Origin of the sequence: Actinomycetospora flava, from assembly GCF_037400335.1 — a bacterium.
Classification (GTDB): Bacteria; Actinomycetota; Actinomycetes; order Mycobacteriales; family Pseudonocardiaceae; genus Actinomycetospora; species Actinomycetospora flava.
The window spans coordinates 1-57264 of sequence record NZ_JBBEGM010000007.1; the positions used below are offsets into that span (position 1 = coordinate 1).

The following is a 57264-nucleotide window of genomic DNA, read 5'->3' on the forward strand; positions in this document are numbered from 1 at the left end:
GGGGGGGGGGGGGGGGGGGGGGGGGGGGGCGCCCCCCCCCCCCCCCCCGACTGTCACTTGGCCTTCTCGAGAACTTCGACGAGACGCCAGCGCTTGGTGGCCGACAGCGGCCGGGTCTCCATGAGGAGCACGCGGTCGCCGGGGCCGGCGGTGTTGTTCTCGTCGTGCGCCTTGACCTTCTTCGTGCGCCGGATGACCTTCGAGTAGCGCGGGTGCTTCACCCGGTCCTCGAGGCTGACGACGATGGTCTTGGCCATCTTGTCCGAGACGACCAGGCCCTCACGCACCTTGCGCAGGCCCCGGTCGTCGTTGCGGGCCGCGGCCGGGCTCTGCTGGGCGTTCTCGCCCTGCTTCACCTCGGCGCGGACCTGCTCCTGCTCGTCACGCTCCGGGGCCGTCGCCCCCGAGCTGGTCTGCGGCTCGCTCATGCCGCTCCCTCCTCATCGGGGGCGACCGACAGGCCGAGCTCGCGCTCGCGCATCACCGTGTAGATGCGCGCGATGTCGTGACGCACGGTCCGCAGTCGACGGTTGTTGTCCAGCTGCCCGGTCGCCATCTGGAAGCGCAGGTTGAACAGCTCGGCCTTGGCCTCGCGGGCGCGGGCGACGAGGTCCTCGGCGGGGAGCTCGCGCAGCTCGCTGGCGGGGGTTCCGGCAGCCATCAGAAGGTCTCCTCACGGCTCACGATGCGGCAGCGCATCGGCAGCTTGTGCTGCGCGCGGCGCAGGGCCTCGCGGGCCGTCGCCTCGTTCGGGTAGCTCATCTCGAACATGACCCGGCCCGGCTTCACGTTCGCCACCCACTTCTCGGGCGAGCCCTTGCCGGAACCCATGCGGGTCTCGGCCGGCTTCTTGGTCAGCGGCCGGTCCGGGAAGATGTTGATCCACACCTTGCCGCCACGACGGATGTGCCGCGTGATGGCGATACGGGCGGACTCGATCTGCCGGTTGGTGACGTAGGCGTGCTCCAGGGCCTGGATGCCGTAGTCACCGAAGGACATCTGGGTGCCGCCCTTGGCGGCGCCCGTCCGGTCCGGACGGTGCTGCTTGCGGTACTTGACCTTGCGGGGGATCAGCATGGGTCAGGACTCCGTCTGCGTGGTCGCCTCGGGGGCGGCACCGGCCGGCGCGCCGCCCGTGCTGGCACCCGCGGCGGCCTGCTCGGCTGCGGCGCGCCCGGCCTCGGTGCTCGTCCCGGTCGTGCCCGACGAGCCCGACCGGCGCCCGCGCGGACGGTCGCCGCCGCCACCGCGGCCGCCACGGCCGCCGCGGGGGTCACGGGTCGCGGCGTCGAGCGCGGCCTGGCGCTCCGACTCGCGCTTCCCGCCGACGACGTCGCCCTTGTAGATCCAGACCTTCACGCCGATGCGGCCGAAGTTGGTCCGTGCCTCGAACAGGCCGTAGTCGATCTCGGCGCGGAGCGTGTGCAGGGGCACGCGGCCCTCGCGGTAGAACTCCGAGCGCGACATCTCGGCGCCACCGAGCCGGCCGGAGCACTGCACCCGGATGCCCTTCACGCCCGGCGAGCGCATGGCCGACTGCATGGCCTTGCGCATCGCGCGGCGGAACGACACGCGGTTGGACAGCTGCTCGGCCACGCCCTGCGCGACGAGCTGCGCGTCCGCCTCGGCGCCCTTGACCTCGAGGATGTTCAGCTGGACCTGCTTGCCGGTCAGCTTCTCGAGGTTGCCGCGCAGGCGGTCGGCCTCGGCGCCGCGGCGGCCGATGACGATGCCGGGGCGCGCGGTGTGGATGTCGACGCGGACGCGGTCGCGGGTGCGCTCGATCTCGACCTTGGAGATCCCGGCGCGCTCCATGCCCTTGGAGAGCATGCGACGGATCTTGACGTCCTCGGCGACGTAGTCCGCGTACTGCTTGTCGGCGTACCAGCGCGACTTCCAGTCGGTGGTGATACCGAGGCGGAAGCCGTGCGGGTTGATCTTCTGGCCCATCAGCGGCCACTCCTCTTCGCGCGCGAACGGCCGCCCTGCGCCGGGGCCACCTCGGTCACCTCGACGTAGATGTGGCTGGTCCGCTTCCGGATGCGGTAGGCCCGGCCCTGCGCGCGGGGCTGGAACCGCTTCATGGTCGGACCCTCGTCGACGGTGATCGTCGAGATCACCAGGTTGTTCGGGTCCAGGTCGACGTTGTTCTCGGCGTTGGCCACCGCGCTCGCGACGACCTTGGCCACCGGGCCGGCCGCCTTCTGCTGGGCGAACTGGAGCACCGACGCGGCCTGGCCGACCGGCATGCCGCGGACGAGGTCCACCACGCGGCGGACCTTCATCGGCGACATGCGCACGTAGCGCGCCCGCGCCACGGCACCGCGGGGGGCCGTGTCGGTGTCGGCTGGTGCAGCCATCTGGGACGTACCTTCCTTGTCTCGTGGCCCATTAGTTCTGGCCATTGGGAGATCCCGCGCTCCGCGTCGTCGACTAGCGACGACGGGAGCGGCGGTCCTCCTTGACGTGCCCGCGGAACGTGCGGGTCGGGGCGAACTCGCCGAGCTTGTGCCCGACCATGGACTCCGAGACGAACACCGGGACGTGCTTGCGCCCGTCGTGGACGGCCAGCGTGTGACCGATCATGTCCGGGATGATCGTCGACCGCCGGGACCAGGTCCGGATGACGGTCTTGCGGTTGGCCTCGTTGAGCGCGTCCACCTTCTTGAGCAGGTGGTCGTCGACGAACGGGCCCTTCTTGAGACTGCGTGGCATCGCTTCGCTCCCTCCTGCTCCGTCAGCGCTTCTTCTTGCCCTTGCCGGTACGGCGGCGACGCACGATCATGCGGTCGCTCTCCTTCCGGCCTCGGGTGCGGCCCTCGGGCGTACCGGCGGGGTTGACCGGGTGGCGTCCACCCGAGGTCTTGCCCTCGCCACCGCCGTGCGGGTGGTCGACCGGGTTCATGACGACACCGCGGACGGTGGGGCGCTTGCCCCGCCAGCGGTTGCGGCCCGCCTTGCCCCAGTTGATGTTCGAGTGCTCGGCGTTGCCGACCTCGCCGATGCTGGCGCGGCAGCGGACGTCGACGTTGCGGATCTCGCCCGAGGGCATCCGCAGCTGGGCGTACGGCCCGTCCTTGGCGACCAGCTGGACGCGGGCGCCGGCCGAGCGGGCGATCTTCGCGCCGCCGCCGGGGCGGAGCTCGATCGCGTGGATCACCGTGCCGGTGGGGATGTTGCGCATCGGCAGGTTGTTGCCCGGCTTGATGTCGGCCTTGGGGCCGGCCTCGACCGTGTCGCCCTGGTTCAGGCGCTCCGGCGCGATGATGTAGCGCTTCTCGCCGTCGGCGTAGTGCAGCAGGGCGATGCGGGCACTGCGGTTGGGGTCGTACTCGATGTGAGCGACCTTGGCCGGCACGCCGTCCTTGTCGTTCCGGCGGAAGTCGATCAGCCGGTAGGCCCGCTTGTGGCCGCCGCCCTGGTGCCGGGTGGTGATGCGCCCGGTGACGTTGCGGCCGCCCTTGTTGTGCAGCGGGCGGATCAGCGACTTCTCCGGGTGGTCGCGCGTGATCTCGGCGAAGTCCGAGACGCTCGCGCCGCGCCGCCCGGAGGTCGTCGGCTTGTACCTACGGATTCCCATTGGTCAGCTCCCTGCCCCGGGCGCGCCGAACACGTCGATGGTCCGGCTCTCGGGCGTCACCGTCACGACCGCGCGCTTGGTGTCCTTGCGCTTGCCGAAGCCGCGGCGGGAGCGCTTGCGCTTGCCCTCGCGGTTCAGCGTGTTCACGCTGGCGACCTGCACGTCGAAGATCTGCTGGACGGCGATCTTGATCTGCGTCTTGTTCGCGTCCGGGCGCACCAGGAACGTGTACTGGCGCTCCTCGAGGAGCCCGTAGCTCTTCTCGGAGATGACCGGCGCGATGATCACGTCTCGCGGGTCGGCGATCACTTCTCGGCCTCCTGTCCACCCGCCGTGCGGGCGGCCACGAACGCCTCGAGCGCCGCGGTCGTGAAGACCACGTCGTCGGCGCGCAGGACGTCGTAGGTGTTCAGCTGGTCCGGCGTGATCTGGTGGACCGCCGGCAGGTTGGCCACGCTGCGGCGGCCGGCCTCGTCGTCGCGGGCGATGACCGCGAGGACCAGGCGGTGCTCACGGCTCGGCGTCACGACGCCCTCGAGCGCGGTGCGCGCGCCCTTGGTGGACGGGGCGTCGCCGTCGACCAGCGCGGAGAAGACGTGGATGCGCTCGTGGCGGGCGCGGTCCGACAGCGCGCCGCGCAGGGCCGCCGCCTTCATCTTCTTCGGGGTCCGCTGGTCGTAGTCGCGGGGCGTCGGACCGTGGACGGTGCCGCCGCCGGCGAACTGCGGCGCGCGCACCGAGCCCTGGCGGGCGCGGCCGGTGCCCTTCTGGCGGTACGGCTTCTTGCCGCCGCCGCGGACCTCGCCGCGCGTCTTGGTGTCGTGCGTGCCCTGACGGGCCGCCGCGAGCTGCGCGGTGACGACCTGGTGCATGAGCGCGGTGCTCGCCGGGGCGTCGAACAGCTCGCCGGGGAGCTCCGCGGTGCCGTCGGTGCCGCCGGTCGGCGTGTGCACCGACACCGTGCGGGTCTCGCCGGCGGCCTGCGCGTGCGCGTCACGGCGCGCGAGACGGCGGGCCTCGCCGGCCGTGTAGCCGCTGCGGCGAGCGGTGGTGGTCTCAGGGGTGGTCACTGGGCACCGCCCTTCGCGGGATCGACCTTGGCGGCCGTCGTCACGAGGACCAGGCCGCCGCGCGGGCCGGGGACGGCGCCGCGGATGAGCAGCAGGCCCGCGTCGGCGTCGACGCCGTGCACGGTCAGGTTCTGGGTGGTGGTCTTGACGTTGCCCATGCGGCCGGCCATGCGCGTGCCCTTGAAGACGCGCGCCGGGGTGGCGCAGCCACCGATGGAGCCGGGCGAGCGGTGCTTGCGCTGCGTGCCGTGGCTGGCCCCGAGGCCGCCGAAGCCGTGGCGCTTCATGACACCGGCGGTGCCCTTGCCCTTGCTGGTGCCCGAGACGTCCACGACGTTGCCGGCGGAGAACGTCTCCGCGGTGACCTCCTGGCCGACCTCGTACTCGCTCGCGTCGCTCGTGCGGAGCTCGGCGAGGTGGCGCCGCGGGGTGACACCGGCCTTGGAGAAGTGGCCCGTCTCGGGCTTGTTCACCTTGCGCGGGTCGATCGCGCCGTAGGCGATCTGGACGGCGTTGTAGCCGTCGACCGACGGCGTCCGCACCTGCGTCACGACGCAGGGGCCGGCCTTGACGACGGTCACGGGGACGATGCGGTTCGCCTCGTCGAAGACCTGGGTCATGCCGACCTTGGTGCCGAGGACGCCGCTCATCTTCCGCTCCGGCTTGGCCGGGGAGTGTGCTGCAGTCATCTCCGACCTCACTGGATGTTCACGTCGACGCTCGCCGGCAGGTCGATGCGCATGAGCGCGTCCACCGTCTTCGGCGTGGGGTCGACGATGTCGATCAGTCGCTTGTGCGTGCGCATCTCGAAGTGCTCGCGCGAGTCCTTGTACTTGTGCGGCGAGCGGATGACGCAGTACACGTTCTTCTCGGTGGGCAGCGGCACGGGCCCGACCACGGAGGCGCCGGTGCGCGTCACGGTCTCGACGATCTTCCGAGCCGACGCGTCGATCGCTTCGTGGTCGTAGGCCTTGAGCCGGATGCGGATCTTCTGTCCCGCCATGGTGGCTTTGCCGTTCCTCTTCTCGTCCCGCCGAGGGTGTGCACCCCCGGTGGCTGGCCAGGTTCTCGAGACGCCCCGGTGCTCGTGCCGGACGGACCCCCGCCCCCGCAGGACCGTCTCCGGTCCACGCGGTCGGGCGTGTCGAATCCGTCGGCAGGCTCCGCCCCGTGCTCTCGCACGCCAGCGGCCCCGCGGACCCCGCGCTGTTCAACGTGTGTCCGTCCCGCACCCCTCACAGGGGCGGCACGGTGGACCTCCGGCGCGTGGCCGTCGGCCCGGGCCCACGATGTGGTTCTCGGACCCCCGCTCACGACAGGGCGGCCGACTCGATACCGCATGAGCCGACCGCCCTGTGCGAGCTAGGGAACCAGTCTCTCACGGGCGCTCGCGCGCCCGTGCACCGGGGCCCCTGACCTGCTACTTGCTGATCTTCGTGACCTGACCGGCGCCGACCGTCCGGCCACCCTCACGGATGGCGAACTGGAGGCCCTCCTCCATGGCGATCGGCTGGATCAGCTGGACGGACATCTCGGTGTTGTCACCGGGCATGACCATCTCGGTGCCCTCCGGCAGCGTCACGACGCCGGTGACGTCGGTCGTCCGGAAGTAGAACTGCGGGCGGTAGTTGTTGAAGAACGGCGTGTGCCGCCCGCCCTCGTCCTTGCCCAGGATGTAGACCTGGCCCTCGAACTCGGTGTGCGGGGTGATCGAACCCGGCTTGCCGATGACCATGCCGCGCTCGACGTCCTCGCGCTTGATGCCGCGCAGGAGCAGGCCGACGTTGTCGCCGGCGCGACCCTCGTCGAGCAGCTTGCGGAACATCTCGATGCCCGTGGTGGTGGTCTTCGTCGACTTCGCACGGATGCCGATGATCTCCACCTCCTCGTTCACCTTGACGATGCCGCGCTCGACGCGGCCGGTGACGACCGTGCCGCGACCGGTGATGGTGAAGACGTCCTCGACGGGCATGAGGAACGGCTTGTCGGTGTCGCGCTCCGGCGACGGGATGCTGTCGTCGACGGCGTCCATCAGCGACACGATCGCGTCGGCCCACTCGGCGTCGCCCTCGAGCGCCTTGAGCGCCGAGACGCGGACCACGGGGAGGTCGTCGCCGGGGAAGTCCTGCGAGCTCAGCAGCTCGCGGACCTCCATCTCGACGAGCTCCATGATCTCCTCGTCGTCGACCATGTCCGCCTTGTTCAGCGCCACCACGATGTAGGGCACGCCGACCTGGCGGGCGAGCAGCACGTGCTCACGGGTCTGCGGCATGGGGCCGTCGGTGGCGGCCACCACGAGGATGGCGCCGTCCATCTGGGCGGCACCGGTGATCATGTTCTTGACGTAGTCGGCGTGCCCGGGGCAGTCGACGTGCGCGTAGTGGCGCTTCTCCGTCTGGTACTCGACGTGCGCGATCGAGATCGTGATGCCGCGCTGCCGCTCCTCGGGGGCCTTGTCGATCATGTCGAACGCCGAGGCCTGGTTGAGGTCCGGGTACTTGTCGTGCAGCACCTTGGTGATCGCCGCGGTCAGCGTCGTCTTCCCGTGGTCGATGTGACCGATGGTGCCGATGTTGACGTGCGGCTTGGTCCGCTCGAACTTGGCCTTCGCCACTGCTCTCGTCCTCCTGGACTGTGTTCTTCCGACCCGGCCCTGGTGGTGGGACGGGACGAATGGTGCTCGTCGGTGTGGGTCCTGCCGTGTCTCGGAGGACCGAGAGGGCCGACACGAGGCTAGCGAAAGCCCCGAGCCGGCCCGTGACCTGGTCCGTCGTCGGCCTTCGGCGCGGCAGTTCCGCTGCGCTTCATGCCGCCTCGACCCGGGCTCTCACCTGGGTCGCGGACCGGTGTCACTCGCCGGTCGCCTTCGCGATGATCTCCTTGGCCACGTTGGCCGGGACCTCCGCGTAGGACTCGAACTGCATGGAGTAGTTCGCCCGGCCCTGGGTCCGCGACCGCAGGTCGCCGACGTAGCCGAACATCTCCGAGAGCGGGACGATCGCGCGCACGACGCGGCCGCCGGCCCGCTCCTCCATGGCCTGGATCTGGCCACGGCGGGAGTTGAGGTCGCCGATGACGTCGCCCATGTACTCCTCGGGCGTGTTCACCTCGACCGCCATCACCGGCTCGAGCAGCGCGGGGTCGGCCTTGCGGGCCGCCTCCTTGAGCGCCATCGACCCGGCCACCTTGAAGGCCATCTCGGACGAGTCGACCTCGTGGTACTGGCCGTCGAGCAGCGTCAGCTTGAGCCCGACGATCGGGTAGCCGGCCAGGATGCCGTACTGCATCGCGTCCTGGGCGCCCTCGTCCACGGACGGGATGTACTCCCGCGGGACGCGACCACCGGTCACCTTGTTGTCGAACTCGTAGAGCGGACCGTCGGCCGTCTTCTCGAGCGGCTCGAGCTTGATGATGACGCGGGCGAACTGCCCCGAGCCACCGGTCTGCTTCTTGTGCGTGTACTCGTACTTGTCGACCGTCTTGCGGATGGTCTCGCGGTAGGCCACCTGCGGCTTGCCGATGTTGGCCTCGACCTTGAAGTCCGACTTCATCCGGTTGACCAGCACCTCGAGGTGGAGCTCGCCCATCCCCGAGATGATCGTCTGGCCGGTCTCCTCGTCGAGGTTGACCCGGAAGGTCGGGTCCTCGTCGGCGAGACGCTGGATCGCGGTCGACAGCTTCTCCTGGTCGGCCTTCGACTTCGGCTCGACCGCCACGGAGATGACCGGCTCCGGGAAGGTCATCGACTCGAGGATCACCGGGTTCTGCGGGTCGCAGAGGGTGTCGCCCGTGGTCGTGTCCTTCAGGCCCACCACCGCGTAGATGTGGCCGGCGCGGGCCTCGTCGACCGGGTTCTCCTTGTTGGAGTGCATCTGCAGCAGCTTGCCGATGCGCTCCTTCCGGTCCTTGGTCGAGTTGATGATCTGCGTGCCCTGGGCGAGCTTGCCCGAGTACACGCGGACGTAGGTCAGCTTCCCGTAGAACGGGTGCGCGGCGATCTTGAACGCGAGCGCGGAGAACGGCTCGTCGGTGCTCGCCTGGCGCTGGACCGGGGTCTCGCCGTCGAGCAGCGTGCCGTTGACCGCGGGGACGTCGGTCGGCGCCGGGAGGTAGGCGATGACGGCGTCGAGCATGGGCTGGACGCCCTTGTTCTTGAACGCCGAGCCGCACAGCACCGGGTAGTAGTCGCCGGTGACCGTCACGGCGCGGATGCCGTGCTCGATCTCCTCGACCGTGAGGTCCTCGCCGGCGAAGTAGCGCTCCATGAGCGCCTCGTCGTTCTCGGCGATCGACTCGATCAGCGCGGTGCGGTACTCCTCGACCTCGTCCGCGCGATCGGCCGGGATCTCCTCGATCGCGTAGTCCTCGCCCTTGGACACCTCGCCGCGCCAGGTCAGCGCGCGCATGCGCACCAGGTCGATGACGCCGTAGAAGTCCGACTCCGACCCCATCGGCAGCTGCAGGACCAGCGGCTTGGCGCCGAGGCGCTCCTTGATGGTCCGCACGGTGAAGTAGAAGTCCGCACCGAGCTTGTCCATCTTGTTGACGAAGCAGATGCGCGGGACGTTGTAGGTGTCGGCCTGACGCCACACCGTCTCGGACTGCGGCTCGACGCCCTCCTTGCCGTCGAAGACGGCGACCGCGCCGTCCAGGACGCGCAGGGAGCGCTCCACCTCGACCGTGAAGTCGACGTGACCCGGCGTGTCGATGATGTTGATCTGGTGGTCTTTCCAGAAGCAGGTCGTCGCGGCGGACGTGATCGTGATGCCGCGCTTCTGCTCCTCCTCCATCCAGTCCATCGTGGCCGCGCCGTCGTGGACCTCACCGAGCTTGTAGTTGATGCCGGTGTAGAACAGGACGCGCTCGGTCGTGGTGGTCTTGCCCGCGTCGATGTGGGCCATGATCCCGATGTTGCGGACCTTGCCCAGGTCGGTCAGCACGTCGCGTGCCACGAGATTCCTCTTCCCGTCGGTTCGTCGCCGCGGGTCCCGCGGCGGGTGTCGTCGGATCGGTGGGGCCTCGGGTGGTTCGCACCCGGGCGCCCCGTCCGATCACCAGCGGTAGTGCGCGAACGCCTTGTTCGACTCCGCCATCTTGTGCGTGTCCTCGCGGCGCTTGACGCTGGCGCCCAGGCCGTTCGAGGCGTCGAGCAGCTCGTTGGTGAGCCGCTCGATCATGGTCTTCTCCCGGCGCGCCCGGGAGTACGTGATGAGCCAGCGCAGGCCGAGGGTGGTCGAGCGACCGGCCCGGACCTCGATCGGCACCTGGTAGGTCGCGCCACCGACACGGCGGCTGCGGACCTCGAGGGCCGGCTTCACGTTGTCGAGCGCACGCTTGAGCGTGACGACCGGGTCGGCGCCGTTGCGCTCCCGGCAGCCCTCCATCGCCCCGTAGACGATGCGCTCGGCGAGGGAGCGCTTGCCGTCCACGAGCACCTTGTTCACCAGCTGCGTCACGAGCGGCGACCCGTAGACCGGGTCGGCGACGAGCGGACGCTTCGGAGCGGGTCCCTTGCGCGGCATGTCAGCTCTTGTCCTTCTTCGTCCCGTAGCGGCTGCGGGCCTGCTTGCGGTTCTTGACCGCCTGCGTGTCCAGCGCACCGCGAATGATCTTGTAGCGAACGCCCGGCAGGTCCTTCACACGACCGCCGCGCACGAGCACGATCGAGTGCTCCTGCAGGTTGTGGCCCTCACCGGGGATGTAGGCCGTGACCTCGATGCCGTTCGAGAGCCGGACGCGCGCGACCTTGCGCAGCGCGGAGTTCGGCTTCTTCGGCGTGGTGGTGTAGACGCGCGTGCAGACGCCGCGGCGCTGCGGGCTCCCCTTGAGCGCCGCGGTCTTGGTCTTCTCGACCTTGTCCTCGCGGCCCCGTCGGACCAACTGCTGGATGGTGGGCATCGACCGGCTGTTTCCGTTCCTCTGCTGCTGTCTTGATCGGGCTCGTGTGTCCGCGCCCGGAGGAACCGGCGTCTCGGCCGGGCCGGGCGAGGGGCGCCGCGGGCTCCCGGGGAGGGAGCCGGCGCACCGCACACCCACCGGCACGCGGAACGACCCGACCACGTCGGGCACTGTCTCCCAGCGTACGCGCCGGCACGAGAGCAGCTCGCAGCGGGTCGGATCAGGGTCCGGATGCCGCCTCGAGCGGCCCGGCGACGCCGTCGGTGTCCTGCGCCGCGGCCCCTCGGACGTCCTCGACCGGCCCCTCGCGGGCGGCCATGCCGACGCGGGTGACAGCACCGCACCGACCGGACTGGTGGCGAGGATACCGACAGCGCCGCGACCCGCAAGCCGCACCCGCCGACGTCACCTCACACGTGGCACAACGCCTGCTGCACACCGGTCATTCCGGCGAGGGGCGCCCCTCGCCCCTCTATCCGACCGAAGGTGCCCTTCGCTCGCAACGGGGTGGACGGACGCCCTCCCCCACACACACGACGGAGGGCGCCCCCGCGGTGCGGGGACGCCCTCCGGTGTCGTGCTGGGGTCGACCAGCGACTACGAGGTCAGCGGAACTGCCCGAAGTCGTAGTCGTCGAGCGGCACGGCCGCGCCGGTGCCCGAGCCGAAGACGTCCGGGGCGTAGTACCCGTCGTCGTAGCTGGGCAGGGCGTAGGCCGCCGCGCGGGCCTCCTCGGTCGGCTGGACCTGGATGTTCCGGTACCGGTTGATGCCGGTGCCGGCCGGGATCAGCTTGCCGATGATCACGTTCTCCTTCAGCCCCACGAGGCTGTCGGACTTCCCCTCGATCGCCGCGTTGGTCAGGATGCGCGTCGTCTCCTGGAAGGAGGCGGCGGACAGCCACGACTCGGTGGCCAGGGAGGCCTTCGTGATGCCCATGAGCACGGGGCGGGCCGCCGCCGGGTCGCCGCCCTCGGAGACCACCTTGCGGTTGGCTGCCTCGAACTCGGCGCGGTCGACGACACCACCGGGCAGGAACTCGGTGGCGCCCGAGTCGATGATCGTCACCCGGCGGAGCATCTGCCGGACGATGACCTCGATGTGCTTGTCGTGGATGGACACGCCCTGCGACCGGTACACCTTCTGCACCTGGTCGACGAGGTGCAGCTGCACCTCGCGCGGGCCCATCACGCGCAGGACCTCGTGCGGGTCGGCCGTGCCCTCGAGCAGCTGCTGCCCGACGCCGACGTGGTCGCCGTCCTGCAGCGGGCGCTCGGACCCGTCGACCGTGAGGGTCGCGAGCCGCTGGCGCTTGGACAGCTTGTCGTAGACGACCTCCTCGCTCCCGTCGTCCGGGATGAGGGTGATCTTCCAGAACTTGTCGCCGTCCTCGAGCTGGATGCGGCCGTCCACGTCGGCGATGGGCGCCTTGCCCTTCGGGACGCGGGCCTCGAAGAGCTCCTGGACACGCGGCAGACCCGTGGTGATGTCCTCACCCGCGACGCCACCGGTGTGGAAGGTGCGCATCGTCAGCTGCGTGCCGGGCTCACCGATCGACTGCGCGGCGACGATGCCGACCGCCTCGCCGACGTCGACGAGCTTGCCGGTCGCCAGCGAGCGGCCGTAGCACATCGCGCAGACGCCCTGGGCCGAGTCGCAGGTCAGGACGCTGCGGACGCGCACCTTGCCGACGCCGGCGGCCAGGAGGGCGTCGATCGCCTGCTGGCCGATGTCGGCGCCGCGGCCGAGCAGCTCGTTGCCGGCGTCGTCGGTGACGGCCGAGGCCGCCGTCCGCGTGTAGACGCTGGTGTCGACGTGCACGTCGCGGACGAGGCCACCGTTGGTGGACAGGTCCTCCGAGGCGATCGGCATCGGGATGCCGCGCTCGGTGCCGCAGTCGATCTCGCGGACGATGACGTCCTGCGAGACGTCGACCAGGCGCCGGGTGAGGTAGCCCGAATCGGCGGTGCGCAGCGCGGTGTCGGCGAGGCCCTTGCGCGTGCCGTGGGTCGAGATGAAGTACTCGACCACCGAGAAGCCCTCGCGGAAGTTGGACTTGATCGGCCGCGGGATGAACTCACCCTTGGGGTTCGCGACCAGGCCCTTCATGCCCGCGAGCTGGCGCACCTGGGTCATGTTGCCGGCCGCGCCGGACGCCACGATCTTGGAGATGGAGTTGTCGGCGGGGAAGTTGTCCTCCATCGCCTTGGCCACCTCCTCGGTGGCCTGGCCCCAGATGCGCACCATCTCGTCGTTGCGCTCCTGGTAGGAGAGCGCGCCGCGCTGGTAGCGCTTGTTGACCTGCTCCGCGCGGCCCTCGTACTCGTCGAGGATCTCCTGCTTGCGCGGGGGCACGACGACGTCGTCGATCGCGATGGTGACGCCCGAGCGCGTGGCCCAGTGGAAGCCGGCGTCCTTGAGCCGGTCCAGGGTCATCGCGACCTCGGTCATCGAGTACCGCTCGGCCAAGTCGTTGATGATCGCGGCCTGGCGCTTCTTCGGGAGCTGGTCGTTGACGAAGGGGTAGTCCTCCGGCAGCAGCTCGTTGAAGAGCACCCGGCCCAGCGTGGTGTCGGCGAGCCACGGCTTGCCGGGCTCGTACTCCCCGTTGGTCATCCCCGGGCCGGGCACGACGGTGCCGTCGACGCGGATCTTGACCGGCGCCTGGAGGTCGAGCGTCCCCAGGTCGTAGGCCATGATCGCCTCGGCGGGCGACGAGAAGGCCTGGCCCTCGCCGTCGGCGCCCTCGCGCCGCTGGGTCAGGTAGTACAGGCCGGTCACCATGTCGAGGCGGGGCATCGCCAGCGGCTTGCCCGACGCCGGCGACAGGATGTTGTTCGCCGACAGCATGAGGATGCGGGCCTCGGCCTGCGCCTCGGCGGACAGCGGCAGGTGGACTGCCATCTGGTCGCCGTCGAAGTCGGCGTTGAACGCCTCGCAGACGAGCGGGTGCAGCTGGATCGCCTTGCCCTCGACCAGCTGCGGCTCGAAGGCCTGGATGCCGAGGCGGTGCAGCGTGGGCGCCCGGTTCAGCATGACCGGGTGCTCGTTGATGACCTCCTCGAGCACGTCCCACACCTGGCCGCGCTGACGCTCGACCATCCGCTTCGCGGACTTGATGTTCTGGGCGTGGTTGAGGTCGACCAGCCGCTTCATGACGAACGGCTTGAACAGCTCGAGCGCCATCTGCTTGGGCAGGCCGCACTGGTGCAGCTTGAGCTGCGGGCCGACCACGATGACCGAACGGCCCGAGTAGTCGACGCGCTTGCCGAGCAGGTTCTGGCGGAACCGGCCCTGCTTGCCCTTGAGCAGGTCGGACAGCGACTTGAGCGGGCGGTTGCCCGGCCCGGTCACCGGCCGGCCGCGGCGGCCGTTGTCGAACAGCGCGTCGACGGCCTCCTGCAGCATCCGCTTCTCGTTGTTGACGATGATCTCGGGCGCGCCCAGGTCGATCAGTCGCTTGAGGCGGTTGTTGCGGTTGATGACCCGGCGGTACAGGTCGTTGAGGTCCGACGTCGCGAAGCGGCCACCGTCGAGCTGCACCATCGGGCGCAGGTCCGGCGGGATGACCGGGACGCAGTCGAGCACCATGCCGGTGGGCCGGTTGCCGGTGGCCTGGAAGGCCGCGACGACCTTGAGCCGCTTGAGAGCGCGCAGCTTGCGCTGGCCCTTGCCGCTGCGGATGGTCTCGCGGAGGTTGTCGGCCTCGGCGTCGATGTCGAAGGTCTCCAGGAGCTTCTGGATCGCCTCGGCACCCATGGCACCGGTGAAGTAGTCCGCGTAGCGGTCGTAGAGCTCGCGGTAGAGCGTCTCGTCGGAGATCAGCTGGCCACGGTCGAGCTTGGTGAACGTGGTCCAGACCTCGTCGAGGCGGTCGATCTCCCGCTGCGCACGGTCGCGCAGCTGGCGCATCTCGCGCTCGCCGCCCTCCTTGACCTTGCGGCGCACGTCGGACTTCGCGCCCTCGGCCTCGAGCTCGGCGATGTCGCTCTCGAGCTTCTGCGCGCGGGCCTCGAGGTCGTTGTCGCGCTGGGTCTCGAGGCGCTTGCGCTCCCCCGAGATCTCGTTCTCCAGCGTCGACTGGTCGTTGTGCCGCTGCTCGGTGTTCACCTCGGTGATCACGTAGGCAGCGAAGTAGATGATCTTCTCGAGGTCCTTGGGCGCCAGGTCCAGCAGGTAGCCGAGACGCGACGGGACGCCCTTGAAGTACCAGATGTGCGTGACGGGCGCGGCCAGCTCGATGTGGCCCATGCGCTCGCGGCGCACCTTGGCCCGGGTCACCTCGACGCCGCAGCGCTCGCAGATGATGCCCTTGAAGCGGACGCGCTTGTACTTACCGCAGTAGCACTCCCAGTCCCGAGTGGGGCCGAAGATCTTCTCGCAGAAGAGGCCGTCCTTCTCGGGCTTGAGCGTGCGGTAGTTGATGGTCTCGGGCTTCTTGACCTCGCCGAAGGACCACTGGCGGATGTCGTCGGCGGTGGCCAGACCGATCCGCAGCTCGTCGAAGAAGTTGACGTCGAGCAAAGGTTCTCCCCTGGATGGGTGAGCGGTGTATCGAAGGTCCTCACAGTTGGGGGGCTCTGCCCCCCAACGACCCCCCGGCCCGGGTTGCCCTGGGCCGAGGGGCCGGCGAGGTGTTAGTTCACGACGTCGTCGACGGACGGCGACTCGTTGCGGGAGAGGTTGATGCCGAGGTTCGCGGCCGCGCGCTCGAGGTCCTCGTCGTCGCCGTCGCGCATCTCGATGGCGGCGCCGTCGCTCGACAGCACCTCCACGTTGAGGCACAGCGACTGGAGCTCCTTGAGCAGCACCTTGAACGACTCGGGGATGCCCGGCTCGGGGATGTTCTCGCCCTTGACGATGGCCTCGTAGACCTTCACGCGGCCGAGCACGTCGTCGGACTTGATGGTCAGCAGCTCCTGCAGCGTGTAGGCCGCGCCGTAGGCCTGCATGGCCCAGCACTCCATCTCGCCGAAGCGCTGACCGCCGAACTGCGCCTTCCCGCCCAGCGGCTGCTGGGTGATCATCGAGTACGGGCCCGTGGAGCGGGCGTGGATCTTGTCGTCCACCAGGTGCAGCAGCTTGAGGATGTACATGTAGCCCACCGCGATCTGGTGCGGGTAGGGCTCGCCGGTACGTCCGTCGAAGATCTGCGCCTTGCCGTCCTCGCCGACCAGTCGCACGCCGTCGCGGTTGGGCAGCGTCGACCCGAGCAGACCCGAGATCTCCGCCTGGCGGGCACCGTCGAACACCGGCGTCGCGGTGTTCGTGTCGGGCTCCACCCGGCGCATGTCGTCGGGCATGGTGGTGGCCCACTCGGCCGTGTTGTCCGGGTCGACCTCCCAGCCGCTCTTCGCGATCCACCCGAGGTGGGTCTCGAGCACCTGGCCGATGTTCATCCGTCGCGGCACACCGTGGGTGTTGAGGACGATGTCGACCGGCGTCCCGTCGGCGAGGAACGGCATGTCCTCGACCGGCAGGATCTTGCCGATGACGCCCTTGTTGCCGTGGCGGCCGGCGAGCTTGTCGCCCTCGGAGATCTTGCGCTTCTGGGCCACGTAGACGCGGACCAGCTCGTTGACCCCGGGCGGCAGCTCGTCGTCGTCGTCGCGGGAGAACACCCGGATGCCGATGACCTTGCCGGTCTCGCCGTGCGGGACCTTCAGCGAGGTGTCGCGCACCTCGCGCGCCTTCTCACCGAAGATGGCGCGCAGCAGGCGCTCCTCCGGCGTCAGCTCGGTCTCGCCCTTCGGCGTCACCTTGCCGACGAGGATGTCGCCGTCCGCGACCTCGGCGCCGATGCGGATGATGCCGCGCTCGTCGAGGTCGGCCAGGACCTCCTCGGAGACGTTCGGGATGTCCCGGGTGATCTCCTCGGCGCCCAGCTTGGTGTCGCGGGCGTCGATCTCGTGCTCCTCGATGTGGATCGAGGTCAGGACGTCGTCCTGCACGAGGCGCTGCGACAGGATGATCGCGTCCTCGTAGTTGTGGCCCTCCCACGGCATGATCGCCACGAGCAGGTTCTTCCCGAGGGCCATCTCGCCGTCCTCGGTGCACGGCCCGTCGGCGAGGACCTGGCGGGCCTCGACGCGGTCGCCCTCGGAGACGATCGGCTTCTGGTTGATGCAGGTGCCCTGGTTGGACCGCGTGAACTTGTGGAGACGGTGGGTCGTGCGCTGACCCTCGTCGTCCATGATCGTGATGTAGTCCGCGCAGAGCTCCTCGACCACGCCGCCGCGGTCGGTGGCGATGACGTCACCGGCGTCGACGGCGGCCCGCAGCTCCATGCCCGTGCCGACCAGCGGCGACTCGGAGCGCAGCAGCGGCACCGACTGGCGCTGCATGTTGGCGCCCATGAGCGCGCGATTGGCGTCGTCGTGCTCGAGGAACGGGATCATGGCCGTCGCGACCGACACCATCTGGCGCGGCGAGACGTCCATGTAGTCGACCCGCGCCGGCGCGATGAGGTCGACGTCGCCGCCCTTGCGGCGGACCAGGACGCGGTCCTCGGTGAAGTGGCCGTCGTCGTCGAGCGGGGCGTTGGCCTGCGCGACGACGAAGCGGTCCTCCTCGTCGGCGGTCAGGTAGTCGATCTGGTCGGTGACGACACCCTCGACGACCTTGCGGTACGGCGTCTCGATGAAGCCGAACGGGTTGACCCGCGCGAAGCTCGACAGCGAGCCGATGAGGCCGATGTTCGGGCCTTCCGGCGTCTCGATCGGGCACATGCGGCCGTAGTGCGACGGGTGGACGTCGCGGACCTCCATGCCCGCGCGCTCACGCGACAGACCGCCCGGACCGAGCGCCGAGAGCCGGCGCTTGTGGGTCAGGCCCGCGAGCGGGTTGGTCTGGTCCATGAACTGCGAGAGCTGCGAGGTGCCGAAGAACTCCTTGATCGCGGCCACGACGGGCCGGATGTTGATCAGGGTCTGCGGCGTGATCGCCTCGACGTCCTGCGTCGTCATGCGCTCGCGCACGACGCGCTCCATGCGGGAGAGACCCACCCGGATCTGGTTCTGGATGAGCTCGCCGACGGTGCGCAGGCGGCGGTTGCCGAAGTGGTCGATGTCGTCGGTCTCGACCGGGATCTCGCCGGAGCCGTCGGGAGCCTCGACCTCGGTCTCCCCCGCGTGCAGGCGCACGAGGTAGGAGATCGTGTTGATGATGTCGTCCTCGGTCAGCGTGCCGGTGGACGGCTCGACGTCCGACCCCAGCTTCTTGTTGACCTTGTAGCGCCCGACCTTCGCCAGGTCGTAGCGCTTGTCCTTGAAGAAGAGGTTCTCCAGGAGCGTCTGGGCGCTCTCGCGCGTCGGCGGCTCGCCCGGACGCAGCTTGCGGTAGATGTCGAGCAGGGCCTCGTCCTGCCCGGCGGTGGAGTCCTTCTCCAGGGTGGCCAGCAGCGTCTCGGAGAAGTGGAACTTCTCCTGGATCTGCTCGGTGGTCCAGCCGAGGGCCTTCAGCAGCACGGTGACCGGCTGGCGGCGCTTGCGGTCGATGCGCACGCCGACGGTGTCGCGCTTGTCGACGTCGAACTCCAGCCACGCACCGCGGCTGGGGATGATCTTGACGCTGAAGACGTCCTTGTCGGTCGTCTTGTCGACCGTGCGGTCGAAGTACACACCCGGCGAACGGACGAGCTGCGACACGACGACGCGCTCGGTGCCGTTGATGATGAAGGTGCCCTTGTCGGTCATCACGGGGAAGTCGCCCATGAAGACCGTCTGGCTCTTGATCTCACCGGTGGTGTTGTTGGTGAACTCGGCCGTGACGAACAGCGGCGCCGAGTACGTCATGTCCTTGTCCTTGCACTCCTCGACGGAGGCCTTGACCTCGTCGAAGCGCGGGTCGGAGAAGGACAGGCTCATCGAGCCGGAGAAGTCCTCGATAGGGGAGATCTCGGAGAGGACCTCCTCCAGGCCACCGACGGGGAGATCCTCACCCGCCTCCACGCGACGCTCGAACCACTCCTCGCTACCGACCAGCCACTCGAAGGACTGGGTCTGGAGCGAGAGCAGGTCGGGAACCTCGAGGGGCTGGTCCAGCTTGGCGAAGGAAACCCGGGTGGGCGCCCCGGGGAACGACGCGTGGTGGTTCGAGACCTTGGTGGCGCGGGTAACTGCCAAGATGCGTCCTTCCGGAACAACGCTGTCTGAACGCTGTCAGTAGCTTCACCGTCCGGAGGGCAGCGCAGCGCCCCGGTCGGCGTGGACGCGGCCCGAGCGTCGGCACACGGGTGAGCGAAACAGACGTAGGGCAGCGCGATCCGACAGTCTAGCCATGCATGATGGCACCTGTCGAACGGGCCCCCCTCGTGACACGCCGGAGGAGGAGCGTCCGCACGAAGCGGGATCGACCTCCGGGGTCTGACGCAGGGGCGCCGCGCTGCGAACAGAGTGACCGCCCGTGCCCTCGGAGTCAAGTGGGGCGCGCTGGGTGTCGCCCGGCCAGCACAACGGGTGCGGTGCAGGTCAGCGCACATACGAACGCCGGGAGACGAAGCGGAGCGGAGCTCGACCGACGAAACCGGGTGGGCCACGATCAGGTCGTGGCCCACCCGGCGCGTCGTCGAACGGATCTAGCGGTTGGCCGTCAGGGGCGTGAGCTCGGCGAGCTTCCAGCGCCCGTCGACGCGCTCCATGTCGAGGCGCAGCAGCCCCGGAGCATTCGTCGACTGGCCGGTCGTGGTGCGCTGAGCGGAGAACTGGGTGAGCGCCATGAGCGTCGCCCGGTCGCCGTCCAGCGTCGTCACGCCGATGTTGACGACCGTCGCCGTCTGCCGCAGCTGCTGCTGCTGAGCCGGCTGCCGGATGGTCTGGTCGAACACCGACATGTAGCGGTCGGCGAACTGTCCGGTCGACATCGTGCGCGCGGCGTCGGCCGAGTCGTCGAGGCGGGAGAAGTCGTACGAGAAGATCTTCTCGATCGCCTCGCGGCTCTGCCCGACGAGCTCGGCGGTGCCGCCGACGTCGATGACGGCCTGGTTGCTCACCGGCCCCGTCGTCCACGCCTCGCGGCCCTTCCAGAAGGCGAGACCGCCGAGGACGAGGCAGACCACGATCGCCACGACGAGCGTGATCGGCAGGGCGCGCGAGCCGGCGAAACGACCCAGGGCCTCGCGCTGGCGCACGAACCGCTGCGGCCGGGCCTGCGCCGGCGCGGTGCGGACCCGCGTGGCCTTCGCGGTCTGCGCCTCCTCCGCCGGCACGGCGCGCGGGGTCATCCGCGTGCCGCGGCGGGCGCGGTTGGTGCGCGGCGCCGTGACGGCCGTGGCGACGGTGGGCCGAGCGTCGTCGGCGACCTCGTCGTCCGTGGCCGTCCCCGCGTCCTCGGCGGTCTCCGCGGGCGTCCCGTCGGCCTCGGTCTCCGTGACCGCGCCGGCCTCTGCCGCGGCCTCGGCCGTGGAGTCGGCCTCCGTCCCGGCCGGCGTCGGCAGCGCCGTCGTCTCGGCCCGGGCGACGGCCGCGTCGGGCTCGGCGTCGTCGTCCGTCGTCCGGTGCGTCGACGTCCCGGGGGTCGTCTCGGCCGGGGCCGCCTCCGCCGGAGCCTCGAGCGGGGCGTCGGCCGGGGCGTCGAGACGGTCGGAGACCTCGGGCGTGTCGACATCGTTGACGTCGTCGACCGGCGGGGCGCCGGCGCCCGCGTGGGCGTGCTGGCGGAGGCCGGCGACCTTCGGGCGGCGGTTCGTGGAGCCGGGCTTGGTGCGGGAGCGGGGTGGCATGGTCACTCCCCCCTTTCTGGTCGGCCGCGGCTACTGCTGTCCGGTCGAGGGCGTCGCCTTGGCGGCCTTCCAGCCGTCCGGCGTGCGGATCATCTCGACGAGGAACAGCTGCTGCTTGGACTGGGGCTGCGCGGTGGCGCTGCGGGCGTTGACGTCGATCGCGACGATCGCCGAGGCCGTGGGCGGCTCGTGGGCGGGGTCGAACGCGGTCAGGGCCGACGAGACCGGGGTCGCGATGACCTCGGCCTGCGACTGGCGCAGGTTCTCGGCGAACTGCTGCCGCACCCGCTGGTACTCGCCGAGCATCGGTTCCGTCAGCGACGACTGGGCGGCCTCGAGGTCCGCGTCCAGGGTCGACGGCCGCACCGTGTTGATGTTGACGACGATCTGCTCGGCGGCGTCGGTCGCCTCGTCGCGCAGGGCGGCGGAGGTCGCGTTGTCGCTCTGCGTCCCGGTCCACCAGTAGACGCCGCCGGCGACCGCGGCGGCGAGCGCCAGGACCGTCAGGACGGCGAGCACGGTCACCAGCCGCCGGCGGCGCTGTTCGGGGGTCGCCGCCTTCTTCGTGGGTGCGTCGCTCTCGGGGGCCTTCTGGGCCGTCGTCGGGGACGTGGCGCTCAGCTCCTCAGGTCGTCCGCCGGGCTGTCGGGGGAGCGCCCGGCGGGGTCGTGCTCTCGGGGTCAGTCGGTGCCGAGCCCCGGGATGATCACCGGGGGCGCGCCGCGCGTGCTGCCCTCGAGGACACCGCTCGCCGGCAGAGAGGCCAGCGCGGCCGTGTCCTGCTGGTCATTCTGCGAGAGACCGGTTCCACCGGCTTCGGCGGGTCCCCGGGAGTTCTCCGAGTCGTACGGCGCAGGCAGGTTCTGGGCCCCGCGGACGTTGACCGGCGGCGCCTCGTTGCAGCGGACGCTGGTGTCCATGGGGATGAAGTCCTTGGCCGTCGCCGGCCGCCACCCGGCGTCGGGCTGGAGGTAGCCCTCCCGGCAGTACGGGGGGTCGGCGACGTTGAGCACGAGACCGAAGTGCACTCGGCCGTCGGGGCCCGGGTCCTCCGCGTCCTTGAGCACCGACGGGGCCGCCGCGGAGAGCGCCGGGTAGGTGACGAGGACCTGCTCGATCGCGGACTGCCGGGGCTCGAGGATGCGGGTGATCGTCAAGAGGTTGGCGATCACCCGGCTCAGGTCCGGCCCGACGTCGCGGATCAGGCCCTCGATCTGCTGGGCGGCCGGCGGCGCGGACTGCACGAGTCGCCGCAGGTTCGGGTCGTCGGCCTTGAGCTGCGCGGTGAACAGCTGCAGATCGCGGCTGAACGAGATGATCTGCGGGCCGAGCGAGGCCTGGGTGTTGAGCACGATCCGGCCGTCGCGCAGCAGCTGGCGGAACGTCGGCAGGTTCGCGATGGCGGCGGGCACCAGGGCGTTCGTGCCGTCCAGCAGCCGCTGGAGGTCCGGGCCGGCGCGGTCGAACGCGTTGTAGAGCTCGTCGACGGTCGTCCGGAGCTCGGGTAGCGGCACCGAGGTCGCGAGCGCGTTGACGTCGGCGAGCAGCTGGTCGACCGGCACCGGCGTCCGGGTGTTCTCGATCGGGATGACCGATCCCTCGTCGAGGTAGGGCCCGTTGTTGTTCGGCGGCCTCAGGTCGACGTACTGCTCGCCGACGGCCGACCGGTTCGCGATGACGGCGATCGCCGACGCCGGGATGTCGGGCGCGTCGTTCTCGATCTCGAGGTCGACCTCGAGGCCCTGCGGGGTGACCCGCATGTCGCCGACCTTGCCGATCTCGACGCCGCGGTAGCTCACGGAGGCGTCCGGGAAGATCCCGCCGGAGTCGGCGAGCTCGACCTTCGCCGTGTAGGGCCCCAGGCCGATGAGGGCGTCGGCGCCGACGTATCGCAGGCCGACGTAGGCGATGCCCACGATCGAGATGACCGCGAACAGCGCGACGAGCCGCAGCGTCTTCGTCCCGATCATCGTCAGTTCCCTCCGCCGAGGCCAGGCAACTGGGGAACCAGCCCGGGCGTGTTCTGGGAGCCGCGCTGACCGGCGCCGGCGGCCGCGTCGCCCGCCTGCGGTGTCGTGCCGGGCTGCTGCAGCAGCTTGAAGATGGCGTCGACACCCGGCACCTGGTTGGTGTTCAGCAGCGTCGTCAGGAGGCTCTGCAGGTTGATCTGGAGGCTGACGTCGATGTTCGCGAAGTCGCCCTTGATGACGTTGAGCGAGTTGTCCGCGAACGGGATCGTCAGCAGGATCTGCAGCGACCCCGGCAGCGCGTCGCCGGCCTCGACGAGATTCCCGAGGATCGGCTGCAGTGCCCGGAGGTCGGCCACCGTGTTGGCCTGGCTGCGCCGGATGACGTCGGTGCCGACGTCCGAGAGCCGCTTCAGCGACTGCAGGGTCTCCACCAGGAGCCCGCGCTGCTGGTTGAGCACGTCGAGCCCGGGGCCGAGGTTGTCGATGACGTTGGCGATCCGGGCGCGCTGGTCGACGAGCGTCCGGGTGAGCCGGTCGAGCGAGTCGATGGCCCGCACGATGTCGGCCTTCTGCCGGTCGAGGGTGCCGACGAGCGTGTCGAGGTTGGAGAGCAGCGAGCGCAGCTGCGCCTCGTTGCCCGACGTCGCCGCGTTGACCTCACGCGCGATGGTCTGGATCTTCTCGACACCGCCGCCGTTGAGCAGCAGCGACAGCGCGCCGAGGACCTCCTCGACCTGCGCGCCGACGTCGGTCTGGTCCACGGGGATCGTCGCGCCGTTCAGGAGACGGCCCTGCGGCGCCGCGATCGGGGAGGGCAGCAGCTCGACGAACTTCTCGCCGAGGAGGCTGGTCTGACGCAGGCGTGCGGTCGCGTTCGCCGGGAGGGCGACCGCGCCGTTGACCTCGACGACGACCTGCGCCGTCCAGCCGTCGGGAGCCAGCGACACCTCGCGCACGACCCCCACCGGCACGTCGTTGACGCGCACGCTGTTGTTGGGCACGAGGTCGACGACGTTGGTGAACTGCGCCGTCACGGTGTACGGGTTCGGCCCGAGGGCCGCGCCACCGGGCAGCGGGACGTCCTGGATCGCCTGGAGGCCGCAGCCCGACAGGGCGAACACCGCCACGGCGAGCAGCGTCGCCAGCCGCGTGCGGCGACCCGCCGACGGCGAGCCGTTCCGGGCGGTCATCGGTCACCTCCGACCGTCTCGAATCCGAGGATGCCGCTGCCCGGCTGGGTCGGAGCCGCGTCACCGGCCCCGTCACCGCCGCCCTCGCCGGTGGTCGCGCCGCCGGCTCCCCCGCCCGCGCCCGGGGCCGCGCCGCCGGCGAGCGCCGTGATCGGCACCAGGGCGTCGAGGGAGGGCTGCTGGTTGAGAATCTTCAAGAGGTCCTGGATCGGGGCGAGGGACAGGCCCAGGGGCGACTGGTTGACGACCTGACCCTGCGCGTTGGTCCCGCCGAGGAGCGCGCCGCAGACGACCGACGCGCGGGCGACGTCCGTGAGGAGCGGGTCGATGGGCCCGGCCAGGGCGTTGGGCAGGCCCGGCTGGTTCACGAGCAGGCTGCAGATCAGAGCCCGCGGGTCGAGACCCGCACCCAGCAGCTCCGGCGCGAGCACCGGCCGCACGTCGAGCGTCCCGGAACGGGCGTTGTACGAGTTCGTCAGGTTCCCGAGCGCCAGCGGCGCGACGTTCGTGAACTCGGTGATCGCCCGGCGCTGGCGCACGAGGATGTCGGTGATGTTCGCGAGCCGGCCGACGTCGGTGCGCAGGATGTCGCGGTTGTCCCGGATGAACCGGGCGACGTCGTCGAGCGCCGGCGGGAGCGTCCGGAGCACCGTCGACAGGTTGCCGCGCTCCGAGGCCAGGAAGCCGGAGATGTCGGCGAGCTGGTTGTTGAGGTCGCGGACCGCGCCGTCGTTGCGGGCGAGCATGTTCGTGAACTGGCCGAGGTTGTCGACCGTCGCGAACAGGTTGTCGCGGTTGTCGGCGAGCGTGCCGACCGCGCCGCCGAGCTCGGCGATGGTGCTCTTGAGCAGCTCGCCGTTGCCGCCGAGGGCACCGGCCGAGGAGCGCAGGAGCTCGTTGAGCGCGCCGGCCTGGTTCGCACCGTTCGGTCCGAGCGACCGGGCGATCTGGTCGAGGCTCTGGTAGACGCGGTCGAGCTCGACCGGCGTGCCGGTGCGCTCGACCGGGATCACGGCGCCGTCCGCGAGCTGCGGCCCGTTCTGGTAGGTCGGGCCGAGCTGGACGTACCGGTCGCTGACGAGGGTCGGGGCGACGATGACGGCCTGGGCGTCGGCCCGGACCGGGGCGTCGTTGTCGACCTTGAGCACCACGCGGACGATGTCGCCCTGCGGGATGATGTCGTCGACCTTCCCCACGGGGATGCCCTGGATCGTCACCTCGTTGTCGACGTAGAGACCGACGGTGTTGTCGAAGTACGCGGTGACGGTGCGCTGGCTGCCGCGCTGCAGCGCGTACCAGAGGCCCGCGGTCGCGAGGAGCGCCAGGACCAGCGCGACCGACAGCGTCCGGGCCGCGCTCTCGAAGAACGTGACGAGACGGGTCGACATCAGTTGCCACCGCCTTCGCCGCCGCCGGCGGGTGCTGCGCCACCGGCGGGTGCCGCGCCACCGGCGGGTGCCGCACCGGCGCCGGGCAGGAGCCCGCCGCCCGCTCCCTGCGTCAGCGCCTCGGTCAGCGCAGCCACGTTCGGCACTCCGTTCGGGAAGAGGATCTGCAGCTGCTGGGGGGTCAGGGCACCCGGGGTGTCCGGACTGCCGAGCAGCTGCTGGAGCTGGGTCATCTGGGCCGGGTTCAGGCCGGCGATGACCTGGGGCAGGTCCTCCAGCGTCGGGATGGCGGGCAGCCCGAGCACGGCCAGCGCGTTCTGCAGGATCTGGGCGAGCAGCTGCGGGTTGATCAGCCCGGCCAGGCTCCCCGGATCGATCGTCGAGCCCGGGTCGCAGTTCTGGTCCAGCGGCGGGTCGAGGTTGCAGATGTAGGCGTCGAACCAGCGACCGTTGCCGACGACGTTGGCGAACACCCGCACGAACGGCGCCAGCAGGCGCAGCCCGTTCTCCAGGTTCGCGGAGTTCTCCTCCAGCGTCCGCAGCACGCCGTCGAGCGACTCGAGGGTCGGCCGCAGCGTCGCCTCGTTGTCGGCGACCAGGCCGCGGAGCTGCTCCGCCAGCGCGATCGTCCCGTTGAGCAGGTTGTCGATCGCGGCCTTGCGGGCGCGCAGCTCGGAGAGCAGCAGGTTGCCGTCGTTGATCAGCCGCTCGATCTCGCCGTCGCGGTCGGCGAGCACCTGGGTGGTGGTCCGGGTGTTCGCCAACAGCCGGCTGAGCTCCTGGTCGCGCGAGGAGATCGTGCGCGACAGGCGGCTGAGGCCGTCGAGCGCACCGCGCACGGGGCCGGCCGCGCCGTCGAGTGTCTCGGACAGGACACCGAGGCTCTGGGCGAGCTGATTCGTGTCGAGGTCCTCGACCGTGGTCGAGAGCTGGGAGAACGCCTGGATGACGTCGAACGGCGCCCGGGTGCGGTTGCGCGGGATCCCCTGGTCGGGGTCCAGCGGCTGATCACCGGCGGGCTCGAGCGCGATGTACTTCTGCCCGAGCACCGTCTTGATCTCGATCGAGGCGGAGGTCCGGTTGCCGATCCAGGCGTCCGGCGCCTTGAACGAGACGACGACGTCGCTGCCCTCGAGCGTCAGGTCGGTGACCGTCCCGATGCGGATGCCCGCGATGCGGACGTCGTCGTCGGGCTGCACACCGGCCGACTCGCTGAAGCGGGCCGTGTACGTGGGGCCCTGCCCGATGAGGGGCAGGTCCCTGATGTTCAGGGACGCGGCGGTGAGCAGCAGCAGGATCACCAGGCTGGCCGCGCCGATGGGGAGGGGGTTCCGCTTGCGGAACGGCTTCATCCTTGGCATCGGTTCGCCGTATCCGGGAGTTGGATGATGGACCCGAGGTCGATGGGCGGCAGGGGCAGCGGGTCGAAGCTGACGTTCCCGCCGACCGCGCAGAGATAGAAGTTGAACCAGGAGCCGTAGCTGCCCGCACGGCCGAAGTTGTTGGCCTTCTGCGGGGTCTTGACCAGGAAGTTCTCCACGAGGCCCCGGTTGCGGTTCAGGTTGTCCGACAGCCGGCCCAGCTGGACGATGTCGTCGCGCAGCGGCGGGCGCGCCTCCTCGAGGAGCCCGGCCGTGGCCGTCGTGAGGTCCGCGATCGGCTGCAGGGTCTCGCCGATCCGCACCCGGTCGGCGGCGAGGCCGCTGACGAGCTGCTGCAGCGAGACGATGAGACCGGAGAGGCGCTCGTCGCGGGCGTTGACCGTGTCGAGCACCAGGTTCAGGTTGTTGATCAGCGACCCGATGACGGCGTCACGGTCGGCGATCGTCGCGGTCAGCGACGCCGTGCGGGCGAGCAGCGAGTTCACCGTGCCGCCCTCGCCCTGGAGCACCTGGATGATCTCGAACGACAGCTGGTTGATGTCGTTCGGGCTCAGCGCCTGGAACAGCGGCTTGAAGCCGTTGAACACCACCGTGAGGTTCAGCGGCGGCCGCGTCTGGTTCACCGGGATCGTCGCGCCCGGCTGGAGCATCGCGTTCATCGGGCCGTTGCCGCGGGCGACCTCGAGGTACCGCTGGCCCACGAGGTTCTGGTACTTGATCGAGAAGATCGAACCGACCGGGAGCCTCCGGCTCTGGTCGACCGAGAACGTCACCTCGGCGACGTTGCGGTCGACCAGCTGGACCTCGGAGACCTGACCGACCCGGACGCCGGCGATGCGGACGTCGCTGCCGGCGATGAGACCGGATGCGTCGGTGAAGCGCGCCTTGTAGTCCTCGGTGCTGCCGAAATAGGTGTTCTGGATCGCGGTCAGCAGGAGCGCGACCGACAGCACCGTGACGAGCGTGAAGATCGCCAGCTTGATCAGCGGCGCGGCGAGCCCCCTCACCGGACCACCGCCTGCGCGCCGCGCAGCGTCGCTGCCGAGAGGTACGGGGCGAAGGTCGGCACCTGCGCCGGGCGCACGCCCATCTGCATGGCCGTCACCTCGGTCACCAGCTGCCGCTCCTCGGGTGAGTTGGGGGTGTTCGGGAGGCCGATGTTGGCGCCGTCGACGCGGCCCGGCGCGGCCTGTCCGGTCGTCTGCCCGCCGCCCGACGGCCGGCGCGCCGACGCCTGCGCGTCGTTGCCCGTCTGGGAGTCCTCGTCGATCTCGCCGGCCTGGCCGCCGGCGTAGGCGTCCTCGGTGGCGGCGGTCGGGTCGGGCGGGATCGATCCGTCGCGGATCGGGCCGCCCGGCGGGAACTGCGGGGCCTGGCCCTCGATCTGGTAGCAGCGCGGCCCGCGGTCGTCGAGGTACTGCGGCTCCTCGCCGGGCACGTACTTGCCGTTGTCGATCGTGATCTCGGCTTCGATCTGGACACCGGTGTCGGGCTTGAGCACGTTGTTGATCTGCGGCGTGACGTCCGTGAGCTGCCGGAACAGGCACGGGAACTCCGAGCTGTACCGCGCGAGCAGTTCCAGCGTCGGCCGCGCCGAGGCCGCCAGCGCGATGATGTTGTCCCGGTTCGCGACGAGGAAGTCCGTCGTCACGTTGGCCGCCGACGTCACCGAGCGGAACGTCGACTCGAACGCCGCCCGCTGCTCGACGAGCGTGCGGCTCGTCGTGACCAGGTTGTCGAGCGCCAGGATCAGGTCCGGCGCGGCCTGGTTGTAGATGTCCGCCGTCGGCGCCAGCGCCCGCAGGTTCGCCTGCAGATCGGGCAGCGCCGGCTGGAGACCCTCGACGTACTGGTTGAGCAGCACCAGGGTGTCGCCCAGCTGCTCGCCGCGGCCCGAGAGCGCCTGCGAGACCGCACCGAGGGTGTCGGAGAGCTTCTGGGGCTGCACCGCGGTGAGCACCGGGAGCAGGTTGTTGAGGACCTCTTCGGTCTCGGTGGCGTTCTCCGAGCGGTCCTGGGCGATCGTGTCGCCCTCCGCCAGCGGCCGCGAGCTCGCGTTCGGCGGGATCGCCAGCGACACGTAGCGCTCACCGAAGAGCGTCTTCGGGATCAGCGTCGCGGTCGTGTTGCTCGGGATCGTCGGCAGGAAGTCCGGGTCCATCGCCATCTCGACGACGGCGCCCGACCCGTCGGAGTCGACCGAGGTGATCTCGCCGACGATGACGCCACGGACCTTCACGTCGCCCTGCTTGGAGAGCTGGTTCCCGACCGTCGCGGTGCGCAGGTAGACCGTCTCGGTCGACTTGAACACCTTGTTGAAGTTGGCCAGGCACAGCCCGATGATCAACGCGATGATCACCAGCATCGCGACGCCCATGAGGCGCCGGCGCAGCGGGCTCAGCGGCGGCCGCTTGTCCTTGACCGGCGGCGCGTACTCCTCGCGCTCCTGCGTCGGGGCGGTCATCCGGCGATCCTGATCGAGGTCGTGGTGCCCCAGATGGCCAGCGTCAGCAGGTTGTCGAGGACCGTGAAGATGACGATCGAGTTCCGCACCGCGTTGCCCACGGCGACGCCCACGCCGGCCGGCCCGCCGCTGGCGTTGTAGCCGTAGAAGCAGTGGATGAGGATGATCGCCAGGGCGAAGATCAGCACCTTGCCGAACGAGTACAGGACGTCCTGGGGCGGCAGGAAGAGGTTGAAGTAGTGGTCGTAGGTGCCCGGCGACTGGGTGTAGAAGTTCGTGACCAGCAGCCGGGCCGCCAGGTAGGACGCCACCAGGCCGATGACGTAGAGCGGGATGACGGCGATGAAGCCGGCGACCACGCGCGTCGTGACGAGGAACGGCAGCGACGGCACCGCCATGACCTCGAGGGCGTCGATCTCCTCCGAGACCCGCTGGGCGCCGAGCTGGGCGGTGAAGCCGGCGCCGACCGTCGCCGACAGCGCCAGCGCGGACACCAGCGGCGCGACCTCACGGGTGTTGAAGTACGCGGTGACGAAGCCCGAGAAGGCCGAGGTCCCGATCTGGTTCAGCGCCGAGTAGCTCTGCAGACCGACGACGGAGCCGGTGAAGAACGTCAGCGTGGCGACGATGACGACCGTGCCGCCGATGAGGGCGAGCGCGCCCGACCCGAACGCGACCTCGGTGAGCAGCCGGAGGACCTCGCGCCGGTAGCGCGTCACCGACTTGGGGATCCAGCCGATGGTGCGCGCGTAGAACGACGCCTGGTCGCCGAGGGTGTCGAGGACACCGAGCGGCGCGTCGACGGCACGACGTGCGCGAGAAGTGATCGTCATCGAATCCTGGCCTGGGGAGCGGCGGTCAGAAAACAGACCTTGGTCAGAACTGTCGGGACACTCAGAACTTGGTCGGGGGAACGAGGTTGAGATAGACGGCCGTCACGATCACGTTGATCGCGAACAGCATGATGAACGTGATGACGACGGCCTGGTTGACCGCGTCGCCCACGCCCTTCGGGCCACCGGCGGGGTTGAGGCCGCGGTAGGCGGCGACGATCCCGGCGGCGAGCCCGAACAGTGCTGCCTTGATGAAGCCGACCAGGAGGTCGGTCGGCTTCGACAGCGCGGAGAAGCCCTGCACGTACGCGCCCGGGGTGACGCCCTGCAGGACCACGTTGAAGTAGTAGCCGCCGGCGACGCCGACGATCGAGACGAGCCCGAACAGCAGCGCCGACACGAGGATCGACGCCAGCACCCGGGGCACCACGAGGCGCTGGATGGGGTTGATGCCCAGCACCTCCATCGCGTCGATCTCCTCGCGGATGGTGCGGGCGCCGAGGTCGGCGCAGATCGCCGAACCGCCGGCCCCGGCCACGAGGAGCGCGCAGATGACGGGCGCCGCCTGCTGGATCACCGCCAGGGTGCTGGCCGCGCCGGAGAACGACTGGGCACCGAACTGCCGGATCAGCGACCCGAGCTGCAGCGAGATGACCGAGCCGAACGAGATGGACACCAGCGCCGCGGGGAGGATGCAGACCCGCGAGATGAACCAGCACTGCTCGATGAACTCGCGCGTCTGGAACGGCCGCTGGAAGATCCCGACGACCACGTCGAGGCCGAGCGCGAAGAGCTTGCCCGTCGACGACAGCGCGCCGGCACCGGGGAAGTTCCCGGTGGCGATGCGGTTGCTCACGAGTCGCCCCGCCGGAACATGCGGCGCAGGCCGCCGCGCCGGCTCTCGGTGTCGGTCTGCTGCGTGCCCTCGTCGGGGGTGTTCGGCGGGGCGTCCTGACCCGGCGCCGGTTGCGCCTGCTGCTGGGGCTGCTGGGGCTGCTGCTGCGGCTGGGACTGCTGCGGCTGGGACTGCTGCGGCGGGGTCTGCTGCTCGCCGCCCTCGTTCGCCGGCCGCGCGGCCATCGGGACGAGCCCGGCGACACCCTGCTCACCGGTCTGCTCCGGGTGCTCGGGCTCGTCGCCGCGCCAATGGTGGCGCCCGGCCGCGGCCGCGCCGGCAGCACCCGCCGCGCCGGCGGCACCGGCGGCCTGCTGGCCCTGCTGCTCGGTCCGCTGCTGGTCGGTCTGCTGCTGCCCCTGCCCGCCGCCGTCCTGGACCGCCTGGAACTGCTCGGTCTGCGCGTCGTCGGGCGGGGCCTGCTCGCCCTGCTGCTGGTCCGGCGCGTTGCCGGCCTCGTCGGACTGCTCGTCGTCGCTCTTGGTGTGCTCGCCGGCCTGCGGGAGCACGACCGTGCCGCCGGCCTCGTCGTCCGCGGGCACGCCGACCAGCGGCTCGTCGGACTCCGGCGGGGCGGGCGGGGCCTTGCGCGCGTCGGCGTCGGCGTCCGGGTCGCCGCTGCCGGCCTGGCTGCCCTCGCCCTCGCCCTCGGTCGAGCCGCCCTCGACCAGCGAGTTGTCCTCGGCCTCGGCCATCGCCTGGTAGCCGAACGGGTCGGCGTCCTCCGGCGGCTGGTTGCGGGTGATCTCGATGAGCTCGGTGCGGTCCTGGTCCCGGGAGATGCCGTAGCGCTCCTGGTCGGCCTCGGTGAGCTGCTCGAGGATCGCCGTCTGCGCCTTCGGCGGCAGGGTGTGCAGGACCTGCATGACGCGGTCCTTGCGCCGCTGCACCGCCTTGCGCTCGGGGACGCCCTCGCTGACCTCGAGCTGCGGGTCGATGAAGGACTCCTCGGACTCCGCCGAGCCGCCCTTCTTCTTCAGCTCCGCCATCTCGGCCTCCATCTGGGCCGAGTCCTTCTCCTCGGACATGCCGATCGGGCCGATGCGGCGGCCCTGGAGGAACTGCTGGACGACCGGCTCCTCGGAGGTCAGCAGGACCTCGCGCGGGCCGAACATGACCAGGTTCTTGCGGAACAGCATCCCGATGTTGTCCGGGAGCGACCGGGCGGTGCCCAGGTGGTGGGTGACGATGAGAATCGTCGCGTCGAGCTGCGCGTTGAGGTCGACGATCAGCTGGTTGAGGTACGCCGTGCGCACCGGGTCCAGGCCGGAGTCGGGCTCGTCGACCAGGATGATCTCGGGGTCGAGCACGAGGGCGCGGGCCAGGCCGGCGCGCTTCTTCATGCCGCCGGAGATCTCGCCGGGCAGCTTGTCCTCGGCGCCGCCGAGCCCGACGAGGTCGAGCTTTTCCATGACGATGTCCTTGATCTCGGACTCGCCCTTGCGGGTGTGCTCGCGCAGCGGGAAGGCGATGTTGTCGAACAGGTTCATCGACCCGAACAGCGCGCCGTCCTGGAACAGCACCCCGAACAGCTTGCGGATCTCGTAGAGCTTCGACTCCGAGCACCGCACGAGGTCGGTGTCGTGGATGAAGATCGAGCCCTTCTCGGGCTTGAGCAGGCCGATGATCGACTTCAGGAGCACCGACTTGCCCGTGCCCGACGGGCCGAGGAGAACGCTGACCTCGCCCGCGGGGAGGGTGAGCGTGACGTCGGACCAGATGTTGGAACTGCCGAACGACTTCGACAGATTCTTGATCCCGACTTCGACGCCGGCCATGCAGTTCCTCCTGCGTCCTTGGTGTCGATCGATCAACGCCCTGTTACCGACGTCATCGAGCCGGCACCCCGCGAGAGGGGCGTCACGTCTTCAACGACGGGTGGTGGAGGAGGTTACTCGGCCGACAAGTTGGGCAACGGCCGGGTCGGCCTGGGCCGGAGGCGTCGGGCCGCTCCGCCGAGCGGGTGGCGCTCAGCGGCCGTTCCCACGCGTTCGGTGGAGCCCGGGGACCGTTCGTCCCACGAATCGGTGCTTCACCGCCGAGTCGGGCGACACCCGTCTGCGCGACCCCGGAGGCCGTCGCGAACCGCCCCCGGAGACGACGACGGGGCGGGGACCCGAAGGTCCCCGCCCCGTGCGTGGAGTGCTGCGCTCGCGCGCGAGATCAGGTCAGGCTGATCTTCGCGCCGGCCTCCTCGAGCTTCGCCTTGGCCGCGTCGGCGGCCTCCTTGTTGACGCCCTCGAGGATCGGCTTCGGGGCGCTCTCGACGAGCTCCTTGGCCTCCTTGAGGCCCAGGCCCGAGACGACCTCGCGGACGACCTTGATGACCTGGATCTTCTTGTCGCCGGCGCCCTCGAGGACGACGTTGAACTCGTCCTTCTCCTCCTCGACCGGAGCGGCGGCACCGCCGGCGGCCGGGGCGGCCGCGGCGGCGACCGGGGCCGCCGCGGTGACCTCGAAGGTCTCCTCGAACTTCTTCACGAACTCGGAGAGCTCGATCAGGGTCATGTCCTTGAAGGCGTCGAGCAGCTCGTCGGTGGACAGCTTCGCCATGGTGGCGGTTCCTTCCTGATACGACGCCCGGCACGAGCCGGGCGGGCTTGGGGTGGGGGTGGGCCGTCAGGCCTCGGCGGACTCGGTCGCGGCCTCGGCGTCGGCGGACTCGACCGCGGCGACGGCGTCCTCGGTGCTCGCGCTGCCCTCGGCCGCACGCTTGTCCTGCAGGGCGGCCGCGAGGCGGGCGATCTGCGAGGCGGGGGCGTTGAACAGCCCGGCGGCCTTGGCCAGGTTGCCCTTCATGGCGCCGGCCAGCTTGCCCAGCAGCACCTCGCGGGACTCGAGGTCCGCGAGCTGCGTGACCTCGGTGGCGGAGAGCGCGCGGCCCTCCATGTACCCGCCCTTGACGACCAGGGCCTTGTTGTCCTTCTGGAAGTCGCGGAGCGCCTTGGCGGCGTCCACGGGCTCCCCGCTGACGAAGGCGATGGCCGTCGGGCCGACGAGCAGGTCGTCCAGTCCCTCGACCCCGGCGTCCGCGGCAGCCCGCTTGACCAGGGTGTTCTTGGCGACCGTGTAGGTGACGTCCGAGCCCAGCGAACGACGCAGCTGCGAGATCTGCTTCATCGACAGGCCGCGGTACTCGGTGACGACCATCGCCGAGGCGTCGCGGAACTCCGCGGCGATCTCCGCGACCGCGGCCACCTTGTCGGCAGCCGGAGCTCTCGTCTCATCTGCAGCCATGCGCGCCTCCTCTCTCGTACTCGGGAGACCGCGCCGGTCGTGGGCGGGCCCGGAACGACGAAACGCCCCGTGCACAGGTGCACGGGGCGTCGGACGGCGCGGGGCGCGAGGGCCCGGCGGGTCACGACCCTCGTCCTCCTGCGCGGGCGCCCCTCGTCGGGGCCTTCGTCCGTCAGGCAGGACCTGGACGGCGACCAGCGGTCTCGGGTGGATCGGGGTTCGATCTGTGTCCAGTCTACGCGGTCCCCCCGGAGCGCCTGCGCACCAGGGGGACCGTCGCGACTAGGCCTCCGCGGAGAGCAGGTTCCGCGTGCGGTTCGGGTCGACCGGGATGCCCGGGCCCATCGTCGTGGTGACGGTGATCTTCTTGACGTAGCGGCCCTTGGCGGCGGCCGGCTTCGCCCGGAGGATCTCGTCCAGCGCGGCACCGTAATTCTCGACGAGCTTCTCGGTGTCGAAGCTGGCCTTGCCGATGATCAGGTGCAGGTTCGCCTGCTTGTCGACGCGGAAGTTCACCTTGCCGCCCTTGATGTCGCCGACGGCGCGGGCCACGTCCGGGGTGACGGTGCCGGTCTTGGGGTTCGGCATGAGCCCGCGGGGGCCGAGGATGCGGGCCACGCGGCCGACCTTGGCCATCTGGTCGGGCGCCGCGACGGCGGCGTCGAACTCGAGCCAGCCGCCCTGGATGCGCTCGATGAGGTCGTCGGACCCCACGACGTCGGCTCCGGCCGACTCGGCCTCGCGCGCCTTGTCGCCGGTGGCGAACACGATGACGCGGGCGGTCTTGCCGGTGCCGTGGGGCAGGTTCACGGTGCCGCGGACCATCTGGTCGGCCTTGCGGGGGTCGACGCCCAGCCGCATGGCGACCTCGACGGTCGCGTCCATGGACGTGGTCGACGTGTCCTTGGCCAGCCCGATGCCCTCGAGCGGGGTGTAGAGCTTGTCGAAGTCCACCTTCTCGGCGGCCTTCTGATAGGCCTTGCTGCGCTTCATTTCTCTCTGTCCTTCTCGAACGGATCAGGTGTGGTCAGGGCTGCGCGGCCCTCCCACAGGGGCCGACCGGTGGTCACCGGCCGGACGGGAGTCACTCGGAGACGGTCAGACCCATCGACCGGGCGGTGCCGGCGATGATCTTCGACGCCTGGTCGAGGTCGTTGGCGTTGAGGTCCTGCATCTTGGTCTGCGCGATCTCGCGGACCTGCTCCTGCGTCACCGAGCCGACCTTCTTGGTGTGCGGCGTCGGGCTCCCGGACTTCACGCCGGCCGCGGCCAGCAGCAGCTTCGCCGCCGGCGGGGTCTTGAGCGTGAAGGTGAAGGAGCGGTCCTCGTAGACCGAGATCTCGACCGGCACGACCTGACCGCGCTGCGACTCGGTCGCGGCGTTGTAGGCCTTGCAGAACTCCATGATGTTGACGCCGTGCTGACCCAGGGCCGGGCCGACCGGCGGGGCCGGCGTCGCCGCGCCGGCGCTGATCTGCAGCTTGACGACTGCGGAGAGCCGTCGCTTCTTCGGGGGCATGACTTCCTCGTTGTTGCGGTTGAGCGACACGGAGCCGGCGGAGCCGGCGCCGATATCAGGGTCGGGTTCAGATCTTGGAGACCTGGTTGAACCCGAGCTCGACCGGGGTCTCCCGGCCGAAGATCGAGACGAGCACCTTGAGCTTCTGGGCGTCGACGTTGACCTCGGAGATGCTCGCCGGGAGCGTCGCGAACGGGCCGTCCATGACGGTGACCGACTCGCCGACCTCGAAGTCGACCTCGACCGCGGGCTTGCCGGCGGTGTCCTCGGCGCCGGCCTTCTCCGCGCCCTTGGCCTTCTTCGGCGTCTCCTGGCGGGGCAGGAGGAACTTGACGACCTCGTCGAGGGTCAGCGGTGACGGCCGCGAGGTGGCGCCGACGAAGCCGGTGACGCCCGGGGTGTTGCGCACCGCGCTCCACGAGGCGTCGTTGAGGTCCATCCGCACGAGGATGTAGCCGGGCAGCACCTTGCGCTGGACCTGCTTGCGCTGCCCGTTCTTGATCTCGGTGACCTCTTCGGTGGGCACCTCGACCTGGAAGATGAAGTCCTCGACGTCCAGCGTCTGGACACGGGTCTCGAGGTTGGCCTTCACCTTGTTCTCGTAGCCCGCGTAGGAGTGCACGACGTACCAGTCGCCGGGGGCCAGGCGCAGCGAGTCCTTGAGGGCCTGCGCCGGGTCGACCTCCTCCTCCTCGACCTCGGCGGCCTCGGCGGAGACCGGCGCCTCGTCGACCTGGAGGTCGTCCTCGGTGTCGTCGCGGGCCGCGACGTCGCCCGTGCCCGCCGACTCCTCGGGCAGGTCGGAGTCGGCCTCGTCGGCCGGGGCGCCGAGGGCGGCGCGCGCGGCCTTCAGGTCGGCCTCGGGGTCGACCGCGTCCTCGGCGTCGTCGGAGTCCTCGGCGTCGTCGGCGTCCTCGGCCTCGCGCGCCTCCTGCGCGGCGCGGGCCACCTCACCGTCGTCAAGGGTGGCGGGGCGCTCCTCGGTGCTGATGTCGGAGCCCTCACGCACCATGACGCCGCGCGTGCGGGACTCGCCGACGAGCTCGGGCTCGCCGCCGTCGGGGGTGCCGTTCTCGGGCTCTGCGCCGGATCCTGCGGAGGTCACTTCTCACTCACTTCCTTTGCACGGCGGGCACCGCGGTGCCCGGCCGGCCGCTCGGCGGAACGGTCAGCCGAAGAGGGCGAACACGGCCTTGGCGAAGACCCAGTCGAGGCCTGCCACCAGCGCCACCATGAACGACACGAACACGAGGACGACGAACGTGTAGACCACGATCTGCCGGCGGGTGGGCCAGTGCACCTTGCGGAGCTCGGCCACGACCTCGCGCAGGAAGCGCTGCAGGCGGGCGAACACCGACCCCTGCGCCGCCTGGGTGCGGTCCCGGGTCGGGGTGGACGTGCCCTTGCCCGACGGGCGACCGCCGTCGGTGTCCGCGTCCCCACCGCTGCCGTTGCCGGCCGCGTCCGCGCGCCGTCGACGGCCGGCGGCGGTGACCGGACGCGCGTCGTCGTCGTCGCTCGCGCGCCGACGCCGGCTGCTGTCCTCGCTCACTGCGCCGTCCTCACCGTCCTCGTCCAACCACCCGCCTCGTCGGCGGGCCTCACCGTCGCGGTGCAGGGGCGACAGGACTTGAACCTGCAACCTGCGGTTTTGGAGACCGCTGCTCTGCCAATTGAGCTACGCCCCTGTGGCGCTCCCGAGGGAGCGCCGTGGTCCGGGCCGAGGTCGATCCACACGACGACGAGCGCGCGGGAGCGACGGACGATCCGTCCCGGTGAGCAATGCTACGTCAAGCGCCACGCCCGCCCGGCGCCGGGGCAGCGCAGCCGCCCGGGCGGCGGAACGCCCTGGGGCCTTCTCCTAGGATACCGGGACATGACGTCGTCGTCCTCGGCCTTGCACCCCTCCGCCACCGACCGCCGCATCTCGGCCCGTGTCGGCGGCATCGCGGAGTCGGCGACGCTGGCGGTCGATGCGAAGGCCAAGGCCCTCAAGGCGGCCGGGCGCCCGGTGATCGGCTTCGGGGCGGGCGAGCCCGACTTCCCCACCCCGCAGCCGGTGGTCGACGCCGCGATCGCGGCGTGCTCGGACCCCAAGAACCACCGCTACTCCCCCGCCGCCGGTCTGCCCGAGCTGCGCGACGCGATCGCGGCGAAGACCGCCCGCGACTCGGGCTGGCAGGTCGAGGCGCGCCAGGTCCTCGTCACCAACGGCGGCAAGCAGGCCGTGTTCGAGGCGTTCGCGACGCTGATCGACCCGGACGACGAGGTGCTGCTGCCCGCGCCGTTCTGGACGACCTACCCCGAGGCCGTGCGCATGGCCGGCGGGAACCCGGTCCAGATCGACACCGACGAGTCGACCGACTTCCTGCCGACCGTCGAGGCGCTCGAGGCCGCGCGCACGCCGCGCACGAAGGCGCTGCTGTGGTGCTCGCCGTCGAACCCCACCGGGGCCGTCGCGCCGCGCGAGCTCGTCGAGGCCGTCGGGCGCTGGGCCGCCGAGCACGGCATCTGGGTGATCGCCGACGAGATCTACGAGCACCTCGTCTACGACGGCGCCGAGCACGTCTCCATGCCCGTCGCGGTGCCCGAGATCGCCGACCGCTGCGTCGTGCTCAACGGCGTCGCCAAGACCTTCGCCATGACCGGTTGGCGGGTCGGCTGGATGATCGGCCCCGCCGACGTGGTCGCGGCCGGCATCAACATGCAGTCGCACCTGACCTCGAACGTCTGCAACGTCGCCCAGCGCGCGGCGCTCGCGGCGGTCACGGGCCCGCTCGACGCGGTGGCCGAGATGCGCGCGGCGTTCGACCGCCGCCGGCGGCTGATCGTCGAGCTGCTCTCGGGCATCGAGGGCGTCACCTGCCCCGTCCCGCGCGGCGCGTTCTACGCCTACCCGTCGGTGGCCGGGCTGCTCGGCAAGGAGCTCCGCGGCGAGCGACCGCAGACCAGCGTCGACCTCGCCGCGCTCGTCCTCGAGCACGCCGAGGTGGCCGTCGTGCCGGGCGAGGCGTTCGGGACCCCGGGGTACTTCCGCCTGTCCTACGCGCTCGGCGACGACGACCTGCGCACCGGGGTCACCCGCATGGCGGACCTCCTGGCCGAGGCGAAGTAGGACCCGCGATCATCATCCGACGCGTCGGTCCCGCCGGGACCTCCAACTCATCCGAGGAGAGCCGGTGGGCCGTCGGCCGATCGTCCTGCGCCTGTTCCTCGCCGTCGCCGTCGGGCTCCTCGGAGTCCTCGTCGCGCCCGTGGCGATGGGCGCCCCGGCGGCCGCCGGGCAGGCCTACGTCGCGCTCGGCGACTCCTACACGGCCTCGCCGCTGACCGGCGCCCCGGCGGGCCCGCCGCCGGGCTGCCTGCGCTCGGCGAACAACTACCCGCACCTCGTCGCCGAGCGCACCGGCGCCCAGCTCACGGACGTGAGCTGCAGCGGCGCGCGGACCCGGGACTTCGCGGCCCCGCAGGCGGTGCAGGGCGGCGAGAACCCGCCGCAGTACGACGCCCTCGGCGCCGGCACCCAGCTCGTCACCGTCGGCATCGGCGGCAACGACATCGGGTTCTCCGAGATCGTGCAGGCCTGCGTGAGCCCGACCCCGTTCGGCACCCCGTGCCGCGACAAGTACACCCAGGGACCGCACGACGAGCTCTCGGCGCGGATCGACGACCTCGGCGACCGTCTCGACGACGTCCTCGACGAGGTCCACCGCCGCGCCCCGGACGCGCGCGTCCTGCTCGTCGGCTACCCCTCGGTCCTGCCGGCGGAGGGGCCGGGCTGCTACCCGGTCGTGCCCTACACCCCCGGCGACGTCGAGTACCTGCGCGGCGTGCTCTCGCACCTCAACACCGAGATCGCCGATGCGGCGTCCGACGGCGACGCGACCTACGTCGACACGGCCACGCCGACCCGCGGCCACGACGTCTGCGCCCTGCCCACCGAGCGGTGGATCGAGGGCCTCATCCCGACGGCCCCCGCCGCACCCGTGCACCCCAACGCCGCCGGCTCCGCGGCCCTCTCCCGCGCGGTGCTCGCGACCCTCGGCGTCCCGGCCGCGGACTGAGCACCTCGCCTGGAACGAACGAACGGCGCTTTCGCTGCTTGCGTAGCAGCGAAAGCGCCGTTCGTTCCTCAGGGGGCGCAGTGAAGGACCCAGCGAGCTCCGGCGGACCGGCGAGCGCGGGGACCTAGCGAGGGCGGACGGTGGCGACGGCCTTGCCGAGCACGCCCTTGCCGTCGAAGGTCGCCGAGACGCTCAGGGTGCGCGTGCCGTCGTCGGCGACGTCGGTGACCTTGGCCCCGAGCTCGACGGTGGCGCCGGTGTCGTCGTCGGGGACCACGACGGGGCGCGTGAAGCGGGTGGAGAAGGACACGACGGCGGCGGGGTCGCCCGCGAGGTCGGCGACGTAGTCCGCCGCCAGCGACATCGTGTACATGCCGTGGGCGATGACGCCCGGCAGGCCCACCTCGAGCGCGACGCGCTCGTTCCAGTGGATCGGGTTCTGGTCGCCCGAGGCGCCGGCGTAGGCGACGAGGTCGGCACGGGTGATCGTCACCGTGCGCGGTTCGAGCTGGTCGCCTGCGCTCGCGTCGGTCACCGCGCTCACGAGGAGCCCTCCGGCTCGGCGCGACCGACGAGGGTGGCGCGGGTGGTGAGCACCTCGGCGCCGTCGGCGTCGGTGACGTCGACGCGGAACGTGATGACGTCGTTGCCCGCCAGGTCACGGATGTCGTCGACGGCGACCACGGAGGTGACGACATCGCCCGCGTAGAGCGGGCGGGTCAGCTCGACCGACTGGTCGCGGTGGACGACGCGCGTGAAGTCGAGGCCGAGCGCCGGGTCGTCGACCACGCGCCGGGTCGCGGGCCAGGTGAACACCACCGGGAACGTCGTCGGGGCGACGACGTCGCGGTGGCCCGCGTCCCGGGCCGCGTCACGGTCGTGGTGCACCGGGTCGTCGGCACCGATCGCGGTGGCGAACTCCCGGATCTTCTCCAGCGAGACCTCGTAGGTCTCCGCGGGCCAGGAGCGGCCCACGAACGACGCGTCGAGCGGCACGCGTCAGCGGGTCTCGCGGTGACCGCGGTGGGTGCCGCAGTGCGGGCAGAACTTCTTGATCGTGAGGCGATCGGGGTCGTTCCGCCGGTTCTTCCGCGTGATGTAGTTGCGGTTCTTGCACTCCTCGCAGGCCAGCGTGATCTTCGGACGGATGTCGGTGGTGGCCACGGAGGTTCCTCTCGTCACGGTGTTGCAGCAGCGTCCGCGGGACGGACCCACGGCCTGAGTGGTAGCGGTGGCCGGACTTGAACCGGCGACACAACGATTATGAGCCGTTTGCTCTACCGACTGAGCTACACCGCCGCCGCGGTGAGCGCCCGTCACATGACGAAGCCGGCGAACCCAGGTTCGCCGGCACGCTCACCGAGAGCCCCTTTACGGAATCGAACCGTAGACCTTCTCCTTACCATGGAGACGCTCTGCCGACTGAGCTAAAGGGGCCTGCCCCGCAGGGTCGTGCACCAGACTACAGGGCGCGTCACGCGATCAGCGTCCGGGGTCCGGCGGTCTGGCCGGGCTCGCCCGGGTGCACGTCGAGCGAGTCGAGCCAGGTGTCGAAGCACCGCGCGGGCAGCGGGCGCGAGACCAGGTAGCCCTGCGCGACGTCGCAGCCCATCTCGGCCAGGGCGACGCGCACGGCCGCCTGCTCGACGCCCTCGGCGACGACCGTGAGGCCCAGGGTGTGGCCCATCTCGACGATCGCGCGGACGACGGCGACGTCGCCGTACTCGGTGCCCATCCCGAGCACGAAGCTCTTGTCGATCTTGACCTGGTCGACGGGGAGCCGCCGCAGGTGGGCCAGCGAGGACTGGCCGGTGCCGAAGTCGTCGACGGCGAGGTGGCAGCCCAGCGCGTGCAGCCGACGCAGCACGGGCAGCGCGACCTCCCGCTCGGAGGACACCCCGGACTCGGTCAGCTCGAGGGTGAGCAGCTCGGCGGGCACGCGGTGCGCGTCGAGCAGCGAGGCCACCTCGTCGGGGAAGTCCGCCGCCCCGAGGTTGCCGACCGAGACGTTGACCGCCACCGACAGCCGCATCCCGCGGTCGAGCCAGCGGCGCGCGGCCGCCAGCGACTCGTCGAGGACGAACGAGGTGAGCTCGGAGATCTGCCCGGTGGCCTCGAGGACGGGCACGAACTCGTCGGGCAGCAGCAGGCCCAGCTCCGGGTGGTCCCAGCGCGCCAGCGCCTCGACCCCGACGACGGTCCGCGCGCCGAGGGAGACGACCGGCTGGAAGTCGACGCGGACGTCGCGGCGGGCCACGGCGGCCGAGAAGCCGCGGATGAGACGCAGGCGGCGGGCCGCCCGCTCCCCCATGCTCGGCTCGTAACAGCGCACCGGGTCGCCGCCGTCGCGCGTCGCGGCGAGGGCGACGTCGGCGCGGCGCAGCAGCGCGGCCGTGCGCTCCGGACCGGCGGGGACGTCGGCGAGCCACGGCCCGTCGGCGGCGACCCCGATGACCACCGGCGGCTCGAAGCGCACGCCCTCGACGAGGTAGGGCGCGAGGAGCCGCTCGCGCAGGTCCTCCGCGGCGGTGTGGGCGTCGTGGCCGTCGACGCCGGGCAGGAGCACGGCGAAGGTGTCGCCCTCGAGGCGCGCCGCGACGGGCGGGACGCCGCCGAGGACGGGCAGGCGCACGCTCACCATCCGCTCGGTGGCCAGGCGCACGAAGACCTCGCCGCGCGCATGCCCGAGGGTGTCGTTGACCTGGCCGAGCAGGCGCAGGTCGACCACCGCCACCGCACCGCCGGGCGCGGGGTCCGCGTGCAGGAAACCCTCGCGGTTGAGCAGACCGGTCAGCGGGTCGCGGTACGCGTCGCGACGCAACCGGTCGGCGAGCTCCGCGGCCTCGACGTCGTGGCGACGCCGCCGGGCCCACTGGACGAGCAGGCCGATCACGGCACCGACGACCACGAGCACGAGAAGGCCGCCGAGCACGACCACGGCGACGGGCGAGACGTCGGCGGGCGCGGCGAGCAAGGGGATGACACCGGGGCTGACTGATGACGCCACGGGGACGTGGCTCACGGCACCACTCCCCTTCCCGGTCGTCCCCCGACGTTCGCCGGACGTGGATCACGCGTGCGCGTGTCCCGCGGTGCCGCCGACCTCATCTTCGCCGTGTTCACGGTCGGCAACAAATCGTGACCACTCGACCGCTCAGTAGTTCACTCGCCCGGACCATCATGCACCCTCTACCCGCTCCAACGATGACCCACCGGTACAGATGTGCACGACGACGCAGTCCGTTGGTGTCGTTCGGGCGAGGACCACCCGACCGGCCCAGCGCCGTCCACCGTCGGGCGGCCCCGAGCTCGCGTCTCTGGTGGGATGGCCGGACGGCTCCGTGAACGGGAGCGCGATCGGGAACGGGGTGCGGCGTGGCCGACGAGGGGCGCGGGACCGTCAGCGGGGTGCGGGCGGGGATCGTGGCGACCGGCAGCGAGCTGCTGACCGGGCGGATCACCGACCGTAACGGCCCCTGGGTGGCCGAACGTCTCGGCGAGCTCGGCGTCGAGGTGTCCCACCTCGTGCTCGTCGGCGACCGCGGCGAGGACATGGCGGCGGCGCTGCGCTTCCTCGCGGGCGACGGCATCGACCTCGTCGTCACCACCGGCGGGCTGGGTCCGACGGCCGACGACCTGACCGCCGAGGTCGTCGCCGCCGAGACCGACCGGCCGCTCGAGCTCGACGAGCACATGGAGAAGGTCGTCGGCGACATCATCGCCAAGTTCGCCGACCGTCTGCGCTGGGACGCCGACGCCCTCGCCGCCGCCAACCGCAAGCAGGCGATGGTGCCGCGCGGCGCGACGCCGATCCGCCCGGCCGGCACCGCCCCCGGACTCGCGGTGCCGCCGCACCCGGAGCGCGGCGGCCCCACGGTGCTGGTGCTCCCCGGCCCGCCGCGCGAGGTCCGCGCGATGTGGGACGAGGCGCTGGCGACGGAGCCGGTGCGGGAGATCCTCGCGCGGACGGCTCCCTACGCCGAGACGCACCTGCGCCTGTTCGGCGTGCCCGAGTCCGAGATCGCCGCGACCCTGCGCGACGTCGGCGCCGAGGTCGACCTCGCCCCGCTCGAGATCACGACGTGCCTGCGCGACTTCACGCTCGAGGTCGACCTGCGCCACGCGCCGGGGTCGACGGCCGCCGCGACGGCCCGCGACGCGGTCGTCGCCGAGATCGACCGGCGGCACGGGAAGGCGGTGTTCTCCCGCACCGGCCAGACGATCGACGAGCTGCTGTTCGAGCTGCTCGACGGGCAGGTCGTCGCGACCGCCGAGTCGTGCACCGGGGGTCTGCTCGCCGGGCGGCTGACCGCGCCGGCGGGTGCGTCCGCGCACGTGGCGGGGGGTGTCGTCTCGTACTCGAACGACGCCAAGGCCGACGTGCTGGGCGTGCCCCGCGAGCTGATCGAGGCGCACGGGGCGGTGTCGCCGCAGGTCGCCGAGGCCATGGCCGACGGGGCCCTGGCCCGCTTCGGCGCGACGATCGCGGTGGCGATCACCGGCGTCGCCGGGCCGGGCGGGGGCACCGAGGCGAAGCCGGTCGGCTACGTCTGCTTCTGTGTGCGCACCGCCGACGGGCGGACCCTGGCCCGCGACCCCGTGCTGCCGGGCGAGCGGGGCGACGTCCGGGAGCGGTCGGTCGTGCTCGCGATGCACCTGATGCGGCGCGTGCTCACCGGCGAGGGAGTGCCCGCGCCGGTGTAGCGCGCTATGATCGACGGAAGAATACGGACGCTCGGTGTCAGCGACGCCACGTCGCTGACACGTCAGGTGACGCGGGCGATGAAGGTGCTGACGTCGTCGAGGACCTCGTCGCGGTGGGTCTCGTTGAGCACCTCGTGCCGGGCGCCGGGGTCGATGCGCGTCGTGTGGTCGCTGCCGGCGAGCTTGTCCATCACCGGGCGGGTGGAGTCCAGCGGCACGAGCTGGTCGTCCTCGCCGTGCACCCAGAGCACGGGCAGCGCGCCGAAGCCGGGTCCGGCGGCGATCGCGTCGACCGAGGCCACGAACGCCTCGAGCGTCGGGCGCTTGAACGCGCCGTGCCACACCAGCGGGTCGGCGGCGTAGGCCTCGCCGACCGCGGGGTCGCGGGAGAGCACCGCGGGGTCGATCGGGACCTCGGGAATCGGGTCGTACTCGAGCAGCCCGAAGATGCCGGGGCTCCCGCCGACGACGGGGCCGGTGAGCACGAGCCCGGCGAGCACGTCGGGGTAACGCTGGGCGTAGCGCGCCGCGATCAGCCCGCCCATCGAGTGCCCGAGCAGCACGATCGGCAGGTCCGGGTGCTCGTTGCGGGCGACGCGGCGGACCTGGTCGAGGTCCTCCACGACGTCGGAGAAGTCGTGCACCAGCACCCGCTCGCCGTCCGAGCGCCCGTGGCCGACGTGGTCGGGCGCGTAGACGACGGCGCCGTCGCCGGCGAGGCGGTCGAGCACGTGGGCGTAGCGCCCGGAGTGCTCGCCGTAGCCGTGGGCGACGAGCACGATGCGCCGCGGCGCGCCGTCGGGGTCGCGGCGGCGCACCACGATCGTCCCGCGCGTGCCGTCGATGTCCAGGTCGGTCTCGGTGCCGGTCATGCGGGTGTCTCCAGGAGTCGAGGAGCGGCGGTCACGCCGAGGACGGCGTCGACCACCAGGTCGGGGTCGTCCCACATCGGCACGTGACCGACGCGGGGCAGGCGCACGAACTCCGCGCCGGGCAGGCGCTCGCGCAGCGCGACGCCGTGGCGCCGCCAGGGGATCAGGCGGTCGCGGCCGCACCAGGCGACGCGCACCGGACAGGGCAGGGAGGGGAACGGTGCGACGCCGCCGTGCTCGGCGGCCCCGTCGAGCAGCTCGTGGAGGATCACGCAGCCGGCGAGGTCGTCGAAGAGCTCGCCGACGTCGTCGGTCGGCACCCGGTCGCCGCGCTCGAGCACCCGGGCCAGCAGCAGCCGGCGCAGCCACGGCCGGCGCGCCGCCGCCCGCAGGCGTGCCGACCCGGCGACCGCCGCCCCCACCCGGAACGACCACACCAGCCGCCGCAGGTCCCACGCCGAACCCCAGCCCCCGGCCGGCGACAGCGCCACCACCGAGCGCGCCCGTCCCCGCCGCGCGAGCTCGAGGGCCACCCAGCCGCCCAGGGAGTTGCCGACGAGGTGGGCGGTCGGCATACCCGCCGCGTCCATGCGCGCCTCGACGTCGTCGACGATCCCCGCGACGCCGACCGGCTCGCCGTCGGGCCATGCCGCGCCGCCCCGGTGCCCGGCCATCGTCGGGACGAGGACGTCGTGGTGGGCCTCGAGCGCCGCGCGGACGGGGTCCCAGGCGCGCGCGGACATGCTGGCGCCGTGCAGGAGGACCAGGGGTTCGAGCGTCATGAGCGGACCAGCGCCAGGACTTCCCCGAACCCGTCGGACAGGTCCTGCTCGAACCCGGCGAGGTCGTCGAACGACGCCGCGTCGAGGTTCGCGGCGACGCAGCACGTGTCGCCGTGGGTGACCATCGCGATCATCGCCGCGCAGCCGGGCAACGGGGCGAACGGATAGCTGCGCAGGATCCGCGCGCCCGCGAGGTAGGCGTCCTCGCGCAGGCCGGGGATGTTGCTGGCCTGCAGGTCGTTGCTCTTGGTCGCGCCGCCCCCGAAGCCCGCGACGACGGCGCCGGGGAGGCGCGCGAGCCACGGGGAGACGACCTCGACGCTCTCGAGGGCGGGCTGGGCGAGCGCCACCTTCATCCGCCGGCGGACGTCGGCGATCCGGGTCGCGGGGTCGACGATCCCGACCGGCGCCGAGAGCCGGGCGGGTGCGAAGTGGTTGCCGCCGGGCTCGTGCTCCTCGCGGCGGATCGACACCGGCAGCGTCACCGGCATGAGGCGGTCGAGCGCCAGCGGGTCGCCGCGGCGCTCGGAGTACCGGCGGAACGCCCCCAGCAGCGCCGCGAGGTAGGCGTCGTTGACCGACCCGCCGGCCGACTTCCCCGCCGCGCGCAGCTCGGCGAACGGCACGTCGAGCGTGCGGAACCGCCACGACGGGCTGCGGTGGGCGAGCACCGGCAGCGGCGGCGCGGGCGGCGGCGAGAGCACCCGGGCCGCCGACACCAGGTAGGCGCTCACGTCGCGCACCGCGCGGTCCGGGCGCACCAGCGACGCCGCCACCCCGAGCAGCCCCTTGGCGGCGCCGCCGACCAGCCCGAGATCACTGCGGACCTGGCGCGCCACCTCGCGCGACCACCCGCCAGGCGGCGCCTCGGGCGGCGGGGGCTGGGGCTTGTCGGTCATCGGCTCCCGCGTGCGCGAGTGGATGCCGGCCAGCAGCTGCGCGAGGCCCATGCCGTCGGACAGGACGTGGCTGAGCTTGAACAGCAGGGCCGCCCCGCCGTCGGGCAGCCCGCCGACGATCGTCGCCTCCCACAGCGGCCGCGACGAGTCCAGCGGCGTCATCGCGATCTGCTCGGCGAGCGTGAACAGGCCGGGCAGGCCCGCGCCCTCGGGCAGCCGGAGGCGGCGCAGGTGGTAGTGCAGGTCGAAGTCGGGATCGAGCGCCCAGTACGGCGTGCCGGCCCCGAGGAACGGGGTGACGATCCGTTCCCGGAACCGCGGCACCACCCGGGACGCCCAGTCGGTGGCGGCCACGAACCGGTCCCAGTCCGGCTCGAGGTCCAGCGTCTCGACGAGCACGACCGTCGAGCGCATCCGTGGGTCGGCCTCGACGCGCCACATCAGCGCCTCGAAGCCGGTCAGCTCCTCCGAGCGCGACCAGAGCAGGCGGCCGTCGTCGCCGCGGGGAGGCGTCGGGTCGAGACTCATCGTGCCCCCTCCAGCACGGCGACGAAGCGGTTCCGGACGTCCTCGACGTGCTCGGTCAGCGTCGCGGCCGTCCAGTCGGAGGTGTCGACGGGCTCGAGCACCTCGACGTGCACCGTGCCCCCGCGCAGCGTCTGGTGCCCGCGCCACATGACCTCGCCGGCGTCGTGGATGACGATCGGGACCATCGGCACGCCGGCCTGCATGGCGATGTGGAAGGCGCCCTTCTTGAACCGCCCCAGCCGCGGGGTGGGCGAGCGCGTGCCCTCGGGGGCGATCGCGAGCGACCAGCCCTCGTCGCGCAGCTTGCGCACCGCGGGCTCGAGGGCCTCCTTCGCCTGGCGGGTGTTGCCGCGGTCGACGAAGGCCACGCCGGCGAGCTTGAACATCGCGCCCCACAGCGGGATCGAGGCGGCCTCCGCCTTCGCGACGCCGGTGAACCCGCCGCGCAGCAGCTTCATGAGCAGCGCCACGTCGATCTTCGACTGGTGGTTGAAGACGAACACGCAGGGCCGCGCCGACCACAGGTGCTCGGCGCCGGTGACCTCGACGTCGATGCCGGCGAGCGCCAGGCCGACGTCGCCGGTCACCGAGCACGTCAGGTCGACCATGTGCCGGCGGGAGCGGCGCGCGAGCCCGACGGCGGCGGCCGTGCCCGCGGCGCCGGCCAGCGCGCCGTAGAACCCGGCGGTGCGCAGGACGTCGCCGGGCGTCGCGAGCGTGCCGCCGCGGGGGGCGACGGGCAGCACGGGGTGCCCGCCCTCGCGGGGTGTCGCCGACACGACCACCGGGTGCTCGGCGACCGCGAGCAGCGCCTCCGCGTCCGGCCCGGCGTAGGCGAACGTCACCGGGCGCCCGTCGAGGGCCGCGGCCCTGCGGTCACCGAGGAGCACGGGCCCGGCGAGCTCCCCGGTGTACGTGCCCTCGCCGACCGCCACCTCGGTCGCGATCAGTTCGTCGGCCTCGAGGTCCTCGGCGATCGGTGCGAGCACCGGACGCGGCGCGTGCCCGACGAGCACGACGTGGTGGCCGGCGCGGCGGTGCTCGAGCACCAGCGACCACATCTCCGGGCGCAGCGCGGCACCGAGGTCGTCGCGCAGGACCGCGCGCGCCCGCCGGGCGAGCGTGGGCTCGTCCTCGCCCGCCCATCCCGCGACCAGCCGGCGCACGGCGGCCTCGTCGTCGGCGGCACCGGCCAGGAGCGCGACGTCGCCGGGCACCGCGCGCCACGCGGTGCGCCCCGCGCGCAGGGCCTCGCCGGCGTGCGCGGCCACCGCCGAGCTCGCGAGCAGGGCCGTCTCGTCGACCACGGCGACGCTGCCGACCGGGGCGGCGCGGACCGCGGCGCGCCGGGCGTCGAGCTCACTGCTGCCCGGCACCGGGCACCCCTCCGAACACCGCTGCCCGCAGCTCGCCCTCGCGCCGGCCGGCGCGGCGCAGGCGGTCGCGGATCGCGGCGACCTCGTCGCGCCAGGCCGCGCGGGCCTCCGGCGTGGCGTCCGCCCCGAGCAGTCCGCGGTTGTCGGCGGCCCGCAGCGCGGTGGAGAACAGCTCGCGGGACACGACGTCGGCGCCGTGGAGGCGCTGCTGGCGCCACCACTGCTGCCCGAGCCCGGTGCAGGCGTCGAGGAAGGAGTCGCGGTCCTCGAGACCTCCGGAGTGGTCGGCCAGCACGCTCGCGACCACCCACTGCGACTCGACGAACGGCAGCAGCGTGCCGGGGGCGACGAGCAGGTCCGCCTGCCCCAGGATCACCGCCGGCCCGTCGGGAGCGGCGATCGCGTCGCGCCAGTCGGGGGCGAGCCGGTCGAGCTCGGCGAGCAGCTCGTCGCGGAAGTCCCGCTTGCGGGAGAAGAAGAAGTCGAACTTCAGCAGGTCGCGCAGCGCGAGCGCCGCCTCCCAGCAGGCCTCGAGGACCGCGTCGCCCGCGAGGTCGCGGCCGGTGTCGACGACCGCGAGCAGCGCCAGCTCCAGCACGGCCCGGGTGAGCAGGTGGTGCAGCACGCCGTTGCGGTAGAAGGCGGCGACGTGGTGGCGGTCGGCCCCGATCGACCACACCGTCTGCGGGCCGCCGTCGAAGCGCTCCACGACGCCGACCGACACGAGCCGTTCGAGCGTGTCATCGAGGGCCTCGTCGGAGCCGAGGTCGCCGATCGCCGGGAGCCGCTCGAGCAGCGTGCGGACCGGCTCGACCACCCCGCGGACCTGCTCGAAGGTCAGCGCGCGCCCGCCGGCCCCGAGCAGCGCGAACGTGACCACCGACGTCGGCGTCACCGGCGTCGACCGGTTGATCCCCACGCAGATGCGGAACGCGACCTTCTCCAGCTGCGAGCGGCCCTCGCCCGCCTCGTCGAGGGCGGCGCGCAGGGCGATCGGCTCGCCGAAGCGGATCCGCGCCGAGCCGATGCGCCGCTGCTGGTCGCGCATGTAGCCCGCGAGCCAGCCGAGCCCCTCGGCCTTCTTGCCCGCCCCGCCCTGCTCGGCGGCGAGCGCCCCGACCTCGTGGAGCTGGTCGTAGTGCAGCGACACCGGGACGAGCAGCGGGTCGCGGCCCGGCGAGTCGGCCGGGAGCTGGTCGGCGGCGTCGACGAGGTAGCGCAGCAGCCCGTACTTCGGCGGCCGGAGCTTGCCGGTCCGGGTGCGGCCGCCCTCGATGTACCACTCGAGGTTGAAGCGCTTGTCCAGCAGATGACCGAAGTACTCGCGGACCGCGAACTTGTAGACCGCGTCGTCGCCGAAGCTGCGGCGGATGAACACGATGCCCGCGCGGCGGCCCAGCGTGCCGAGCGGCCAGAACGCGAGGTTGTTGCCGCCGAGGACGTGGTTGCGGGGGAAGTCGTGGGCGTGCAGCACCTCGGCGAGCACCAGCGGGTCGGCGTAGCTGCGGTGCGAGGGCAGGAACACCAGCGGCCGGGCCCGGCCCTGCTCGCGCAGGCTCTCCAGGCTCGACGCGTCGACGTCGAGGTCCCAGGCCTTGCGGTGCAGCGGGCTCATCACCGAGCGGAACGTCTCGATGGCGGGCGGGCTCTGCACCGCGGCCATCTCCGCCAGGCACGACGCCGTCCGCGCGAGCACCTCGTCGACCGACAGGTCGAGCTCGCCGGCCAGCGCCGCCGCCCGCTCGCGGACCGCGGCCGAGGCGACGATCTGCTCGGCCATGAGCCGCGGCACCTTGTAGCGGTCGCCGGTCAGCCGGCGCTCGGCACGGTCGCAGGCCAGCGTGGCCCGGCGGCGCACGAACGCGACGAAGCCGGCGCCGTCGGGCGCCCCGAGCTCGCGGTCGCCCTCGCGCCGTAGCTGCTCGACCGTCGCCGCGTCCCCCGCGACCACCCGCCCCCGCGACGCCGACCAGCCCCGCACGCGGGCGTGCGCGTGGCGCAGCCCGCGGCGGCGCGCGCTCAGCGAGAGCAGGTCGGTCAGCGCCGGCGGGTCCGACGAGTCCCGCTCGGCCGGCGGCCACACCACGCGGACCGGCACCACGGTCGTGTCCGGCCCGGCGCCGTCGAGGGCGCCCGCGAGCTCGCGGCCGTCGTCGGTGACGACCCGCACCCCGTTCTCGCCGTACGTCGTCGCGGTCCACTCACGGACGAGCTCCCGCTCGACCCGCGACCGCGCTCCGGACAGGACCACCGTCGATGGTCGAGCTCCGGCAGGCTTCGTCTCCCGCGTCGGCACCACGTCGTGCCCCCCTCATCGCCCGCGTCCCGTCCGGGACGAGCCTCAGCCCCCGAGCGCGCAGGGCATCGTCTTCACCGCGTGCACGAAGTTGCTCCGCAGCATCTCGGGCTCGCCGACGCTCAGGCCCGGGGCCCGCGTCAGGAGCTGCGAGAAGATCTGCCGCAACTGGGTGCGCGCGAGCATGTTGCCCATGCAGAAGTGCGGTCCGCCACCCCCGAAACCGACGTGCGGGTTGGGGTCGCGTGACAGGTCGAAGCGCTGCGGGTCGGCGAAGACCTCGTCGTCCCGGTTGCCCGACTCGTAGAACATGACGACCTTGTCCCCCGCCGCGATGCGGTGCCCGCGCAGCTCGGTGTCCTCGACCGCCGTGCGCCGGAACGTCAGTACCGGCGAGGCGTGCCGGACGAACTCCTCGACGGCGGGGCGCATCCGGCCGTCGAGGTCCTCGGTGAGCCAGGCGCGCTGGTCGGGGTGCTCGGTGAGCCGGCGCATCGAGTGGGCGATGGTGTTGCGGGTGGTGTCGTTGCCGGCCACCGACAGGAGCACGAAGAACGCGCCGATCTCGGGATCGGTGAGGGTCTCGCCGTCCACCTCGGCCGCCACGAGGTTGGTCATGAGGTCGTCGCGGGGGTCGCGGCGGCGGGCCTCGACGAGCTCCATCGCGGGGCCCAGCAGGTTCTGCAGGGCCTGGCCGGCGGCCGCCACCGGGTCCTCGAGACCGAGGTTCTCCAGCACGTCCGGGTCGTTGGTGGCGACGAGCAGGTCGGCGGCCTCGGCGAGCGAGTCCTGGTACTCCTCGGGTGCGCCCATGAGGTCGTAGATCGTCCCCATCGGCAGGCGCTTGGCGACGAGCTGGACGAAGTCGCCGTCGGACCCGTCGGAGAGGTGATCGAGCAGCTCGTCGACGATCGTGCGGGCGCGCTGGGCGATGCGGTCCTCGACCCGGGCCACCTGCTTCGGGGTGAAGGCCGCGCTGACGATCTTGCGTAGCTTCGTGTGCCGGGGCGCGTCCATCGCGAGGAACGACTGGGTCGCCTCGAGGATCTCCGGCGGCGCGTCCTGGAACTGGACGCCCTGCCCGGAGCAGAACAGCTTCGGGCTCTTGCTGACGTGGCCGATGTCCTCGTGCCGCACGACGGCCCAGAACCCCGGGTCGTCGTCGCCGGGCATGAGCATGCCCTCCGGCGGGCGGTGCCAGGAGATCGGGCGCTCGCGCCGGAGCTCGGCGAACGTCGCGTCCCGCTCGGTCATCGACCGGCCCCAGAAGTCCAGCGAGGACAGGTCGAGGGGGTCGAGGTCGGGCTTCGGTGCCGTGGTGGTCACGTGCTCGCTCCCTGCTGGGCCTTCGCCTCCCGCTGCTGCCGGCGCTGCTCGGCGAGCTCGAGGGCGTCCTCCCAGGTCTTGCGCCCGCCGATGAGGCGCCGGTACTTCATGACCTCGGCCGGCATGTCGACGGCCAGCGCGCCGACGATCCGGTCGCCGGCGCGGTAGATCGCGGTGAACGGCCCGCCCTCGGCGTCATCGCCGGCCACGACCTCGATGTGGTCGCCCGCGGCGATCCCCACGAACTGGACGCGGCCGTCGTACCAGTCCGACCAGAAGTACGGGACGGTCTCGTAGGCCTTCGCCGCCGTCGGGTCGACCGCGTGGCGGGCGGCGCGCCCTCCCTGGTCGGCGGCCGAGGTCCAGTGCTCGAGGCGCATGGTGCCGTCGACCACGTCGGTGAACAGCGCGTTCGGCCAGCGCGCCACGTCGCCCGCGACGTACACGCCGGGCGCGGCCGCGAGCGTCTCGTCGGCGACGACGCCGTCGTCGACCGTGAGCCCGGAGCCCTCGAGCCACTCGGTGGCGGGTCGGGCGCCGATGCCGACGACCAGCACGTCGGTGTCCACCTCGGTGCCGTCGCCCAGGCGCACCGCGCGCACGTGGCCGTCGGTCGACAGCACCTCCTCCACCGCCACGCCGGTGCGCACGTCGGTGCCGTGCCGGCGGTGCAGGTGGGTCAGCGCGCGCCCCATCCGCTCGCCGACCGCCCGGGCCAGCGGCGTCTCGAGGGCCTCGAGGATCGTCACCTCGAGCCCCAGCTTCCGGCCGACCGCGGCCACCTCGGAGCCGATGAACCCGGCGCCGACGACGGTGAGCCGCTGCGCGTGCTCGGCGCGCAGGGCGGCGCGCAGGGCGATCGCGTCGTCGAGGGTGCGCACGGTGTGCACGCCCTCGAGGTGCTCGGTGCCGGGCAGGGTGCGCGCGTGCGCACCGGTGGCGATGACCAGGCCGTCGTAGGAGAGCGTGCGGTCCCCGACGGTGACGGTGCGCGCCCCGGTGTCCAGGGCGCTCGCCGGCGTGCCGAGCACCAGCTCGACGTCGAGGTCGCCGGCGAACGTCTCCTCCTCGCGGTAGCGCGGATCGGAGATCTCGTCGGCGGAGAGGTACTCCTTGGACAGCGGGGGCCGGTCGTAGGGCAGGTGCTCCTCGGCGCCGACCAGCGTCACGTCGCCGTCGAAGCCGTCGCGCCGGACGGCCTCGACGGCCCGGAGCCCGGCCAGCGACGCCCCGACCACCACCAGGTGCGTCACGCGCTCACTCGCCCTCGAGCGACAGGGCCTCGGTCGGGCACGCGGCGACGGCCTCGCGGACGTCGCTCTCCATCCCCTCCGGGACCTCCTCGGCGTGGACGATCAGCGAGCCGTCGTCGTCGACCTCGAACACGTCGGGGGCGAGCGACTCGCACATGCCCATCCCCGTGCACCTGTCCCAGTCCACCTGAATCTTCATCGATGCCCTCCTCGCGGGTGGTGTCCTCGTGACGGCGCTCGCCCGAGGCCGCGCGCCGGCGACCATAACGTACGTTGTGCTATGGAGGCGAGACCTGCGTCACCATTCGACCACCCACGGTGAGCGAGCGCGACAGCGCGGGAGAGCGCGTCGCGCCACACCGGCCACGAGGGCCAGCCCCCGCGGTGCCGGTCATGAGAGCGTCGGCGGCGACCAGGAGACGGAGCGCAGCGGAGCCCGAGACTGCGCGGACGGCGGAAGGAGCACCCGAGGTGAGCACGCTGGACGTGGAGGCCCCGACGGCCCTGTCGGTGACCCGTGACGGCGGTGTCGCGATCGTGCGCCTCGAACGCCCGCAGGCGGCGAACGCGCTGGACCGCACCCTGTGGCACGAGCTGCGCGAGACGTTCCGCGCGCTCGACACCGAGCCCGGGGTGCGCGCGGTGGTCCTCACCGGTGCCGGCAGGCACTTCTGCGCCGGCATCGACCTCTCGATGCTCGCCGAGATCCAGGGCATGGCCCCCGCGGGCGCCGACCCGGGCCGGGCGCGCGAGGCGCTGCGGCGCCTGATCCTCGACCTGCAGGACGTGCTGACCACCGTCGAGCGCTGCCGGGTCCCGGTGCTCGCCGCGATCCAGGGCGCGTGCGTCGGCGCCGGGCTCGACCTCGCCGTGGTCTGCGACCTGCGCTACGCGACCCCGCGCACGAAGTTCTCGCTCAAGGAGGTCGACATGGGGCTCGCCGCCGACGTCGGCGTGCTCCAGCGCCTGCCGCGGATCGTCGGCGAGGGCCGGGCGCGCGAGATGGCCTACACCTGCCGCGACGTGCGCGGCACCGAGGCGGCGGCCACCGGCCTGGTCAACGAGTGCGTCGAGACCGACGACCCCGAGGCGCTCCTCGCCCACGTCACCGCGATCGCCCACGGCCTCGCCGCGAAGTCGCCGCTGGCCCTGCGCGGCACGAAGCACGCGATCACCTACGCCCGCGACCACTCGATCGCCGACGGGCTGGACCAGATCGCGACGTGGAACGCCTCGGCGCTGATCTCCGACGACCTCACCGAAGCCGTCACCGCGTTCGCCCAGGGCCGCGCCCCGGACTACGCCGACTGAGGCACCTCCGGTGCGGGCGATGCGGCATCGCTGGCGTCAGACGCCGGTGATTCCGCATCGATCACCGCTCCTCGCGCGCCGGGGCCTCCGCCCGCCAGGGGTCCGCCTCCGGCTCCGGCGACTCCCAGTCCGCGTCGGCGTGCGACCGCACGGCGACCTCGAACTCGTCGAGCAGCGCCGAGAGCTCGACGTCGACGACGCCCGCGATCTGCTGGTGCCCGGCGAGCACCGCGATCCCGAGCGCGGCGAGGCGCTCGCGCACGCGCACGTCGGCGACCACGGGGACGAGGACGTCGGCGAGCGCCTGTACGCGTCCCCGGTCGACCGCGCGCTGGGCGGCCCCGACGACCGGGTCGATCGTGGCCCAGGCGCGGATCGCGGTCTCGGCCTCGTGCGGGATGGTCAGGGCGAGGTGCTTCATGAGCGTCACCCGCTCGACGGGGTCGTCGCTGGCGTGGACCAGCTCGACGATCCGCCCGACCTCCTCGCGCTCCCAGTGCTCGAGCAGCGCCGCGACGAAGCCTTCCCAGCTGCCGAAGTGGTGGTAGAACGACCCGCTGGTGACGCCGACCGCGGTGCACAGCCGCCCGATGCGCAGGCCGTTGCGCCCCTCGCGGGCGAGCAGGCGCAGGGCCTGGTCGAAGTAGGCCTGCCGGGTCGCCGTGGGCATCGGCGTCGTCCTCCCGCACGCGGTCGGTTCCCCTCGAACAGAACATAATCTACTCTACGGCCGCCCGCCCAGACGTGATCTCCGAGGAGACGACGATGTATCCCGGGACGTTCGCCGCCACCCACCCCGACCGCCCCGCGGTGATCATGGCCGAGACCGGCGAGGGCCTGACCTACCGCCAGCTCGAGGACGGCTCGGTGCGCCTGGCGCGCACGCTGCACGAGCACGGCCTGCGCCGCGGCGACGTCGTCGCCCTCCTCTCGGACAACCATCCCCGGGTCTTCGAGGTCTACTGGGCCGCCCAGCGCGCGGGCCTGCTCGTCACGGCGGTCAACCACCACCTCTCCCCCGACGAGGCCGCCTACATCGTCGACGACTGCGGGGCCCGCGCCCTGGTCGTCTCGGCGGCGAAGGACGAGCTGGCCGAGGCGATCGTCGAGCGGACCCCGCACGTGACGCTGCGCCTCGCCTTCGGCGGTCCCGTGCCGGGTCACCGCGACTACGACGAGGTCGTCGGCCCCTGGAGCGCCGAGCCGATGGCCGACCAGCCCCGCGGCGGCGACATGCTCTACAGCTCCGGCACCACCGGCCGGCCCAAGGGGATCAAGCCGAACCTCGTCGACCGGCAGATCGACGAGCCGGGCGACCTCTACCTCGCGGTGTTCGTGCCGATGTACGGCTTCGGCGAGGACACCGTCTACCTCTCGCCGGCGCCTGTGTACCACGCCGCGCCCCTGCGCTTCGGCGCCACGATCCAGTCCAGCGGCGGCACCGTCGTGATGATGCACCGCTTCGACCCGGAGCAGGCCCTGGCCGCGATCGAGCGCTACCGCGTCACCCACAGCCAGTGGGTGCCGACGATGTTCGTCCGCATGCTCAAGCTGCCCGAGGAGACGCGGAACCGCTACGACGTCTCCAGCCTGCGCGTGGCGATCCACGCCGCGGCCCCGTGCCCCGTCGACGTCAAGCGGGCGATGATCGACTGGTGGGGCCCGGTGCTCCACGAGTACTACAGCTCGAGCGAGGCCAACGGGATCACGTTCATCAACTCCCAGCAGTGGCTCGAGCGCCCCGGCTCGGTCGGACTGGCCGGGCTCGGCACCATCCACGTCTGCGACGACAGCGACGACGGGAGGGGGCGCGAGCTCGCGGCGAACGAGGTCGGCACCGTCTACTTCGAGCGCGACCGGGTGCCGTTCGAGTACCACAACGACCCCGAGAAGACCCGCGGCAGCCAGCACCCCGAGCACGAGACGTGGACGACGACGGGCGATCTCGGCTACGTCGACGGGGACGGTTTCCTCTACCTCACCGACCGCAAGAGCTTCATGATCATCTCGGGTGGCGTGAACATCTACCCGCAGGAGATCGAGGACGTCCTCACCCTCCACGACGCGGTGTACGACGTCGCCGTGATCGGCGTGCCCGACGACGAGATGGGCGAGTCGGTGTTCGCCGTCGTCCAGCCGGCGCCGGGCCACGAGCCGTCGGACGCCCTGGCCGAGGAGCTGCTCGAGCACGTCCGCGGGCGGATCGCGCGGTACAAGACGCCGCGGCGCCTGGTGTTCACCGACGACCTGCCGCGCACGCCCACCGGCAAGCTCGTCAAGCACCGGCTGCGCGAGCGCTACGCGGCCGGGGAGTTCGCGGTGGTCTAGCTCAGAACAGCGAGCGGAAGAACTGGGCGATCGAGGACAGCGCGTTCCCGATGATCGCCAGGATCGACCGGACGACGTCGGCCGCGCCCTCGGGCGAGGAGATCACGAAGAACAGCAGGACGGCCACGACGACCAGGATCAGGAACCGCTTCAACCCTTTGGACATGCGCTCGCGCCGCTCCCGTCGTCCCGGCCCCCGCGCCGCGTCCCGGGGCGGGGGCGGCGCGCACCGACCGTAACGCGACCCCCGCTCCCGGGGTGGCCACTTGGACGGAGTGTCGCGATCGGGTGTCCCCAAGATCGACGCAACGGGTCCCGGCGCGGCACGATCGGGCCGTGGACTCCTTCACCCGCGGCGCGCTGCGCTTCGACGTCACCGAGT

General features: G+C 71.8%; 53 protein-coding genes, 3 tRNA genes and 1 pseudogene (1 of these 57 only partly in view). 6 read left to right on the forward strand and 51 right to left on the reverse strand.

The genetic code is table 11. The features are described from left to right. Positions 1–53 precede the first annotated feature (53 nt). From rpsQ to WCD58_RS17240, 35 genes and pseudogenes are all read right to left on the reverse strand, one after another. Positions 54–356 (reverse strand): 30S ribosomal protein S17, encoded by a 303-nt coding sequence (gene rpsQ, locus WCD58_RS17070; protein ID WP_373696244.1) that lies wholly within the window; start codon positions 354–356, stop codon positions 54–56. Positions 357–424: 68 nt separating this feature from the next. Further along, on the reverse strand, positions 425–661 hold the full coding sequence (rpmC, locus tag WCD58_RS17075; RefSeq protein ID WP_337704268.1) for a 50S ribosomal protein L29: 237 nt from the start codon (positions 659–661) through the stop codon (positions 425–427). After that, complete coding sequence (gene rplP, locus WCD58_RS17080) at positions 661–1077, reverse strand: 50S ribosomal protein L16 (RefSeq protein ID WP_133829614.1); 417 nt, start codon at positions 1075–1077, stop codon at positions 661–663. The genes rpmC and rplP overlap by 1 nt, the downstream gene beginning before the upstream one ends. A 3-nt stretch (positions 1078–1080) precedes the next feature. Then, positions 1081–1950 (reverse strand): 30S ribosomal protein S3, encoded by an 870-nt coding sequence (rpsC, locus tag WCD58_RS17085; RefSeq protein WP_285648702.1) that lies wholly within the window; start codon positions 1948–1950, stop codon positions 1081–1083. Next, positions 1950–2360, reverse strand: a complete 411-nt coding sequence (rplV, locus tag WCD58_RS17090; RefSeq protein ID WP_337704269.1) for a 50S ribosomal protein L22 — start codon at positions 2358–2360, stop codon at positions 1950–1952. Before rplV ends, rpsC begins: the two co-directional genes overlap by 1 nt. Positions 2361–2433: 73 nt before the next feature. Beyond that, positions 2434–2715, reverse strand: coding sequence for a 30S ribosomal protein S19 (rpsS, locus tag WCD58_RS17095; RefSeq protein WP_116708465.1), 282 nt, complete (start codon positions 2713–2715; stop codon positions 2434–2436). Between the two features lie 22 nt (positions 2716–2737). Then, positions 2738–3580, reverse strand: a complete 843-nt coding sequence (rplB, locus tag WCD58_RS17100) for a 50S ribosomal protein L2 (RefSeq protein ID WP_337704270.1) — start codon at positions 3578–3580, stop codon at positions 2738–2740. A gap of 3 nt (positions 3581–3583) precedes the next feature. Next, positions 3584–3889: a 50S ribosomal protein L23 gene (gene rplW, locus WCD58_RS17105; RefSeq protein ID WP_133829619.1), complete on the reverse strand. Its 306-nt coding sequence runs from the start codon at positions 3887–3889 to the stop codon at positions 3584–3586. Further along, positions 3886–4539, reverse strand: a complete 654-nt coding sequence (gene rplD / locus WCD58_RS17110; RefSeq protein ID WP_337704590.1) for a 50S ribosomal protein L4 — start codon at positions 4537–4539, stop codon at positions 3886–3888. The genes rplW and rplD overlap by 4 nt, the downstream gene beginning before the upstream one ends. Before the next feature lie 107 nt (positions 4540–4646). Further along, positions 4647–5300 carry a 50S ribosomal protein L3 gene (gene rplC, locus WCD58_RS17115; RefSeq protein ID WP_444876323.1) on the reverse strand — a complete coding sequence of 218 codons (654 nt, stop codon included), beginning with the start codon at positions 5298–5300 and terminating at the stop codon, positions 4647–4649. 47 nt (positions 5301–5347) lie between these two features. Then, complete coding sequence (gene rpsJ, locus WCD58_RS17120) at positions 5348–5653, reverse strand: 30S ribosomal protein S10 (RefSeq protein WP_018177839.1); 306 nt, start codon at positions 5651–5653, stop codon at positions 5348–5350. 417 nt (positions 5654–6070) lie between these two features. After that, on the reverse strand, positions 6071–7264 hold the full coding sequence (gene tuf / locus WCD58_RS17125) for an elongation factor Tu (RefSeq protein WP_337704273.1): 1194 nt from the start codon (positions 7262–7264) through the stop codon (positions 6071–6073). Between the two features lie 235 nt (positions 7265–7499). Further along, complete coding sequence (gene fusA / locus WCD58_RS17130) at positions 7500–9602, reverse strand: elongation factor G (RefSeq protein ID WP_337704274.1); 2103 nt, start codon at positions 9600–9602, stop codon at positions 7500–7502. A gap of 99 nt (positions 9603–9701) precedes the next feature. Next, positions 9702–10172, reverse strand: coding sequence for a 30S ribosomal protein S7 (rpsG, locus tag WCD58_RS17135; RefSeq protein WP_274200568.1), 471 nt, complete (start codon positions 10170–10172; stop codon positions 9702–9704). Between the two features lies 1 nt (position 10173). Continuing rightward, positions 10174–10548 carry a 30S ribosomal protein S12 gene (rpsL, locus tag WCD58_RS17140; RefSeq protein WP_116708457.1) on the reverse strand — a complete coding sequence of 125 codons (375 nt, stop codon included), beginning with the start codon at positions 10546–10548 and terminating at the stop codon, positions 10174–10176. A 605-nt stretch (positions 10549–11153) separates the two neighbouring features. Then, on the reverse strand, positions 11154–15071 hold the full coding sequence (locus WCD58_RS17145; protein ID WP_337704275.1) for a DNA-directed RNA polymerase subunit beta': 3918 nt from the start codon (positions 15069–15071) through the stop codon (positions 11154–11156). 113 nt (positions 15072–15184) lie between these two features. Continuing rightward, positions 15185–18670 carry a DNA-directed RNA polymerase subunit beta gene (gene rpoB, locus WCD58_RS17150; RefSeq protein ID WP_337704276.1) on the reverse strand — a complete coding sequence of 1162 codons (3486 nt, stop codon included), beginning with the start codon at positions 18668–18670 and terminating at the stop codon, positions 15185–15187. 452 nt (positions 18671–19122) lie between these two features. Further along, entirely contained in the window at positions 19123–20265 is a 1143-nt protein-coding gene (locus WCD58_RS17155; protein ID WP_337704277.1) for a hypothetical protein, read from the reverse strand. A 30-nt stretch (positions 20266–20295) separates the two neighbouring features. Then, entirely contained in the window at positions 20296–20784 is a 489-nt protein-coding gene (locus WCD58_RS17160) for a hypothetical protein (protein WP_337704278.1), read from the reverse strand. Between the two features lie 161 nt (positions 20785–20945). Then, positions 20946–22235: an MCE family protein gene (locus WCD58_RS17165; RefSeq protein WP_337704279.1), complete on the reverse strand. Its 1290-nt coding sequence runs from the start codon at positions 22233–22235 to the stop codon at positions 20946–20948. Positions 22236–22237: 2 nt separating this feature from the next. Beyond that, positions 22238–23425, reverse strand: coding sequence for an MCE family protein (locus WCD58_RS17170; RefSeq protein WP_337704280.1), 1188 nt, complete (start codon positions 23423–23425; stop codon positions 22238–22240). After that, the gene (locus WCD58_RS17175; protein WP_337704282.1) at positions 23422–24813 is read right to left on the reverse strand and encodes an MCE family protein; all 1392 of its coding nucleotides are present in this window, start codon (positions 24811–24813) and stop codon (positions 23422–23424) included. The genes WCD58_RS17170 and WCD58_RS17175 overlap by 4 nt, the downstream gene beginning before the upstream one ends. Next, positions 24813–26174 carry an MCE family protein gene (locus WCD58_RS17180; RefSeq protein WP_337704283.1) on the reverse strand — a complete coding sequence of 454 codons (1362 nt, stop codon included), beginning with the start codon at positions 26172–26174 and terminating at the stop codon, positions 24813–24815. Before WCD58_RS17180 ends, WCD58_RS17175 begins: the two co-directional genes overlap by 1 nt. Next, positions 26162–27202, reverse strand: a complete 1041-nt coding sequence (locus WCD58_RS17185) for an MCE family protein (protein ID WP_337704284.1) — start codon at positions 27200–27202, stop codon at positions 26162–26164. The genes WCD58_RS17180 and WCD58_RS17185 overlap by 13 nt, the downstream gene beginning before the upstream one ends. Continuing rightward, entirely contained in the window at positions 27199–28659 is a 1461-nt protein-coding gene (locus WCD58_RS17190) for an MCE family protein (protein WP_337704285.1), read from the reverse strand. The genes WCD58_RS17185 and WCD58_RS17190 overlap by 4 nt, the downstream gene beginning before the upstream one ends. After that, positions 28656–29492 (reverse strand): MlaE family ABC transporter permease, encoded by an 837-nt coding sequence (locus WCD58_RS17195; protein ID WP_337704286.1) that lies wholly within the window; start codon positions 29490–29492, stop codon positions 28656–28658. Before WCD58_RS17195 ends, WCD58_RS17190 begins: the two co-directional genes overlap by 4 nt. A gap of 61 nt (positions 29493–29553) precedes the next feature. After that, positions 29554–30348, reverse strand: coding sequence for an MlaE family ABC transporter permease (locus WCD58_RS17200; RefSeq protein ID WP_337704287.1), 795 nt, complete (start codon positions 30346–30348; stop codon positions 29554–29556). Positions 30349–31166: 818 nt separating this feature from the next. Then, positions 31167–32165: pseudogene (locus tag WCD58_RS17205) on the reverse strand (ABC transporter ATP-binding protein); the annotation flags it as partial. Positions 32166–32550: 385 nt separating this feature from the next. Further along, positions 32551–32940, reverse strand: a complete 390-nt coding sequence (rplL, locus tag WCD58_RS17210; RefSeq protein WP_337704288.1) for a 50S ribosomal protein L7/L12 — start codon at positions 32938–32940, stop codon at positions 32551–32553. 66 nt (positions 32941–33006) lie between these two features. Next, the gene (gene rplJ / locus WCD58_RS17215; RefSeq protein WP_337704289.1) at positions 33007–33624 is read right to left on the reverse strand and encodes a 50S ribosomal protein L10; all 618 of its coding nucleotides are present in this window, start codon (positions 33622–33624) and stop codon (positions 33007–33009) included. A 282-nt stretch (positions 33625–33906) separates the two neighbouring features. Beyond that, positions 33907–34617: a 50S ribosomal protein L1 gene (gene rplA, locus WCD58_RS17220; RefSeq protein WP_337704290.1), complete on the reverse strand. Its 711-nt coding sequence runs from the start codon at positions 34615–34617 to the stop codon at positions 33907–33909. Positions 34618–34708: 91 nt separating this feature from the next. Further along, entirely contained in the window at positions 34709–35143 is a 435-nt protein-coding gene (gene rplK / locus WCD58_RS17225) for a 50S ribosomal protein L11 (protein ID WP_337704291.1), read from the reverse strand. A gap of 67 nt (positions 35144–35210) precedes the next feature. After that, complete coding sequence (nusG, locus tag WCD58_RS17230; protein ID WP_373696245.1) at positions 35211–36155, reverse strand: transcription termination/antitermination protein NusG; 945 nt, start codon at positions 36153–36155, stop codon at positions 35211–35213. A 156-nt stretch (positions 36156–36311) separates the two neighbouring features. Continuing rightward, positions 36312–36695, reverse strand: a complete 384-nt coding sequence (gene secE, locus WCD58_RS17235) for a preprotein translocase subunit SecE (RefSeq protein ID WP_337704293.1) — start codon at positions 36693–36695, stop codon at positions 36312–36314. A gap of 63 nt (positions 36696–36758) precedes the next feature. Next, positions 36759–36831, reverse strand: a tRNA-Trp gene (locus tag WCD58_RS17240). Between the two features lie 188 nt (positions 36832–37019). On the opposite strand from WCD58_RS17240, the gene WCD58_RS17245 reads away from it, so the two are divergent. Together WCD58_RS17245 and WCD58_RS17250 are read left to right on the forward strand one after the other, a co-directional pair. Continuing rightward, a complete protein-coding gene (locus tag WCD58_RS17245) occupies positions 37020–38258 on the forward strand; it encodes a pyridoxal phosphate-dependent aminotransferase (protein WP_337704294.1) in 1239 nt (412 codons plus the stop codon). A 64-nt stretch (positions 38259–38322) separates the two neighbouring features. Beyond that, entirely contained in the window at positions 38323–39207 is an 885-nt protein-coding gene (locus tag WCD58_RS17250) for an SGNH/GDSL hydrolase family protein (RefSeq protein ID WP_337704295.1), read from the forward strand. Positions 39208–39331: 124 nt separating this feature from the next. On the opposite strand, the gene WCD58_RS17255 is transcribed toward WCD58_RS17250, so the two are convergent. From WCD58_RS17255 to WCD58_RS17280, 6 genes are all read right to left on the reverse strand, one after another. Beyond that, positions 39332–39742: a MaoC/PaaZ C-terminal domain-containing protein gene (locus WCD58_RS17255; protein ID WP_337704591.1), complete on the reverse strand. Its 411-nt coding sequence runs from the start codon at positions 39740–39742 to the stop codon at positions 39332–39334. Between the two features lie 5 nt (positions 39743–39747). Further along, positions 39748–40203, reverse strand: coding sequence for an FAS1-like dehydratase domain-containing protein (locus WCD58_RS17260; RefSeq protein ID WP_337704296.1), 456 nt, complete (start codon positions 40201–40203; stop codon positions 39748–39750). 3 nt (positions 40204–40206) lie between these two features. Beyond that, entirely contained in the window at positions 40207–40371 is a 165-nt protein-coding gene (gene rpmG / locus WCD58_RS17265; protein ID WP_116708438.1) for a 50S ribosomal protein L33, read from the reverse strand. 59 nt (positions 40372–40430) lie between these two features. Continuing rightward, positions 40431–40506, reverse strand: a tRNA-Met gene (locus WCD58_RS17270). Between the two features lie 65 nt (positions 40507–40571). Then, a tRNA-Thr gene (locus WCD58_RS17275) sits at positions 40572–40644 on the reverse strand. 37 nt (positions 40645–40681) lie between these two features. Next, positions 40682–42229: a putative bifunctional diguanylate cyclase/phosphodiesterase gene (locus WCD58_RS17280; protein WP_337704297.1), complete on the reverse strand. Its 1548-nt coding sequence runs from the start codon at positions 42227–42229 to the stop codon at positions 40682–40684. 353 nt (positions 42230–42582) lie between these two features. Between WCD58_RS17280 and WCD58_RS17285 the strand changes: the two genes are divergently transcribed. Continuing rightward, positions 42583–43911, forward strand: coding sequence for a competence/damage-inducible protein A (locus WCD58_RS17285; RefSeq protein ID WP_337704298.1), 1329 nt, complete (start codon positions 42583–42585; stop codon positions 43909–43911). A gap of 62 nt (positions 43912–43973) precedes the next feature. Here WCD58_RS17285 and WCD58_RS17290 read toward each other — a convergent pair whose 3' ends face one another. The 8 genes from WCD58_RS17290 to WCD58_RS17325 form a co-directional block, all read right to left on the reverse strand. After that, positions 43974–44783, reverse strand: a complete 810-nt coding sequence (locus tag WCD58_RS17290; protein ID WP_337704299.1) for an alpha/beta hydrolase — start codon at positions 44781–44783, stop codon at positions 43974–43976. Further along, the gene (locus WCD58_RS17295; protein ID WP_337704300.1) at positions 44780–45565 is read right to left on the reverse strand and encodes an alpha/beta fold hydrolase; all 786 of its coding nucleotides are present in this window, start codon (positions 45563–45565) and stop codon (positions 44780–44782) included. Before WCD58_RS17295 ends, WCD58_RS17290 begins: the two co-directional genes overlap by 4 nt. Beyond that, positions 45562–46992 (reverse strand): wax ester/triacylglycerol synthase domain-containing protein, encoded by a 1431-nt coding sequence (locus WCD58_RS17300; protein ID WP_337704301.1) that lies wholly within the window; start codon positions 46990–46992, stop codon positions 45562–45564. Before WCD58_RS17300 ends, WCD58_RS17295 begins: the two co-directional genes overlap by 4 nt. Then, entirely contained in the window at positions 46989–48368 is a 1380-nt protein-coding gene (locus WCD58_RS17305; protein WP_337704302.1) for a 1-acylglycerol-3-phosphate O-acyltransferase, read from the reverse strand. The genes WCD58_RS17300 and WCD58_RS17305 overlap by 4 nt, the downstream gene beginning before the upstream one ends. Beyond that, complete coding sequence (locus tag WCD58_RS17310; RefSeq protein WP_337704303.1) at positions 48352–50619, reverse strand: glycerol-3-phosphate 1-O-acyltransferase; 2268 nt, start codon at positions 50617–50619, stop codon at positions 48352–48354. The genes WCD58_RS17305 and WCD58_RS17310 overlap by 17 nt, the downstream gene beginning before the upstream one ends. Before the next feature lie 90 nt (positions 50620–50709). Continuing rightward, a complete protein-coding gene (locus tag WCD58_RS17315; RefSeq protein WP_337704304.1) occupies positions 50710–51990 on the reverse strand; it encodes a cytochrome P450 in 1281 nt (426 codons plus the stop codon). Beyond that, complete coding sequence (locus WCD58_RS17320; protein ID WP_337704305.1) at positions 51987–53243, reverse strand: NAD(P)/FAD-dependent oxidoreductase; 1257 nt, start codon at positions 53241–53243, stop codon at positions 51987–51989. Before WCD58_RS17320 ends, WCD58_RS17315 begins: the two co-directional genes overlap by 4 nt. A gap of 4 nt (positions 53244–53247) precedes the next feature. Beyond that, positions 53248–53442 (reverse strand): ferredoxin, encoded by a 195-nt coding sequence (locus WCD58_RS17325; RefSeq protein ID WP_133829652.1) that lies wholly within the window; start codon positions 53440–53442, stop codon positions 53248–53250. A 272-nt stretch (positions 53443–53714) separates the two neighbouring features. On the opposite strand from WCD58_RS17325, the gene WCD58_RS17330 reads away from it, so the two are divergent. Continuing rightward, positions 53715–54554: a crotonase/enoyl-CoA hydratase family protein gene (locus WCD58_RS17330; protein WP_337704306.1), complete on the forward strand. Its 840-nt coding sequence runs from the start codon at positions 53715–53717 to the stop codon at positions 54552–54554. A 61-nt stretch (positions 54555–54615) separates the two neighbouring features. On the opposite strand, the gene WCD58_RS17335 is transcribed toward WCD58_RS17330, so the two are convergent. Beyond that, entirely contained in the window at positions 54616–55224 is a 609-nt protein-coding gene (locus WCD58_RS17335) for a TetR/AcrR family transcriptional regulator (RefSeq protein WP_337704307.1), read from the reverse strand. A 95-nt stretch (positions 55225–55319) separates the two neighbouring features. Between WCD58_RS17335 and WCD58_RS17340 the strand changes: the two genes are divergently transcribed. Further along, positions 55320–56882 (forward strand): acyl-CoA synthetase, encoded by a 1563-nt coding sequence (locus tag WCD58_RS17340; protein ID WP_337704308.1) that lies wholly within the window; start codon positions 55320–55322, stop codon positions 56880–56882. 1 nt (position 56883) lies between these two features. Here the strand turns inward: WCD58_RS17340 and WCD58_RS17345 are convergent, their stop codons facing one another. Next, positions 56884–57048 (reverse strand): hypothetical protein, encoded by a 165-nt coding sequence (locus WCD58_RS17345; RefSeq protein WP_337704309.1) that lies wholly within the window; start codon positions 57046–57048, stop codon positions 56884–56886. A 170-nt stretch (positions 57049–57218) separates the two neighbouring features. Here WCD58_RS17345 and WCD58_RS17350 point away from each other — a divergent pair, with 170 nt between their 5' ends. Then, a protein-coding gene (locus WCD58_RS17350; protein ID WP_337704310.1) for an alpha/beta fold hydrolase crosses the window boundary here: on the forward strand, positions 57219–57264 show its beginning. The gene runs 794 nt beyond the window's last position; only the first 46 of its 840 coding nucleotides appear in the window; it begins with the start codon at positions 57219–57221; its stop codon lies off the right edge, out of view.

Excerpts from the sequence above, each read along its gene's own strand:
- rpmC (WP_337704268.1), bottom strand. The coding sequence starts at position 661 with ATGGCTGCCGGAACCCCCGCCAGCGAGCTGCGCGAGCTCCCCGCCGAG.
- rplP (WP_133829614.1), bottom strand. The coding sequence starts at position 1,077 with ATGCTGATCCCCCGCAAGGTCAAGTACCGCAAGCAGCACCGTCCGGAC.
- rpsC (WP_285648702.1), bottom strand. The coding sequence starts at position 1,950 with ATGGGCCAGAAGATCAACCCGCACGGCTTCCGCCTCGGTATCACCACC.
- rplV (WP_337704269.1), bottom strand. The coding sequence starts at position 2,360 with ATGGCTGCACCAGCCGACACCGACACGGCCCCCCGCGGTGCCGTGGCG.
- rpsS (WP_116708465.1), bottom strand. The coding sequence starts at position 2,715 with ATGCCACGCAGTCTCAAGAAGGGCCCGTTCGTCGACGACCACCTGCTC.
- rplB (WP_337704270.1), bottom strand. The coding sequence starts at position 3,580 with ATGGGAATCCGTAGGTACAAGCCGACGACCTCCGGGCGGCGCGGCGCG.
- rplC (WP_444876323.1), bottom strand. The coding sequence starts at position 5,300 with ATGAGCGGCGTCCTCGGCACCAAGGTCGGCATGACCCAGGTCTTCGAC.
- rpsJ (WP_018177839.1), bottom strand. The coding sequence starts at position 5,653 with ATGGCGGGACAGAAGATCCGCATCCGGCTCAAGGCCTACGACCACGAA.
- rpsG (WP_274200568.1), bottom strand. The coding sequence starts at position 10,172 with ATGCCGCGCAAGGGACCCGCTCCGAAGCGTCCGCTCGTCGCCGACCCG.
- rpsL (WP_116708457.1), bottom strand. The coding sequence starts at position 10,548 with ATGCCCACCATCCAGCAGTTGGTCCGACGGGGCCGCGAGGACAAGGTC.
- WCD58_RS17155 (WP_337704277.1), bottom strand. The coding sequence starts at position 20,265 with ATGCCACCCCGCTCCCGCACCAAGCCCGGCTCCACGAACCGCCGCCCG.
- WCD58_RS17165 (WP_337704279.1), bottom strand. The coding sequence starts at position 22,235 with ATGATCGGGACGAAGACGCTGCGGCTCGTCGCGCTGTTCGCGGTCATC.
- WCD58_RS17170 (WP_337704280.1), bottom strand. The coding sequence starts at position 23,425 with ATGACCGCCCGGAACGGCTCGCCGTCGGCGGGTCGCCGCACGCGGCTG.
- WCD58_RS17175 (WP_337704282.1), bottom strand. The coding sequence starts at position 24,813 with ATGTCGACCCGTCTCGTCACGTTCTTCGAGAGCGCGGCCCGGACGCTG.
- WCD58_RS17180 (WP_337704283.1), bottom strand. The coding sequence starts at position 26,174 with ATGCCAAGGATGAAGCCGTTCCGCAAGCGGAACCCCCTCCCCATCGGC.
- WCD58_RS17190 (WP_337704285.1), bottom strand. The coding sequence starts at position 28,659 with ATGACCGCCCCGACGCAGGAGCGCGAGGAGTACGCGCCGCCGGTCAAG.
- WCD58_RS17195 (WP_337704286.1), bottom strand. The coding sequence starts at position 29,492 with ATGACGATCACTTCTCGCGCACGTCGTGCCGTCGACGCGCCGCTCGGT.
- rplL (WP_337704288.1), bottom strand. The coding sequence starts at position 32,940 with ATGGCGAAGCTGTCCACCGACGAGCTGCTCGACGCCTTCAAGGACATG.
- rplJ (WP_337704289.1), bottom strand. The coding sequence starts at position 33,624 with ATGGCTGCAGATGAGACGAGAGCTCCGGCTGCCGACAAGGTGGCCGCG.
- rplA (WP_337704290.1), bottom strand. The coding sequence starts at position 34,617 with ATGAAGCGCAGCAAGGCCTATCAGAAGGCCGCCGAGAAGGTGGACTTC.
- rplK (WP_337704291.1), bottom strand. The coding sequence starts at position 35,143 with ATGCCCCCGAAGAAGCGACGGCTCTCCGCAGTCGTCAAGCTGCAGATC.
- nusG (WP_373696245.1), bottom strand. The coding sequence starts at position 36,155 with ATGGTGCGTGAGGGCTCCGACATCAGCACCGAGGAGCGCCCCGCCACC.
- WCD58_RS17245 (WP_337704294.1), top strand. The coding sequence starts at position 37,020 with ATGACGTCGTCGTCCTCGGCCTTGCACCCCTCCGCCACCGACCGCCGC.
- WCD58_RS17290 (WP_337704299.1), bottom strand. The coding sequence starts at position 44,783 with ATGACCGGCACCGAGACCGACCTGGACATCGACGGCACGCGCGGGACG.
- WCD58_RS17295 (WP_337704300.1), bottom strand. The coding sequence starts at position 45,565 with ATGACGCTCGAACCCCTGGTCCTCCTGCACGGCGCCAGCATGTCCGCG.
- WCD58_RS17300 (WP_337704301.1), bottom strand. The coding sequence starts at position 46,992 with ATGAGTCTCGACCCGACGCCTCCCCGCGGCGACGACGGCCGCCTGCTC.
- WCD58_RS17325 (WP_133829652.1), bottom strand. The coding sequence starts at position 53,442 with ATGAAGATTCAGGTGGACTGGGACAGGTGCACGGGGATGGGCATGTGC.
- WCD58_RS17335 (WP_337704307.1), bottom strand. The coding sequence starts at position 55,224 with ATGCCCACGGCGACCCGGCAGGCCTACTTCGACCAGGCCCTGCGCCTG.
- WCD58_RS17340 (WP_337704308.1), top strand. The coding sequence starts at position 55,320 with ATGTATCCCGGGACGTTCGCCGCCACCCACCCCGACCGCCCCGCGGTG.
- WCD58_RS17345 (WP_337704309.1), bottom strand. The coding sequence starts at position 57,048 with ATGTCCAAAGGGTTGAAGCGGTTCCTGATCCTGGTCGTCGTGGCCGTC.